Raw genomic sequence first — 57,671 nt, 5'->3', positions numbered from 1 at the left:
GGGGATGCTGTCTATGAAGAACAGTATCCTTTTCAGGACAGCATCTTGACAGATGTCCGCCATCCAGATTATGTGAGTATTTTATTATCTTACGATGAAAAAATATCAATAACCTGATGAGGATGGCGGCAATCAATAGAATAAATAATTAACTAGCATAAACTATTGCTTTAAAACCACTCTTAACAAGTAGTCCAAAAAATAGTCTAGAAACGGTAGTGAGAGAACGCTTTGTTAGCATCTGCCATACGGTGAACTTCGTCACGCTTCTTCATAGCGTTGCCTTTGCCGTCAGCGGCATCATTCAATTCGCCAGCCAAACGCAAAGCCATTGATTTTTCAGAACGCTTAGCAGCAGCTTCAGCTAACCAACGCATAGCCAAGGCAGTACGACGGGAGGGGCGTACTTCCATTGGTACTTGATAGGTAGCACCACCAACACGGCGAGCTTTTACTTCTACCATTGGGCGTACATTCTCTAAAACTTCTTCAAAGAAAGATACTGGATCTTCGATTTTACGTTTTTCACTAACTGTCTCAAGGGCACCGTAAACGATACGCTCAGCAGTAGATTTTTTACCATGACTCATTACATGGTTGATGAATTTTGCAACAGTTTGGCTACCAAACTTAGGATCCGGTAGGATCTCACGGGTAGCAACGACGCGACGTCTTGGCATAATAAATTTCCTTGTCTTCAGGAGTGTCCAACATTCACAACATCATACTCGTCATCATAGGACATAGTAATGAGTTGTCAGTTAGCCTTACTGCATGGTGGTATGTTTAGGTGTAGCTAGCCAATATAAAGTAATTTATATTAACCAATACTACTGTTGACACCAAACCCATGCACAGTTATTGGGTGATGCAAATAAGCTAAGCTAATATTAAGCTTTAGGCTTCTTGGCACCATACTTAGAACGACCTTGTCTACGGTCTTTAACGCCTGCGCAATCTAGTGCACCGCGAACAGTGTGATAACGTACACCTGGTAGATCTTTTACACGACCACCGCGGATAAGAACAACACTGTGCTCTTGTAGGTTATGACCTTCGCCGCCGATGTAGCTTGATACTTCATAACCTGAAGTCAAACGTACACGACATACTTTACGCATGGCTGAGTTAGGTTTTTTAGGCGTGGTAGTATATACACGAGTACATACACCGCGACGTTGTGGGCACGCTTGCAACGCAGGAACTTTTGACTTTTCCTTGATGGTTTTGCGACCCTTGCGAATCAATTGGTTAGTTGTTGCCATAAGGCATCCTTCTCCCGTTTGGTATAAAACAAAAAAATGGGGAAATGCACCATCGATCTGACGCAATTCGCAGATTTCGGCACACCCATTTTTAGGACAGTATATTATAAAGAGTTGTTGCTGCTAATTCAACCACTTATGAGTTGTTTTACTTTACAACATTCGATATATATGCATTAAGCCTACCACTATAACACTTTATCTGTTCTGCACTGAAAAATAGCTGAAAAACAAGACGTTAAATACGGTGGTGTTCGCAGACTTACATACTATGAACACAAGCATTATCAATAAAAGGTGTTTAGAGATAGATACCTGGCAGTTCGTGACGATTAAATGGCGATATTATCTTACTTTTCAAGACAGCTAAGACAATATCGCTACATTTAAATATGGATGGTTGTTTCAATTTACTTATTTTGCTTATCTGCTGCTTTGTCTGTGCTTTTTGATTTACTGTCTGACGATTTGTTTGAGTTGTCTTTTTTGCTCTCTTTGTCTTCTGAGTCTTTGCGCTCATCGTTGCTTTTATCATCAGCATTTTTGCTATCAGTACTTTTATCAGCACCTTTCTCATCATTACTGGCGGGTTTGCTCACCTCTTCCTCGCTACCGCTATCATCGGTAATCGCACGATTGGCAAGTTTGGCTTCTGGGGCAAAAGTCGCTTGCGCCACACCGATCACTTCGTCAATGAGTTGGCTGTTATAACGCATGCCTACCACTACCGCAGTGCCTGGTAAAAAACGACGTATCCATGATAAATTAATCTGATCAAGATCGATACCTACCTGACTGGCAATATTGTCTACTTGTTCAGCATAGAAATTCACATTTTTGTTTTTAAGGCCTAGGTTTTTAAGCTCACTATGCAGACCATTGCTTTGCGCGTTGTCCAGCAAGCCTTTACCGATACCAATACCAGCAAGCAGCGCTTGTTTTTCTTGCATCTTACTTAGGTCAGCATTGGCAAGCAGCTCATATGCCATCTTGACGCCTTGCTTGCCTGTCAACGGCTTATTATAAACCGCAGCCAATTGATAAACAGTACGCAAAGACACCAGCAATAACCATAAAGTATCAGCCAGCAAACCTGGTAATCCAGCCAAGCCCGTTAAGCCACCAATCGTAGCAAGCGCACGATTTTGATTGGCAATATCGGTCGCCAGTGCATAACGCTCTTCATCGTCTAGACTTGCAACGTTGGCAAAACGATGCTCATTGGGCAGGTCAATTTGACTCCAAGTAGCGGCGAGCTTAGCAATTTGCGCAAAAGCGCCATCAACTGTCGATTGAAATAGGCTATTCGGCACTACTTTTTTGGCATACTTACCATAGGTGGCAAAACGAGTGCCTAATAATTGCTGAGTCGCCTTTAGAGTTTGTTCACGAAATAAATCTTGCTGATAGTCTTCATCACCTAAATCTACCGCTTTATAGTGACTCGGTTTACCCGTTTTTGCATTCATGCTATCAATCGCTGCACCCATACGTTCTAGGTTGTTACGAGCAAAATAGCCAATAGTATTGATACCCTTAGAGAGAGTGCTACGCTTTGCCATCGTTATGTCCTTAATATGATGATTGGTCATTTTTTATAGTAGTAATGAATGGGTCATTTTAGCCAATGAGGCAAACAGCTGTCAGTGCGAACAATGTTATCGCGCTCACAAATTTTGTATCTAAAAGTACAGCTTATTCGTAGTTATCGACCTTTTCCTGCGTCTCTGCCCTACTTTTATCTGTATAAAAATAGCGGTATCTTAACGGCTAAAACCACGATTATCATATCGCAAAAAAGTCTGTCATGGCTACTTTTAACCGCAATCAATGTTTTGTGGTTATTTTGCACTTATCCAAAGATTTTGAACCCTTGATACGTTATCATATGACATAGGCTAAGGCATTAGCTGGCAATCATGTATTTGGTTCTATGATGATAAAAACAATCACTTTAAAGAAACCTTTAGAAGTTAAGTAGCCTTTAAAAGTTAAAAAACTTTTTAGAGTTAACATTTATTTAATTGTCTAGATTACCTTTAACCAGCTGCTGCTATTACAAAACAGCCATGCCAACCGCTACATAATAGAATGATGGACTCAAAAGCGATTATTAAAGGTAATTATCAAAAATCGTTATTAATAAGGAATAGAATATGCGCCGCGTTGTTATCACTGGAGCAGGGATTGTCTCTTGTATCGGACATGACTTAGCCACGGTTACTGCCGCTCTTAAGCAAGGGCAGTCTGGCATTACATTTAATGACTCTTATGCTGAACATGAATTTAAATCACACATTAGTGGCAGTATCGATAAAGCAGAACTCGACACCTCCGCTATAGATCGTAAGTTAAAGCGCTTCTTTAGTGATGCCAGCCTCTATGCGTATGTCAGCGCCCTAAATGCGATTGAGCACGCTGGCTTATCGCTTGAGACTATCAATAGCAATCCACGAGTGGGCGTCGTAGCCAGCTCAGGTGGCGCATCGACAGAAAATATCGTCAATGCGATAGATGCGATGCGTGAAAAAGGTCTACGCGGTGTCGGTGCGATGGCAGTACCAAAAACCATGGGCAGCTCGGTATCCGCCGCATTAGCCACTGGTCTAAAAATTCAAGGAGTGTCCTACTCTCTTGCCTCTGCTTGCGCAACCTCAACGCATTGTATCGGTCATGCCGCTGAGCTTATTCAGTTAGGCAAAGCCGATATCGTCCTCGCTGGTGGTAGTGAAGCTGAACACTGGACGCAGTCTTGTATGTTTGATGCGATGGGCGCAGTTAGTACTCAGTATAATGACACGCCAAAACTTGCCTCAAGAGCTTATGACAAAGACCGTGATGGTTTTGTGATTGCTGCTGGTGGCGCGATGGTTGTTGTAGAAAGCCTAGAACATGCTCAAGCACGCGATGCCAATATATTGGCTGAAATCGTCGGCTACGGTGCCAGCTCTGATGGTGCAGAAATGGTCGCACCAAGCGGTGAAGGTGCAGTACGCTGTATGCAGCAAGCACTAGCCGAAGCTGGTCTAGAAAGCGTCGATTATATCAACAGCCACGGTACGAGTACGCCACTAGGTGATATCACTGAGCTTAAAGCGATTGCTAAAGTATTCGGTAATGATGTCAGCAAAGTACCGCCTATCAGCTCAACCAAATCGATGACCGGTCATAGCTTGGGTGCCGTCGGTGCGCAAGAATTAATCTATTGCCTATTGATGCTACAAGAAGGCTTTATCGCGCCAAGTATTAATGTTGAAAATTTAGACCCTGCGGCTGAAGGCTTTGATATCGTCACCGAAAAACGTGATGCCAATCTCAAAACCTTGATGAGTAATAGCTTTGGCTTTGGTGGTACGAATGCTACCTTAATTATCAAAAAGTTTGACGCGTAAACTATGCCCGCAGAAAATCATAAGAATACTGAGCAGACAGTTTCTGCCCTATCGCCAGCTACTCAACCTAGCTGGCGTTTTGGTGAGCTAACGGCTGCCGAATTGATACCACAACTGCAAAGTCATCTAATAGCAAAAGATACTGAAGCCAACTGGCAATTGGTTTGGCTAAATAATGATGACCGACCAGTGATTGGTTTGCTCCCTAAAGTAAGCTGGTCCGTCCACTATGATGCTGCCAATAATAAGCCAACTGACGATCCGTCAGGCGCTTATAAAGTTAGTAAAAATTGCCGTGGTTCTTGTCTTGATGATAGCCCTACGTCAACAACGACATATATGAGCTATGCTAAATGGCAGGATGAATTAATTGCTTATAGCCAAGCTTGTGAGGATGCTAATAAAGACTCAAAGCCAGCAAGCGATGTAAATGAGAAGCCAAGTTATCATCATGGTCTGATAGGCTTTATCGGTTATGATATTGCTGCTCATGAGCTCAGCCCAGCTGCAAATATCGAGCTGGCAGCGCAGCCTTGTGCGGTACTAGGTCACTATGATATCTACCTAACCCCGTCTGATAAAGAAAATAGCTGGAGACTAAATACACTAGGTTTAAATACTGATAGCGAGGCAACAGACGCAATACTATCAGCGCTTATATCGTATTTAGACATGCTAGACCATGAATTATTCAATAGAAAAAAACCCTCTAATGACAGTGCATCATCGTTAGCGCCCTTAATATTGAACGAGCGATGGCATAAAAATGATTATCAAAGGGCTTTTTCAAAAACCCAAGATTATCTACAGCAGGGCGACTGCTATCAAATTAATCTGACCCAAGAGTGGAAAGGCTGTCTTGCCCATAACGATAAGTTATCGAAACTCGTTGATTATTTACCTGCCCTACATCGGAATACAAAAGCTCCCTTTGCAGGGTACTTAGCTGCTAATCACTTTAATCATGACATCAAAGACCACACGTCACCGCATCCGTTCGAATTATTGAGCTGCTCCCCTGAGTTATTTTTTACTTTTACAAAAGACACTAACACCAGCAAACATCATATTCGCACCAAACCCATCAAAGGAACGATGCCGCGCGGATTGAATACTGCACAAGATAATGCTTATAAACAGCAACTTATCGATAGTGAAAAAGATCGTGCCGAAAACGTTATGATCGTTGATTTACTGCGCAATGATTTGGGTAAATATGCCAAAACTGGTAGCGTCAAAGTGCCACAGTTATTTGCGATTGAGACCTTTAGCAATGTGCATCATATGGTTAGTACCATCACCGCTGAGTTAAAGCCAGATACGCATCCATTAGCCGTATTATTTGGCAGTTTGCCCGCTGGCTCTATTACCGGCACACCAAAAAAGCGGGCGGTTGAGATTATATCTGAACTGGAAACTGCACCGCGTGGTGCTTATTGCGGCACCATGGGCTATATGAACTTTGATGGTAGTGGTCAATGGAATGTGCTCATTCGTACCCTGCAAGCAAATGAATCGTTGAGCGGCGCTAGAGAAGTCAGTTTATGGGCAGGCGGTGGTATTACTGTCGCTTCTGATTGTGATGCAGAATATCAAGAATGTTTAGATAAAGTGGGTAATCTGTTAAGTGTCTTAAGTCAAGAACATCTCTATAAACACACTTAAGCATCATTCGAAAAGACGACTAAAAAATCCTGCTAACGTCATGTTGAGCAGGATTTTTTATTACTACAATTTCAAACCATCAAAACCGCGAACGAGATATTAATCAGCAACGATTTCAGCCTTTTTCTGCAATGCTTGCAAAGCCTCGATTAAACGGTTGTTTTGCTCAGCCGTACCGGTCGTAATACGCAAGTACTCACTGATGCGCGGTTTGTCAAAATGACGAACGATAATGCCTTGCTCTCGTAACGCATTCGCTACCGCACTCGCATTACCCTCTTTTGGACGCACAAATACAAAGTTGGCATGTGACGGCAGTACTTGATAATCCAATGCCACTAAGTCTGCTGTTAGTGACTCACGCAGATCAATAACCTGCTGACGCGTTTGCTCAAAATACGCAGTATCTAAGACACTGGCCGTCGCCCCAGCTTGCGCCAGTTTATCGAGTGGATAGCTATTAAAGCTATTCTTCATGCGTGTCAGTGCTTCGATTAATGAGATATTTCCAAAGGCCATACCGACGCGTAAACCCGCGAGTGAGCGTGATTTCGAAAAGGTTTGCGTCACAAGAATGTTGTCAAACTCATTGATTAAGCTCACTGCTGAAATTTCTGAATCTGAGCTGCCATCAGCTGCCCCAGCAAAATCAATATACGCCTCATCGATCACAATCACTGCATTAGTGTGCTCGCCCGCCAGCTTACGAATGTCATCAAGCGATAATAATAAACCGGTTGGCGCATTAGGATTGGCAATGATGATACCGCTGCAAGGCTGACGATATGCATCAGGGTCGATACTGAAATCCTCTTCTAGCGAAATTTGTATCAAATCGATACCAAAAGTCTGCGCATATACAGGGTAAAAACTATAACTGATATCAGGGGCTAAAACAGGACGCTCTTTTAGGAAAAAACTGGCAAAAACGAGTGCCAACACTTCGTCTGAGCCGTTACCGACAAAGACTTGGTTTGCTTCAATATTATAAAGCTGTGCCAATGCGGCACGCAAATCATCAGATTCGGGCGCAGGATACAAGCGTAAATCATCCGCTTGCTGCTCTAAGACTTTTGCGATTGCCTCCCCTACTTTCGGGGAAGGTGGGAATGGGTTTTCATTGGTATTTAATTTACATAAATTGTCGTGTTGCGGCTGCTCACCAGGGACATAAGGTGACAAGTTACGCGCTTTAGATGACCAAAGTCTGGTATCTACCTTTGACTCACTCATAAATTATCCTAAAATTAGCCACGAAGACTATTAAAAGTAAATGTCTAAAAAAATGTCTAAAACAACTCTTCAACCATTCAAGCTATCTTACTGATAACGATAACGAGCTGAACGTGCATGGGCTTCTAAGTCCTCACGCTGCGCTAAGATATCTGCCGTTTCAGCCAATGGCTTGCTGCCTGCTTCACTACAATAAATAATCGAAGACTTCTTTTGGAAATCATAAACGCCGAGTGGCGAAGAAAAACGTGCGGTGCCAGATGTTGGCAACACATGATTGGGCCCTGCGCAATAGTCACCAATCGCTTCAGGCGTGTGACGTCCCATAAAGATAGCCCCAGCATGACGAATGTCACTTAATAGCGCATCAGGATTATCAACAGACAACTCTAAATGCTCAGGGGCAATACGATTAATGAGCACCAACCCTTCAGCTCTATCTTTTACTAGTATCAACGCACCACGGTTTTTTAGCGAATCACGGGCGATATCAGCTTTTGGTAATTCTGCCAGTGCTTTTTCAATTTCAGCGGCTACTTCTGCGAGCTGCTGTTCACTGGTCGTGACAAAGATGGCTTGGGCGATACGGTCATGCTCAGCTTGTGACAATAAATCCATCGCTAGCCAATCAGCGCGATCTTGCGCCTCGCCCTCTGCGTACACCAATACTTCAGAAGGACCAGCAATCATATCGATACCGACTTGCCCAAATACCGCACGCTTCGCCGCTGCCACGTACTTGTTACCAGGTCCGGTGATTTTATCTACCGCTGGAATCGTTTCAGTACCGTATGCCAATGCCGCCACTGCTTGCGCACCGCCGATGGTAAAGACACGGTCAACTTGTGCCAAATGTGCCGCTGCCAATACCAATGGATTGAGTATACCTTTAGGCGCTGGCACCACCATGATCACTTCATTGACGCCAGCTACTTTGGCAGGAATAGCGTTCATCAATACAGAGGATGGGTAAGACGCCAGACCACCGGGTACATAGATACCGACGCGATCGAGCGCAGTCACCTTTTGACCCAAGCGATTGCCCAGCTCATCTTCGTATTGCCAAGTCTCTTGTACTTGGCGCTCATGGAAGGTCTGTACCCGTGTCGCTGCCGTCATCAATGCTGTTTTTACTTTTTCATCAAGATTGGCAAACGCCTCAGCAAGTGATTCTTTAGACAGCTCGAGCTCTTGCATTGTCGTCGCTGGATGCTGGTCAAACTGCTGGGTTAACGCCAACACGACGCTATCGCCATCGTGGCGCACTCGATCGATGATATCATCAACGGTTTTTAGTAAATCGGCATCATTGACCGTTTCAAAAGCAAGCAACTGTGTCAATTCACTATCAAAACTGGCATCTTGGGTACTTAACTGGCGCATGACCTCATCCTATGTCTGGGCATAAAACACTGCTAAAAAATGAACGATGGAAAAATAAAACCAATGGTATAAATGTGGCAAAAGCTTTCGTCAGCTTATTTATAATGATTTTATTCAGATTATACTGAACACTTACTATTTGACAAGCCAACACAATAAAACCAGTTTAGCATGCTATGTCTATCATAGAGCGCTAAACTGGTTTAAAAATCTGCATGACCATGCTTTATATTATCAATACATACTTCATATTATCGATGATAGGCATCTTTATACATTTCTGTTTTATGAGTTGCTAGCAACGCTGTCTTTAAAGCTATCCAAGATCGGCTCAAGTAGCGCAAATTTGCGCTTGTAGCTGACCTGATTGACAATCAAACGTGATGACACATCACAAATATGATCGAGAGCTTCCAGACCATTGGCGCGCAACGTATTCCCTGTATCAACCACATCGACAATCAAATCACCCAAACCGACTAATGGGGCAAGCTCCATCGAACCGTATAGCTTAATGACATCGACTTGCTGACCTTGACTGGCAAAGTAAGCACGAGCGACATTGACATACTTGGTGGCGATACGTAGGCGACGATTGGGGAGTGGCGCATCTTTTACACCAGCGGTCATCAGCTTACATTGGGCAATTTTCAAATCAAGCAACTCATAGACGTGATTGGCACCATGCTCAAGCAATACATCCTTGCCCGCTACCCCAAAGTCAGCAGCACCGTGTTCAACGTAGGTTGGTACATCGCTGGCACGCAGAATCAAAACACGCACATTAGGATTTGAGGTCGGGAAAATGAGTTTGCGTGAGGCTTCAGGATCTTCTAAAAGCTCAACACCAGCTGCGCGTAGCAATGGCATGGTTTCTTCTAGAATACGGCCTTTTGATAAGGCCAGTGTTAGACCTGAAAACTCATCATTTACTTCGTTTAATAAACCATTACTCGGTAGATTGTTGCTTGCTTCAGTCATAATGACATCGTGTCCATGTACAGTGAGTATCCTCACTAAAGAGGATTTTTTAAATTTATAACGCCAATCAAGCTTAATTGCTGGTTTAATCGTTGGTATTGATACGTTCGATATTAACCCCAAGCGCACGCAGTTTTTCTTCAACATGCTCATAGCCACGATCGATATGATAAATACGGTCGATTAAGCTTTCACCTTCCGCAGTCGCCGCCGCCATCACCAATGACATAGACGCACGTAGATCAGTCGCCATGACAGGGGCGGCTGTGAAGTTTTCGACGCCTTTAACCACAGCAGTATGACCATCTACTTGAATAGATGCGCCTAAACGATTGAGCTCAGGCACATGCATATAGCGATTTTCAAAGATATTTTCGATGAAAGTACTGGTGCCATTCGCCAAGCAGGCAATCGCCATGACTTGCGCTTGCATGTCAGTGGGAAAGCCAGGGTGTGGCTGGGTGCGGATATCGACAGGCAGTGGACGACCTTTCATTTGGGCGCGAATCCAATCATCGCCACTGGTAATCACGGCACCCATGTCTTCGAACTTCTCTAGCACAGGCGTTAATAATAGCGCAGACGTGTTTTTGGTCAACACATCACCGCGAGTCATCAACGCGCCAGCAAGGTAAGAGCCAGTTTCGATACGATCCGGCACCACTGAATATTCACAACCGTGTAAGCGCTCAACGCCTTCGATGGTCATGATCGAGGTACCGATACCGCTTATTTTGGCACCCATCGCGACCAACATATTGGCCAGATCAACCACTTCTGGCTCAAGCGCACAGTTGCCCAAAACAGTCGTTCCCTTGGCTAAGGCCGCTGCCATGATGACGTTTTCAGTACCGCCAACGGTCACCATGTCAAAAGAGTAGTTACAGCCAATCAGCTTGCCGCCTTTTGGCGCTTGTGCTTTTACATAGCCATTCTCGACACTAATCTCAGCACCCATCGCCTCGAAAGCTTTTAGGTGTTGGTCGACAGGACGTGACCCAATCGCACAGCCGCCTGGCAATGAGACTTCTGCCTCGCCAAAACGTGCCAGCAATGGCCCAAGGACTAAAATCGAGGCACGCATGGTCTTTACCAAATCATACGGTGCATAAAAATTGTCAATAGTCTTGGTATCACAGGTAACGGTATCGTCCTGCTTTTGGATTTTGATACCCATGCCACCGATCAATTCAATCAACGTCCGCACATCTTGTAATGAGGGCACATTGTGCAATGTCGTTGGGGTCTCGGCCAATATCATAGCTGCCAGTAATGGCAAAGCAGCATTTTTGGCGCCTGAGATAGTGACTTCCCCTGCGATACGACTACTACCAGTGATTAAAAATTGATCCATAGAAGTGACAACCTAGCGATGAGTATTAAAAATAGTGAAAATCAGACTTATCGAACCAATCATTGTAATAATCGTTAAAACAATCCGTTCTTTAAAAGCCAATCGTATATAAAAAATTTAACCTTTTGACTGAACATCCCATTCAGCAGGCGTCAGCGCTTGAATATTGAGCGCATGAATATCACCACTGGCGATCTTGTCATTGACTAGCGCATAGATCGCTTGCTGACGTTGCACGGCGCGTTTGCCTTCAAAACTGGCGTCAACCACGCGTACATCAAACTTGTTACCTTGATTGGCAGCTTGAATAAAAGCGTCTGGGAAGTGAGTCTGTAAAAATGCAATCAAATCGTCAGCGTTCATGCTCATAGAATATCCTGTTAATAGCGGTAAAAAAGGGTTTTATTTTTGAATGTAGGTATTATAACAAGAGTTTGACTATCTTACAGCACTGTCTGTGTATAAGCGCACATGACATATACACAGACGATATTCACATTACTATAGTGATAATAACGGCTTTAATTATTACTTAACAGCTAAGTGCTTTATCTTAGCCTTAACGCATTCTCATCTGAGCAGCACGCTTTATAGTTCGTCTTTCAATCACGGCGTCTGGCTTACTGGCCAAAGTAAACTTAACATCAGACTGACGCATACTCTCAGGAATGGTGAGCTGAATGATCATGTTGCTCTTGGCCTCACAAGGCACTGTTATACACCACTGCTGCTCGATGCCTTTTTCGATGATTGGATTCCATTTAATATCATAATTGTATTTTTTATTGACCCGTTCTAACTTCGGCACGATGACTTTATTCAGATAAGTAGGACGATCATTCTCTCTTAGCTCGTTATATTGGTTCATTTCTGAGTCAGTGAAAGGTATATTGGCGATAGGCTGCGAGCCAGGGTCTTTTTTGATAATAATATCAATCCCTGTAATAGGATCATCGCCACCTGCTGCCAGTGCTAGTGATGGTATGGCAAGGGTTACGCTCAATAGTGACAGTTTGAGTAAGTTCGGGTTCATGACGCTCATAATAGATGTCCTTTTGGTTGAGCTGGCTATCCTTAGCGTAAAGCTTGTTCTCAGAATATTTAAATGCTTCAGCTAGCAATGCCGATAATAAAACAGCACTCCTTATCTATAATAGGGGTATTTAACATACAATTGACAGGAGTTTTTGAATTAAATATTCTGATAGCTAAATACCTATCCATTTGAACGAAAAATCCCCAGCTGGCGGTATGCCAAACTGGGGATTACTTATATTAAATAATTAATTGAGTAAATTTACTCTTATCAAACTATTTTAGCTCTTTATCTAGATAAGTCAGTACTTGCGCACGCACATCATTGACCCACCGTAGCGGCGGTGCCATCGCACCGATACTGGTGGCATGGCTAGCCCCTTTGATTTCACCGTTTTGCACAGTAACACCGGCTTCTTGCAGCGCTTTGGTCATTTTAATCGTATTGGTTGCATACACCACTTTGTCTTTTTCGGCAGTCAGCAATAAATATGGCGGCTGTTCACCTTTGATTTGGCGATCTGGCATCACATCATCTGGCGTGGCATCAGCAGCAAAGGCTGTTGCGCTGTCAAATTTACGAAAGTCATAACTATAAGGACCAGCAATACCAACAACCGCTTTAATGTCTTTTGGCTTAACACCATAAGGCGCTAAAAAATCCTCATTGGCAACAGCAGCAACCGCATTGAATGCACCAGCAGAATGTCCGACCACCGCCAAGCGTTTTGGATCGGCATGCAGGCTGGTCGCATTGTCGATGCTCCAAGCAATCGCTTGTGCCGCATCTTCGACATAATCAGGATAAACATGTTCAGGTGCTTTACGATAATTAATCACGGCGGTGACATAGCCTGCCTGCGCCAAGCTTTGACCGACAAAGGCGTACTGTTCTTTATTACCACTCTCCCACGAACCACCATGAACAAAAACCACCATTGGATAACTGTCGTTGATAGCGCTTTGGGCTTTCATCGCTTGTGCCAATGGCTTGGGATAATAAATATCTAAGTCTTGCGATGGCTCATCACCATATAGAATGTTTTTACTGACCCCAACGCCGCCACTTGACGTAATACCATTGACTACAGCAAGTGGTGACAAAGCTTGCGCATTTTGGGCAGCGAGTGCAATGCCGCCTATTGCCAATGCAGCAGTAACGCCTGCCCCTGAGAGTTTGAGCGTGCGGGTTTTAATATTTGGTTGTTCGGTATTGCGTGAATCAATAGCTGGAGCGCGCGTGCTTGAATCCTTCATAGCCAGTATTCCTATTATATTTATTTTCAATCAACAGTGGATTGCCTTATAACAGCCGTATGGGTTCTGTACTTGATTCACCATAAAACATAACGACGTTTTATGATGAATGAGCCTCACGCTGTCACAGTTGTTTTTTACTTTTTATATCTTACTGGCTGACTGAAGCATTTTCGTGCTTTTACTGTTGCCACTGTTTAGGATTATTGTGATTACTTAACAGTGCGCTTATTGATTAAACACTTATTGACCCTGATAAAGATCAATATAAGGGCTGGATGACGGCTGATTAACCGACTCCCCTTCCTCTGTTATGACAATAGGTGTCGCAGTACTAGTAGCATTAGGCGTCACAGTGTTGTTTACATTAGAGTTAGAGTTAGACGCTACATTAGAGTCAATAGCAGGCACCATCGTAGGATTGGCCAAATTATTTTCATACATAATATCGTCTTCAGCCAACTTCACCCCTCTATCATCGACGACGGTGGTCAGCAATACCAGCTCTGTTATACCGATTGTGTCGTTAGCGATATCAATCAAATGGCTTTGTTGGGTAGGCGTCATGCGCCCCATAATATAGACCACACCATTATCAGTCACCGCTTTGATTTGTGAGGCTTTGACACCGTCATTCGCTGCGACTTTTGCCAATAGCTTTGAGGTGATATAACCATCGTGAACGGTTGAGCTATAACCCTTAGAGGCACTAACATTCAGCTCGTTGTAGACACGGCGCACATCTGGCATGGAGCTGACAACTTTTTCGACTTCTGCTTTGATTGCCTCAGTTGGTACTTCGCCTGTCAATAACACTTCACTGTTAAAACTATCAATACCCATACGGCTGCTTTGCTGTAGGTCTTCTTTGAGCCCATAGACATTGATTTTGACCGTATGCTCAATACTGCGATCGAGCAGACGCTGTGGAATCGTACGCTCAGTCATTGGCACGCCATAGGTGCCCTCGGTACTATTGGTCAGATAATTGGTGCTACAACCTGTACTGACGAGAACGAGACCAGTCATTAGCATAACGCCTATCGCTGTGCGACGTGATGAACCAAAAATAGCAGTGCGCAAATGCATCCGTGTCATTATTTACCTCTTAAAGCATGATGGTGACGATTGTATGAGATCAATTGGTTTAGCAGTTCTAACTGAGTAACTATCAAATATCAAATATCAAAATAAGAATTATCGACTGAGTAATCGCTAACGTCGTCGTTTCTACGACTAGCCATTTTCTTTCAATCACTTTACTTAATTTTTACGGTGGGCGGTTAGGTTTTTGGTAACGACAACATGGGGTCGTACTTTCTTTGCCTAATTGGTGACACAGTTAAAACGCACCATTACCATGCGCTTGCTATAAAAGCGCTTCTTAGCCATTCTGGCTGATTCTTCGATTTATTCGTAAAATCCCTGTTATTTTTATCCGTATTATTTGCAGCAATGCTGTGAGTATTAACCTTATTCGTATCATAAGCAATCACATCAAAGCGGCACTCATAATAACTATACTCAGGGTGCGCTTGTAAAAAATAACGAGCCGTCTTTATAATTTTACGTTGTTTGCTTGCCGTGACGCTAAGCGCAGCATCACCAAAACCTGAATGCTGGCGCTGACGTACTTCAATAAATACCAGCGTCGACCACGCCTGCCCCGTCTCTAGCATTATTAAATCTAACTCACCAACTTTAGGCTGCTGCCAGTTTTGTGCAATCAGCTGTAATCCTTGCGCTTGTAAAAACTCACACGCTCGTTGTTCAAAGCGGCTGCCTTGGCGCTGTTTTGGTGAAGTAAGGGTCAAAGGTTTATGATCTGCCATAGCGTCCATGGGTCTGGTCAACATTTCATAATTATCATAGCACAACATGCTAAACTAACCACTTTTGCGCCCTTTTGTCATTATTGATTGTTCATTATTTACCTGAACGATATATGATAAATGCCAGCGCCACCTTATTTTTTAATTCCAGTTTTTAATACTTCGAGGTTTTATGTCTACCCCTACTGCGATGCCAGCTTGCCTATATATCGTTGCCACGCCGATTGGCAATCTTACCGATATGACACCGCATGCGGTTGATATCTTAAAGCAAGTCGCTATCATTGCCTGCGAAGACACCCGCACATCAGGTAAGCTGTTGTCGCATTTTGGCATCGACACTAAAGATAAAAAAAGCAGTAAAACGGACGATACCAAAGCGCCAGCCACTCATAATAACTTGGATGATTCTGAGGCTGTAGGTAAGCAAAAAGGACACAATAAGCTTTGGGCATACCATGAGCACAATAGCGCCATTCAAACGCCTAAAATTATTGAGATGATTCAGCAAGGTCATTCGGTCGCCTTAATCAGTGATGCCGGTACGCCGCTGGTCAGTGACCCTGGTTATCAATTGGTGCAAGCTGCCCATGCTGCTGGGGTTACTGTGTCGCCTATCGTTGGCGCTTCTGCGGCGATTGCTGCATTGTCTGTAGCGGGATTACCGTCAGACCGTTTTAGCTTTATTGGTTTTTTACCAGCGAAAACCCATGGTCGCCAAAAACAACTGAGTGCCCTCACCTCGCGTACCGAAACATTGATATTTTATGAAGCACCGCATCGTATTATTACCAGCTTAGAAGATATGGCGACGATATTTGGCGCAGATCGCGACGTGGCTTTTTGCCGCGAATTGACCAAAACTTTTGAGACCGTCCGTAAGAGTACGCTAGGCGATTTGGTTGAGTTTGTCAAAGCAGATGATAATCAGCAGCGTGGCGAAATAGTCGTGGTGGTCGCTGGCGTTGATGCGGCACAAGATACTGACGATATCAGCATCCATGACAAATTATTGCAAAGATTGTTAGAGGATTTATCGGTCAAAAAAGCCGCTGCATTGGCGTCCGATATTACGGGTGTCAAAAAGAATGCCCTCTATCAGCGTTTACTTGAGCTACAAGCTGAATGACTTTCCACTATAAAAGATAAGCGTTTACAATTTAATTGAGGAGAAGTAAGCAATGTACGATGTAATGGCGATAGGGAATGCCTTGGTTGACCACGAATATGTGCTATCTGATGCAGCGTTGGAAGAGACAGAGTTGACCAAAGGCAATATGACCTTGGCAGGTATCGAAGAGCAGCAGCAACTGTTGGCCTACTTCCAACTTGCACAAATTGCGCCATCAAAACAAGCTGGTGGTGGCTCAGCAGCCAATACCATGTATGCCTTTGCCAGTTTAGGTGGCAAGCCGTTTTATGCTTGCCGTGTGGGCGATGATGATCAAGGCGCCTTTTACCTTAGGGACTTGCACGAAGCAGGCGTCGCCACCTCAGACAAATCTATCCATGAAGGCGGTGTAACTGGATCTTGTGTGGTTGCCGTTACAGAAGATGGTGAACGCACCATGCAGACTTATCTAGGCACCTCAAGCGATATTGTCGCTGATAACGTCGATTTTGATGCGCTAACGCAAGCAGATTGGTTATACCTAGAAGGCTATTTAGCCATGTCCGAGGGCATCCAGCCAGCCATGACTCAGTTACGTCAGCAAGCTGGCATTCATAATGCAAAGATTGCGGTGAGCTTCGCCGATCCAGCGGTGGTTAAATTTGCCAAAGACGGTTTGCTCAATATGCTGGGCAACAAAGTGGCAGTGATATTTTGTAATAGTGAAGAAGCCAAGCTCTTTACGGATAAAAAACAGGTAAAAGCAGCCGCACGTGCCTTACTTGAACATTGCCAAATTGCGGTAGTGACGGATGGCGAAAAAGGGGCGGTTATCGCCCATAAACCTGATGCCGAGTCAGAGATTGTGGTATATGATATTGCTACGCCAGTCGTTGCCAATGTCATCGATACCAATGGGGCTGGCGACAACTATGCGGGGGCGTTCTTATACGCGTTATCGCAGCAGTACACCTTACCAGAATGTGGTCATCTTGCCAGCGAAGTGTCCGCACAAGTGATTCAACAATTTGGCCCACGACTCATGCCGCAGGATTATAAAGAGATTGCCAAACGGGTGCTAACTGCTTAATCTCTTTATATATTTCAGACGGAAAAGCGCTAATAAAAAAGCCCATATCGATTTGATATGGGCTTTTTCTTTTGCAAATTATTTTATTGTTAAGAAAATTATTAAGAAATAAGAAACTTGCAGATTAAGCCGAGGCTAATGCCTGTTCTAAATCGGCTTTGATATCGTCGATATGTTCAATACCAATCGACAATCGCACCATATCAGTACTGACACCAGCATTCTCTAACTCTTTCTCGTTCAACTGACGATGTGTGGTGGTCGCTGGATGGCACGCCAATGATTTGGCATCACCAATATTGACCAAGCGCGTAATCAACTGCAACGCGTCAATAAAGCGCGCCCCAGCTTCAAGTCCACCTTTTACCCCAAAGGTCAAAATAGCAGAGGGCGTACCCTTCATGTATTTCTTTGCAAGCTCGTGCTCAGGATGATCTGGCAGACCCGCATATTTTACCCAAGCAACTTTATCATGGTCACGAAGGTATTCAGCCACTGCTTGGGCGTTCTGTACATGACGCTCCATACGCAAGCTCAGCGTCTCCATACCCTGCAAGATACCAAAAGCATTTAATGGACTAAGTGCCGCGCCAGTATTACGCAGCGGTGCCACGCGAGCACGAGCGATAAAGGCCGCTGCACCAACGTCCTTGACGAAGTTCACACCGTGATAACTGTGATCTGGCGTGTTCAGCAATGGGAAACGCTCAGGGTAATCACCCCAAGGGAACGTACCACTATCGACAATCGCACCACCAATCGAGGTGCCCGTACCACTCATATATTTGGTTAATGAATGAATGACAATATCCGCCCCAAACTCAAACGGACGGCAAATCGCTGGCGTGGCAACCGTACTATCAATCACCACTGGCACACCATATTCGTGCGCGATGTCACTGAGTGCTTGAATATCAATAATGTTACCCAGTGGATTACCGATACTTTCAGCAAAGACCATCTTGGTTTTATCATCAATTAAATCACGAATCGCCTCAGGATTTTTGTGGTCAAAGAAGCGGACTTCGATACCTTGACGCGGCAAAGCATGGGCAAATAAATTGTAAGTACCGCCATACAAGGTTGATACAGCAACGATGTTGTCACCCGCTTCACAGATGGTTTGAATCGCATAAGTGATGGCAGCCATACCAGATGCTACTGCAAGCGCACCGATACCGCCTTCAAGCGCCGCAACGCGCTCTTCTAATACCGCATTGGTTGGGTTCATAATGCGTGTATAGATATTACCCGCGACTTTTAAATCAAACAAATCTGCGCCATGTTGGGTATTATCAAACGCATACGAGCTGGTGTGATAAATAGGCACAGCGACCGCTTTGGTCGTTGGCTCAACACTATAACCGGCATGAATCGCTAAGGTCTCTAAGCGCTGCATTGGTTTTGCTCCATTATCTGAATTGGTCTCTGGTTGTCCATCACTCATCACAAACTCCTTGGTAGTCACTAAAAAAAGCATCAATCAAAATAGATCATTTAAAGGTATCGATTGACCAATAATCTCTAAAAAAGCCATCTTATAAATGATAGCCATAAAAAAAAGCTGAGTTAATCATAACCCAGCTTCTTTATGAAAAGAATAGCCAATGTTGGGTTTATTAATAACCACCCAGCATAAGTAACCCTATTTCAATCTACTTCTGATTGTATTGATACTTACCACTTATTTGTAATAAGCATTTTCAGTACGGGTATGATCCGTCTCATCGATGACTTGTGTCAGCTCTGGTATTTGCTGCTTTAGCTGTACTTCGACGCCTTGACGCAAGGTCATATCAACGGCTGAACAGCCTTGGCAACCACCACCGAACTTCAATACAGCAGTGAGACCAACGCCTTCTTCATCGATCAACTCAAGCAACTGTACGTCACCACCATGCGCCGCTAAGCCTGGGTTAATCTCAGACTGTAATACGTAGTTGATACGCTCTTCTACGCTGGCATCAGCACCCACTTTTGGCATTTTAGAGTTTGGCGCGCGGAAAGTTAGCTGACCACCGAAACGATCTTTATTGTAGTCAATGACCGCATCTTCTAAATAAGGGACTGACGACGCTTCAATAAAAGCAGAGAAATCATCGTAGGTAAAACGTAGATCAGCACTGTCTTCTTCGCCCGGTTGGTTATAAGCCATACAGCACTCGGCACGCGGCGTACCAGGATGCTCGACGAAGATACGCACACCGATGCCGTCGGTATCTTGCTTGGACAGTAAATCGGCCAAATAACCTTGGGCTGACTCGGTAATGGTAATATTACTTTTCGTTTCTGTTTGCTCAGTATCTAGCGCTGATTCATAGTCTGCAGATTGATCTGATTGGCTGGCTTGATTGTGCTCACTCATAATTTTTCCTATGCGTTATGACACAAACGCGACTGCTGTCATAGCTGCTGTGTCGTGAATTTGGGCAATTTGGTTTAACAGTTATCAAGCATAACGGCTGATATTATAGTGCTCTAACGGCAATCTTGATAAAGGTTTGATGATTTTATAACCACTATTATAGCGCATTCAGTCGATAATTCCGACTGCGCTACTGCGAATTAAAGCGTGACCGTTATAAATAGCCACTATTGGTTTTTTTAATGGTGCCATATAAAAGATAAATAGGTGACGTTAATATAGATAATAGCTACGGCTAATAATACTACGCAAAATTATTTAATTACCCACACCGCGTCTGTTATTGTTTATATTAAGGCTGCTTGATTGATTATCAAGGATGAAAGTGTATTAGGGATTGCCGAGTAGACATATCACGCTACTCAGTATTAACAATACAATAAATGATGTCATAACAAAACAATCTAGACGAGACCGCTTTATGATGACAGAAACCCTAAAGCTGGTAAGCACCAAAGATGGTGAGCAAATAGCCGTTTGGAAGATTGTGGATACTGCAAAAGACGAAAAGAAGACTGATATTCTTACCACCAATGCGCCTAGGGTAAAAGCGCAAAACATCCTATTGACCCACGGTACATTTTCGGACAAACAGACTTGTTTAAGAATTGCCCACTATCTGGCGCAGCTTGGTCATCATTGCTACATTATGGAATGGCGCGGTCATGGTGCGAGCTCGATACCAACAGACAAATTCAACTTCGAAACCGTCGCAACTTATGATTTTGAGGCCACCTTTCGTTACTTGTTTGCTGAGTTAAAACTGGATAATCTACACTGCATCACCCACAGTGGCGGCGGTGCCTGCCTAACCATGTTTTTAATCCAAAACCCCCAGTATATTGACCACATCAACAGCATCAGTATGTTTGCCTGTCAAGTTTATGGCGCCATCGTAAACTCTAAAAACCACGTCAAAATTCTCGCCGTTAAACTACTCAACCGTCTGCTTGGCTACATCCCTGCCAATCGACTCAAGCTTGGCCCTATCAATGAAAGCTATTATACGATGAACCAGTGGTACGACTGGAACCTGAATAAAGACTTTAAAAGCAGTTTTATCAAACAAAATAAATTTGAAACAACAACGATTGATGAAAATACGCTCTCTAACATCGCATCTGAAAATACTACATCTCATACTGTATCTAATAACAGCCACTTCGATTATCGTCAGCATATGCCAACTATTACCACGCCTATCTATTCGATCAGTGCCAAAGGTGACCATTTTATTTCGCCAACCCGTGGCTGTCAGTTGTTTTTTGATAAGTTTGCTAACCCAAAAAACGTCTTTCGAGAATATTCCCTTGACCATGGAGACTTGGATGATTATACCCATAGCCGCATTATGATAAGCCGTAATGCGGCTACAGAGATTTGGCCAACGGTGACAGCATGGATAGAGAAGCATGCAAGGTAACGATGACACACCCCTACACATCTTTATACTTGTCAGAAAGTCATAGGCTGTGTCAGTATTAGCGTCATCAATTTTTAACCAATAAAAAATAAGTCGTAGGAAAGTGGCGTCTATGAGTGGATTATCAGAGCAAAATCTAGATACACAAAACCCAGATAAGCAGGACAAAAAACACTATCGTTATTTGGTGTTTATTGGGCGCTTTCAGCCGTTTCATTGCGGGCACAAAGCGGTCGTGGATGAAGCATTGAAGCGTGCCGACAATGTCATCATGCTCATCGGCTCCGCAAACTTACCACGTAGCTTACGCAACCCCTTTAGCGTTGCTGAGCGCGCCGCGATGATTAAAGACGCGTATTCAACAGCAGATGCCGCGCGTATTCACTGCGTCGGACTCGATGATGCGCTCTACAATGACACACGCTGGCTGCAATACGTGCAAGCAGGTGTCAAATCTGTCACTGGCGACTTGCAGACCGATATTGGTCTCATTGGTCATTCAAAAGACAGCTCATCGTATTATTTATCGCTATTCCCCAACTGGGCATCGGTCTCTGTACCCAATTATCATAATCTATCGGCGACCCCTATTCGGGACAGCTATCTCATGGGTGCCACGCCAACGCCTGAGCGCACCCCTGAGTCGACCCGTAACGTCCTAAATGACTTCAAAAAAACCGAGGATTATCAGCAGCTGCACGAAGAAGCTGACTTCGTTGATAAGTATAAAAGACAGTGGGAGTCTGCGCCTTATCCGCCTACCTTTATGACCGCTGATGCCTTGGTCGTCCAGTCAGGTCATATTCTGTTAGTAGAACGTCGCAGCATGCCAGGGCGCGGACTATGGGCACTGCCCGGTGGTTTCTTGAATCCAAAAGAGACGCTCTTTGACGCCTGTATCCGTGAGCTACGCGAAGAGACGCGCCTTAAAGTCCCAGAGCCAGTATTACGTGGCTCTTGTCATAGTCAGCATACCTTTGACGACCCTTACCGCTCAGCGCGTGGTCGCACGATTACCCAAGCCTTTTACTTTCAGCTAAAAAACGATCCAAAAGGTCTGCCCAAAGTAAAAGGCGGTGATGACGCGGCCAAAGCATTTTGGCTACCACTTGCCGAGTTGGATGCCACCATGATGTTCGAAGATCACTATGCGATTATTACCAAAATGGTTGGCTTGTAAGACATTGTGTCATTGACTGTTTAGTGCATTAATGACTCATTTTCAATCAATGACACTCTATATAATTTATCTTATAAGTTTGGTTTTATCAGTGCCACTTATATTTTCACCGCCCAAGCCGATAGACGGCAAGGGTTACTAAGCAGCATTTAGTTATCCTTACTAGATGCTGTCAATGGATGAACCGTTAGACTGTTGAGCAATAAATTGATGCTAATGTACATAAAACACTTTCAGTCCATTTAAGGCTCAACAATGATGCGAGTCGTCCATTTCACTCAAAGCAGAGGAGTTCTGTGATGTATACCAGCAATTTAAATAATTTAATCTTAAATAGCGATAGCTATAAAACCTCACATTGGGTGCAATATCCAAAAGGTAGTGAGTATCTATCCAGCTATATTGAAGCGCGTAAAGGCGATTACGATGTGGTATTTTTTGGGCTGCAAGCCTTTATCAAAGAATACCTGAGTACCCCTATTACCCACCAAGATATTGATGAAGCCGAAATACTTATTCAAGCGCATGGCTTGACCTTTAATCGTGCAGGGTGGGAGCGCTTAGTTGATAAACATGGTGGTTATTTGCCACTACGTATCGAAGCCATACCTGAAGGCAGCATCGTGCCCGTCTCCAATGTGGTCTGTCAGATTATCAATACTGACCCAGAATTCTATTGGCTGCCAAGCTATATCGAAACGGCATTACTCCGCGCTATCTGGTATCCGTCAACCGTTGCTAGCGTCTCGCACTATTGCAAAGGTATCATTCGTCAAGCGCTAGAAAAATCAGCGGATAATACTGAGTCATTAACCTTTCGCTTGCATGACTTTGGTTCGCGCGGTGCGTCTAGTCAGGAGTCCGTGGCACTTGGTAGTCTTGCTCATTTGGTAAATTTTGCCGGTACAGATTCCATGACCGCTTTGGTGGCTGCCAGTCGCTGGTATCAAATGGATAAAGACATGCCTGCCTTTTCTATCCCTGCCGCTGAGCATAGCACCATGACTGCATGGGGTCGTGATGGCGAAACTGCTGCTTTTGCCAATATGATTGAGCAATTTGGTGGGGCGGGTAAGAGTTTTTCAGTGGTCTCTGACAGCTATGACTTATGGAACGCCATTGACAATATTTGGGGTGGCAGCTTAAAGGACGACGTGAAAAACATGGGCGGTACTTTAGTCATCAGACCTGATAGTGGTGAGCCTGCTAAAGTAGTCCGCGAGGCACTGGAGCGCTTGGCAGTGAAGTTTGGTACGACGATTAATAGCAAAGGCTACAAAGTTTTGCCAGATTATGTACGTGTCATCCAAGGGGATGGCATTAGTCCGCAAAGCTTGAGCAAAATTATCGACGTGGTCATGAAGGCAGGATTTAGCGCTGAAAACGTGACCTTTGGTATGGGTGGTGGATTACTACAACAAGTCAATCGCGATACCATGAGCTGGGCGATGAAAGCCAGTGCCATCTCTATCGATGGTGCATGGAAAGACATTTATAAAGACCCTATCACTAGCCGCTCAAAACGCTCAAAAAAAGGTCGCTTGGCGTTGGTCAAAGACAGCAACGGACAGCCAACAACCATCAAAGCGGATGATCTACCCGCTGATGCAGACAACCTATTACGTGACGTGTATGTCGATGGCAAATTACTGGTAGAAGACAGCCTCACTACAATTCGGGAGCGTGCAGGATGGTAGCAATATGATAAATAGTCATAAAATGGCGTCGGTTGCACGCGACGTCCTACTCGCTCCTGTTTATCTTTATCAAGGCCGCAAAATCAAGCGTGATACGATGCGCTTGCCTGAGCCAAACGGAGAGCGACACGGACATATTCAATTAGGCAAACCGACTGATACCATTGCTAATAATGCAAAAAATGAGACCAAGCAAACGCTAAACCTCATGATCGTTGGCGATTCAGCAGCAGCGGGTGTTGGTAGTCAGACACAGCATGAGGCACTCGTTGGTAATTTGATGCCTATCTTAGCGCAGCAATCTGTGATTAATACTCAGTTTGCTAACTTGGTCTGGTCGTTGCAAGCGACCACCGGACATACCAGCTTTGATATCTTGCGCAGGCTTTATGTGCTGCCCGCGCCTAGCCACCCTATCGATGTAATGGTGCTGAGTGTTGGCGTCAATGACACCACCTCGAACGTCTCTGTAGGTAAATGGCAGCAGCAAATTGAAGATATTGTTGCGATCGCTCAGCGTAAATTTGGCGTACGGCAATTGATTTTTTTGAGTCTGCCGCCCATGGCGAAAATGCCTGCGATACCTGCCCCTTTGAATAACTTCGTCGGTGCTAAAGCCTCAATTCTTGATGCAACATTACAACAAGTATGTGCAAGTAATGAAGGCGTGACTTATATGGCCACTGATTTTCCAAGGATGATAGAAGAGCACTCTAAGGGCATGCCAATTGATATCAAGGTGATGTTTGCCAGTGATGGCTTCCACCCTAGTAGTTTAATGTATGGCTACTGGGCACAGCAGTTGGCAGAGCTCATTGTCAAGTTGCTTAATTTATCAGCTGCCGAATTGAGCAGCCCTGCTTTCTAAAAGCTGATATCTCAAAGCTAATATCTCAAAACTGATATCTTGAAAAATGACAGCTCAAGATTTAATAACCTAAAACTTACCGTTGAATTTTAAACAAAAAAAACCGCTGAATAATCAGCGGTTTTTTATGGCTTAGCAAAATAAATTGACGCGATAAGCGTAACTTATTCAGCAGAATCAGCAGCTTGTTCAGTAGAATCAGCAGCTTTCTTGTTACGGCCACCAAACGCACCAAAGCGTTTGTTAAAGCTAGCAACACGACCTTCGGTAGAAGTTTTACGTTGCTCGCCAGTATAGAATGGATGCGACGCACTTGAGATATCAAGTGGGTAGTATGGGTATTCTTTACCTTCGTATTCACGAGTGGCTTTGGTTTTAGCCGTTGAACGAGTCAAAAAGAACACGTCAGCGTTAGTGTCGTGGAACAAAACTTCTTGGTAATCAGGATGGATATCTTTACGCATAATAAACTCTCTATGTCCGATGTATTTACAGTTTTATTGACAATGTGTCGAAACTTTTATAAAGAAATTCTTACAAAAAAGCACTTATAAAACTGAGCATACGTAACTGAGGCACTAAGGACATTTGCAAGGCTGGCAGCTGCGTCACTGGCTTATTCCAGCACCCAACACCATACCTCTGCTTACCTAGCCTTCCCCAGCGGGAAAATTAAACCGCGATTTTAACGGTTTTTGGTGTTTGATGCAAGCAGCAGTTGCGATCATCATAGAGGATAAAGTATCAGCAAACCGACAATGTTATTGAGATAAGTATTCTATGCTATTATAATATTTGATTAGATAAACCACTTAATAATGATTAAAGTTGTAGATTATTTAAATAATACCTATTTTTTAGGGCGTGTCCTCATTTTAAAAATGGTGATAAAAATGAGATAAATTGCCGTCAAACGAGGAAAATAGTGCAGATAATATCGGGATATTAACCAGCTATTTAACGATGTTTGGCAAAATTTAGCCATTTTTAGCCCGTTTAGATATGATCAATTGAATTGAGGACACGCCCTAGTATTGAGTTTTTAGTATTAAGATTCATAAAATATTAGCCGTGCTACCCATAGCCTGCTTTTATAAATACTTACTGCTATTATGACAAACGTCACCTCAGTGACCATTCAATACTCGTAAATTAATCATCGTTAAATTAACGGTTACTAAATGAAGTACTCCTCATTAACAGTCACTAAATAAGGATAATAAACAATGATAAATACTGCCCTAAAAACCACCACGAAAGCCCTACTCATCAGCTCAGCACTTGCGGTCACCACCATGGCAAGCGCGGCATTACCTAGCCAATGGCAATTAGATGACTCACATACCCGTGTCGGATTTTCTGTCAATCACTTAGGGTTTTCAACGACCATGGGTCGCTTTAATGATGTGCAAGGTGTAGTCAATTACGATATCAAGGCCCCTAGCAAAACCAATATGAGCTTTACAATTGCAACCGATAGCATCGATACCAATTGGGATGCCCGTGATAAGCATCTAAGAACGGATGAATTTTTTAATGTGGCTAAATACCCAGCGATGACTTTTAAATCTACCCAAGTCACTTTTAGCAACCCACAACAAGCCAAAGTAACGGGTGATTTCACCATGCTTGGTCAAACTAAGCCCCTCACACTAGACGTGACGTTAAATAAAATCGCCAACAGCCCTCTTACGAAAGAGCCTGTCATTGGTTTTCGTGCTACCGGTATCATTGATCGCGCAGCCTATGGTATGACGGCATTTGCTGCCGGCATCACTACCGATGTTCCCATTCAAATCGATGGTGAATTGGTACAGAAAACAACAAAATAGCGCTGAAATACTTTTTATAAATCCTTTACCTAAAAAAGCAGCCACTATGATGGCTGCTTTTTTTCGACTTGAAACCTACTTGTTTTATTTAGTTTTAATAATATGCCAAACGCCAAGCTTGTTATCGCCGTCGGTATCGCCAACTTTTGTATCATTGGCATAAAAGTATAAAGGCTTACCATTGACAGCCCATTGATATTTACCGTCTTCCCGTTGGAAAGCGGCAAACTGACTAGAAGCTTGGGCATTGCTAGGAGCCATAAAAGCAGGCCAAGCTAACAGACATGCCGAGCCACACTCTGATTTGTTCATGGAGTCTTTGTCAAAGGTATATAGCGTCATTTTGTTGGTAGCATCCACTAACATCCCATTCATACTGGCAACTGGCGCTTTATTGCTCATGGTAGCTTGTACGTCATGCATGCCTGAATCGTCATTGCCAAACACATTGTTTAGCGTCGAACAACCCGTTACGGTCAACACACTGGCTAGAGCAGATAACATCAGAATACGTTTCATAATCACTTCCTTGTATTTAAAAGTATTTAAAAAAAACATCTTATTAATCTAGATTTTTATTAAACTGAATTTTTATTGAACATGGTGTTTATTAATTATCAATATTGCAATCTGCTGATTTGTGCGATAGTTAAGTCATACGCTCAGACAGTTGCTTTACTTTCATACACTTTACTCTCACAGAGGATTTCAAGTCGTTTTACTATAGCATATGCTATAAAACGGTCGTTTTTGTCAGAATATAAACTTACAAAAACCTGCGAATATTACAAATTAGTAAACCATGACGTGAATCTTATGAGTGAAGGTATTTCATGTTGATGGACGTTCAAAATAGTGATGATACTTGAATGATGCTAGGCATCTCATTTCTATTTTTGTTTTTCATGGTCAGGACAGTCCATCGCAATTTGTTGACAAAACTAATGCATCTACTTACGTATTTGCCATCATATGCACAATAGGTTTTCGTAAAATAGCGCTATAAATGATAAGCAGTATATGAGAAGAGCCATATAATCAAAAGTATGACTATAGCGGTCTCATATGAATGTTGAACTTGACTGTATCCGCACGCATATCAATAGCTACAACAAGATTCAAGACACTGACATGATCAGACACTTATATGCCCAAACAATTATATGAATAAGCAGAGCATGTCCCGACGCTGATGCTATCAAGGATATAACAACGACAATGACCGATAATTTTAGCAAAAACGCCTCTCAAGCCATCCTGCATGATGCTGAATTGCAGAATACTGATGCTCAGGATATTGACCTCAAAGATATCGAATTTTTAGAGACTACACTTGATACAGCAGCGGCTACCACAAAGGACGAGCTATCTAAAAAACGCGTCGGCATTCTAGGCGGCGGTACTGCAGGCGCAACGATTGCTATTCGCCTCGCTGCATTAGGGCTTGAGACCTACGTCTTTGAAAAGAAAAAGTCGCTTATCGATGGTCCACCAATGTGCCATTTGCACGCGGGTGGTAATCTATACCGTGAAATCCCTGACGAAGACTGCGTTGCTTTGCTTAAGCAGTGTATTGATATTCTGCGCCTTTATCCTTATACCATCGATGTACGTCCAACCGTATTTGCTGTCCCAACGCGCGACGAAGGTTTACCCGAAGACTTGCTCCCGCGTCTCGATATCTTGACGGATGCTTATCGCGAGCTCATCGCACAAGACAGCAATAACAAAGTACTGGGCGAACCGGAAAACTACTATCAGCTCTATAGTCATGAGCAACTGATTGAGCTGTCTGAACGTGATCAAGTTGCGATACCGAGCACGGTTGACGAATGGGTGATACCGGTTGCCAAATATCTGGATTTAAATAAAGTGAAGTTTCCGCTTATCGTCGTGCAAGAGTATGGCTGGAATATTTTTCGTTTAGCCGCTTCTGCTCAACTCGCCTTAGAAGGCTATGAGCATGCGCACGTCTTTACCAATACGGAAATTAAGCAAGTCATGCCTGTGGATTGTGAGAACTGTACCAATGCTGATCACCATGTCACAAAATGGCGCGTCGATTACCAACAAGCGAGCCAGTCTCAACCTGAGTCTATCGAAGTCGATTACTTGGTCAATGCTTGTGGCTTTCGCACTGGTGTTATCGACGATATGGTCGGTGTCAAAGTCGAGCGTATGGTTGAGTTCAAATCTTCTTATATCACGCACTGGGGTGATGCTGGTGGACAAATACCCGAGATTATTGTGTATGGCAGTCGCGGTACGCCAGAAGGTATGGCGCAGCTAACCCCTTATCCAGGCGGTTACTTTCAAATCCACGGTATGAGTAAAGCCATTACCCTATTTACTGATGGCTTGGTCGCTTCTGATAAAGCCAGTGCACAACCTCAATTACCGCCTCAGTATGTACATTATATCGAAGATGGCTGGGACAAAGCACCGCTACAAGCCCGTAGCCAGCAAGCGATTGAGTACGTAGCAGAGTTTGTGCCTACCTTTAACAGTGCGCGCACCGTCGGTAATGCCTTATACGGCGGGCAGCAAATCCCGGGTCAGGACGATACCTTGCGGGTAGCCGATGTGAGTTTATACTCTAATATACGTTACGCCCGCGCAGAGAATGTAAAAGCATCTTCTACCTTGATCGCTGCTGATCAAATCGTTAATGAATTGACGACTCTTGGCTTAATCGACAATGACACAGCAGAAAATCGTAGTCGCCATGCGCATGAATGGTCATACTTGGCCCATAATGACCGCTTAACGATTGATAAAGTGGCACGCGTCTTGGCTGAAGATCGTGGTTTCCCAGCGGCAATGGCTGATGTCAATCATAGCATTCGCGAGATGGCGTTAGAGAATTTAACACCAGCTCAGCCTTAGGCGTTTGCCGTCTGTTAATACGTTCGATAAATCTGGTAGAAACCAACGCTAAAGAGTATAGAAAAAAGGAGGTCGTCGCTAGTGATTAGCGACGACCTCCTTTTTTCTTATATACAATGAGACCATTTAACAGCTTATATTCTGATCTACCTATATTTAATTGCCCGCCATTTTTTCAGTATCGATCGCATCATCTATCGTCACGATTGTCCGTAACAAATCAATCGCTTCAGCGATGGTATTACAAACCACCAAACGCTCAAGATCTTGCTGCTTCATAAAGCCTTGTTCCGTGGTATATTTTAAGTGCTCAATCATGCGATCATAAAAGCCATTAATATTCAGAATAATCATTGGCTTTTCATGTTGGTACAGCTGACGCCATGTGGCGATTTCCATAATCTCTTCGAGTGTACCAAGACCACCGGGTAAAGTAATAAAAGCATCCGCGTACTCTGCCATGACCGTCTTGCGCGTGTGCATGGTATCGGTCAGATGCAGACGAGTCAGACCCTCATGGGCGATTTCGTGTTTGAGCATAAAGGTAGGAATCACACCAACAGCTTGCGCGCCACCTTTGATAACGTCGTCAGCCACTGCACCCATTAGACCAATACTGGCACCGCCATAAACCAAACCCAACCCATTTTCTGCTAGAGCACGACCAAGCTCACGGGCTGCTTGCTCATAAACCTCACTATTACCCAGTCGTGACCCACAATAAACAGCCACTAATGGCATCGCTAATGTTGATTTATCCACGGCTTTTTCGATATGAGTGATATCTTGGCTGGTAATAACTTCATAATTTTCATTATTAATTTTCATTTGCATATAACGCTCCTAAGTTTGCTTAGATTATTGTATTGAGTGGTTCTGTAAAGGGGTTTATCGTTTGTTAGAATGACACAATATGACGTTTATCACTAGGCTCTAAAGTGTTGTCAGCAGTCTATTAATTACGCATAATAAGCATCCGTCAAACTCACACCTATTTGTGATTTTTATATTTGTTTTTATAAGTGGTCAGTAAAAATAGCATAAATCTGGTTGCTCACAGAGAAAATCAAATAACGCTCATTATCCTGCTATTTGCTAGCGTTTATCTTAACATAAGCCGTGCTATCACGCGGTAGCAACGATTTATCGCTACGCAATGACTACATTTTTTAGCACTGACCTGACATAAAACGTTGCAGGTCAATACTTATCATCCTTAACAAAAACGACAAAACTCATCAAGGTATTTTTATGCATAATAATCATGCGCCATCTTCTAGAACGCAACAAGGTGACACAATCGACGCTAATAACGATCATGAAAGCAACGACGATAACGGCAGCTACTCACTAAGTATCATGACTGAGCGTAATCAAGCGTTGGCAGCAACGGTTTATCGCCCTACAGAATCCGTCAAAGCCGCTGTCATGATAGCGCCCGCCACTGGTATCAAGCGTCAGTTTTATCATAATTTTGCGAGCTATCTAACAGCGCAGGGCTTCGGTGTCCTGACCTTTGACAACGAAGGTATTGGCGAGTCACTAGCAACCGATTTGGCCAAATGTGATGCCTCACTGATAAGTTGGGGTCGTCATGATATGCCAGCCGTCCTCGATGCGTTGCAAGATGAATTTCCTGATGCGTCTTACCATCTCATCGGTCATAGCGCAGGCGGTCAGCTGATTGGTCTGATGCGCAATTATAACGCTATCGCCTCGGTGTTCAATGTCGCTTGCTCGTCAGGTTGTATCAAAAACATGGACATGCCGTATAAAATTAAAGCGATGGGTTTTATGGATGCATTCATTCCTGTCACTAACTTTGCATTAGGTTACACCCCATCAGATAAAATCGGCATGGGTGAGCCGCTACCACGCGGCGTGGCTCGTCAGTGGCGCGAATGGTGCAATGGCTCAGGTTATATAAAGACTGCGTTTGGCAAAAGCATTCACACGCATTTTTATGATGACATTCGCATGCCAGCGCTGTGGTTAGGATTTAGCGATGACGAAATTGCGAATAGCAAAAACATCGACGACATGATTCGCGTCTATACAAAGATGCCGGTCGAAAAACGCTTTTTTGAGCCAAAAGATTTTGGATTAAGCAGTATCGGTCATATGCGCTATTTTAGTGGTCGAACCAATGCCAAGGCACCTGAGTTATGGCAAATGGCGGTAGATTGGTTAAATCAGCAACAATAACTTCAAGTATTATAGCTTCCAAAACTACAGCTTCGAGCATGAATAAAAATAGAACAGTTTATAGGGCGCTTTACTTTTTTACATTTTCTACGTCTGCTGCCTTAATACGCTTCGTCAACGCTGAATAAAGCGACGGCTGCATGTTATGGATGTTACCGAGCATCCATTTCACGTAGTTGATGGGCACGTCTTTAATCAGCTTACCTTTATACTTACCAAAGGGCATCTTGCTCACGGGATTGGCTTTGTTAGAGATAGCATGTGCCGCCGCAAAATCCGTCGGCGCAATCTCTAGACGCTCACAGCAAGCTTGATAAAGTAAGTAGCACATACGGGCATCACCTAGCGCGTCATGAGCGGCTATCGTCATTCTGCTCGCCTCAGACTTGCCCAATAATTGCTCGATACACTTAGATTGACTGTAGCCGCTCCACTCTGGGAAGGCCACGCGCGCCAGCCTCACGGTACAAATCAGCTTGGCAGAGGGGCTACCAATTACCCGCCAATCAAAACGTACGTTGTGACCAATTAAGTATTTGGGCAATTCAAACTGCTCCAAATCAAAACGCTCAAGCCCAGCCACATCTTCATCCGTAATACCATGCACTTTGATAACAACGGGTAATATCGAGCGACCACTGTTGAAATATTTCATCCACTCAAATCCGCTGGCCACATTAATCGTCGCCACCTGAATCGGTCGTGGGTCACGGCCTTGATCGGTTTCGGTATCGATAACCAACGCCGTATCAGCCGTGGTAGAAATGTCAGCCACGTTAGAAATGTCCGCAGAATTAAAAGCATCAGTCATAGAAAATTAACCATCAATAGCACCATCGTGGCTGAATAGGAACAATAAATAGATAAAACTCTATTTATTGTAATTGTATTTATGGGGGTAAAAACCATAGATAACAATGCTATACACACCTTGGAAGATAGGGGTTTTATAATACTAACTCAAACTACATCAGATATATAAGAGACATCAATGCTAGCAGATGGCAATAATCGACCACCAAAGCCAACACTATTCAGCCGTTTGCTAAGCCTAATAATAAGGGCTACGGTGTTACTAGCGCTGTTATTTGTATTTGATAAATTACTACCTAGCATTAGCCAACAGACACAGTCGTTTGTCGTGGCAAAATGGCAGCAACTGAGTTTATTGCAACAAGCGTTGCCAGTAGAAAACAGCCTACCCAGTCCACTACCAGAGCAGCATCTAACCGATACTTGGGGCGCAGCACGTAGCCAAGGGCGCTCCCATGAGGGCATCGATATTTTTGCAGCGCGGGGCACACCGATACAAGCTACGACGCAAGGCATTGTCAGCAAAGTTGGCGAAAATACATTAGGGGGACGCGTGGTAGTGGTGGTCGGACCGGGCGGCGCAGGACATTATTACGCCCATCTAGAGGATTATGCCGACATCGTACCCAATGACTGGGTCAATGCTGGTGATATCATTGGCTATGTTGGCGACAGCGGTAATGCTAAAGGAACACCAACCCATGTGCATTATGGTATTTATATCAATGGCAGCGCGGTGAACCCCTACCCACTTTTACAAAAAGATTAAGGTGCATCGGCAGAACGTACATAAGCGCTTGGAAATACGGCACTAAAGGTCGAGCCTTTGCCTTCTACCGACTCTATGGTTAGTTGCGCCTCATGTTGATATAAGACATGTTTTACAATTGCCAACCCTAAGCCCGTACCACCCGTAGCACGGCTGCGTCCGCTATCGATGCGATAGAAGCGTTCCGTCAAGCGCTCGATATGTTGGGGCGCAATACCGAGACCATCATCTTCGACGGCAAAGCGGCAGCCTTCCGATGTTTTTGTCCAGCTGATAGCGATGTTGCCACCCTTTGGCGTGTATTTGATAGCATTAATCACCAAATTGGATAAGGCGCTCGTTAAGTACATCTCTGAGCCATATAGTCCATCGTAAGTGTCTATCTGCAAATGAATAGTATGACCATATTCTTGGTTATACGCCTGCGCATCATCATAGATATGCGTCAGTAACTTGGTCATATCAATGTCATTTAGCTCATGCGTCTCTTCTATTTCGATGCGAGACAATAGCAGTAAGTCATTCACAATCCTATTCATACGGGCAGTCTGCTGGGTCATTAGCTCAAAACCACGCCGCCACTGCGGGGGCATATCCTCTTGATCGGAGAAGTTTTCTAGATAGCCCATCAGCACGGTCAATGGCGTACGCAGCTCATGCGAGACATTGGCCACAAAATCACGGCGCATTTGCTCCAAATGCTGCAAGCGGGTCACATCATAAATTATCAGTAGTTTTTCATCACCGAAAGGCGTCAGTTCACACTTTAGATAACGTTTAGGATCTCGCCATGACACCATGTGCACACCATCGCTCGGTGGCGTGATAGCCTGATAATACTGGCGAAATTCAGGCACGGTGATAAAGTCAAAAATGCTTTGACCTTTATTGCTTGACTGCAATAACAATAAATCTTCCGCTGCCTGATTCCACCATTCCAAACCATCATCATCATTGAGCAAAATAACCGCATCCCGTAGTGCTAGTAAGGCACTGCGGATTTTTTTGAGTTGATTTGTTGTATTGTGCTGGGCAACTTGCGCTTGCTCACCCTGTTGCTCATTTTTTATCGGCATTATCGTCATCGTTATCCTTGCTACTGTCTTCTGCGTTGTTTTACGCTTGCCACGACTTGTTCTGTCTTGGTCTAATTGGATTCGATCAAGCTGGAAAACCGATACCCAGTACCGCGCACCGTTTGTATCAGCGTAGCACAGTCATAAGGCTGTAGTAATTTACGTAAACGCCGAATATGCACATCAATCGTTCGATCTTCAATATAGACATTGCCGCCCCAAACCTGATCTAGCAGCTGTGTCCGTGTATACGCACGCTCTGGATGACTCATAAAAAATGCCAACAACCGATACTCTGTCGGGCCGATATCAATGAGCTGACCTGCCGCCGTTACGCGCTGGCTTTTGGGATCTAAGCTAAGCTTGCCGATTTCGATAGGCTTATCGGCGCTCAATGTACTACTACGACGTAGCACTGCCTTGATTCTGGAAATCAATTCCCGTGTCGAAAAAGGCTTGGTCATATAGTCATCAGCACCTGCATCAAGACCATGAACCTTACTGTCTTCCTCACTTTTGGCGGTTAGCATAATAACCGGTATCTCAGCGAGCAAATCGTCGTTTTTGAGCATACGACAAAAATCAATACCGCTTTTTTCGCCGGTCAGCATCCAATCCAATAATATGAGCGACGGACGGTGATCGACCACTTGCTGATGTGCCTCTGATGCGTCCGCAGCCTGCAAGCTATCAAATCCAGCCATCTCTAACGTCATCACAATCATTTCACGAATCGCAGGCTCATCCTCGACGATCAAAATTTGCTCATTGTACATACGGCAACCTTATTATTATAGTCAAAATATCAGCGTTCAAAAAGTTAGCATTCAAAAAATCAAGATACAGAAAGAGGCGATAAACACTCGCCCGTTTCTACTTATTAAACGGACTAATTATGACAGCATGATGACAGATAATTTTTATACTTCTAATAAAAAGTTTAATGGCCCATCATTGACGCTGGCAACTTGCATATCAGCACCAAACTGACCAGTGGCAACATTGTGATGCTGAGTGTTGGCATAATCAACCAGTTGTGCAAATAGCACTTGAGCAGCATCAGGTGCCATCGCGCCACCAAAGTCAGGGCGACGACCCTTGTCTGTTTTTGCCATCAAAGTAAATTGCGACACCAACAACAGTCCGCCACAGACCTGTTGCACATTTTTATCCAGTTTACCGACCTTGGCAGGATCTTCATCGTTTTCAAAAATACGATAGGCCAAGATTTTGTCGATCATGCGTTGGGCAGTTTGCAGGCTATCTTCATGCCCCAAGCCAATATATGCCAATATCCCATGATCGATTTTGCCAATACAATGCTGATCGACGACGACGCTGGCGTGGCTCACCCGTTGTATAAGTGCTTTCATTTACTGATTCCTTAACAGATTATGCTCAGACAATAATGTGCTGTCCATGATAAAATACAGCCATTAACTTGACTAATTTTTATTCTTATTTCCAATCCTATTTTGGTAGCCTTATTATGAATGTATTTACCACCTTACAACAGCTTGTCCCGCAGCAGCAACTGAGTAAAGTCGCTGGGCGTCTAGCCGCCAGCCGTCATCCGTACGTCAAACGTGCCTTTATTCGTGGTTTTGCCAAAGCTTACGGCGTCAGCTTAGGTGAGTATGAGCGTCAGAGCTTTAATGCTTATGAAAGCTTTAATGACTTTTTTACCCGTGAGCTCAAAGAAAATGCACGTACTATCGACAGCAGCGCCAACGGTATTGTCAGTCCTGCTGATGGTATCATCTCGCAGCTAGGTCAAATTGAAGACCATAAACTACTCCAAGCAAAAGGTCGTCATTATGATGTTGGCCAATTACTTGCTGACAGCGAAGATGGTAGCTACTTCGCTGATGGTAGCTTTGCGACTGTTTATCTCGCGCCCAGTAATTACCACCGTGTGCATATGCCATTTGCGGGTACATTAACTAAGACCCGATATGTGCCAGGTACACTATTCTCTGTCAATAATACCACGGCCGAAAACGTGCCTGATTTATTTGCTCGTAATGAGCGTTTGGTCTGTTTATTTGATACAGAATACGGCAAAGCTGCCGTGGTAATGGTCGGCGCTATGATTGTCGCTGGTATCGAAACCGTCGCCACTGGCAAAATCAGCCGCACTGAGGACATCCAAGAATCAGAACACAATATGAGCTTTGAAAAAGGCGCTGAGCTTGGACGCTTTTATTTGGGTTCAACAGCGATTGTCGTTTTGCCAAAAGCCGCAAAAGCGGATTGGCAGGACAGCATGAAAGCCAATAGCGTGGTAAAAATGGGACAGTTATTGGGTCAAGCAAAAACTCAGCAAGCTTAATTTGTAAGAAGCTCATAATACTGAAAAGCCCAGTTAAACGTAGATAATGACGTTTGACTGGGCTTTTTAATGGCTGTTAGTTTGTACTACTTCCATTTTGTATTGCTTGTTTTTACTACTTTAGGCTACCTTGTCCAAAAGCCTTTATCAATATCGAAAGTGCTTATGGATAGGATAAGCAAATAGGATGTTTTCCTCCTGCGTACCACTTCCGATATTATGAATAATCAGCGGCGTACCATCAGCAGCTACTTTATCTGAGACGATACCGATATGCGGCAAGTTACCCTTTGGCAGCCGCCATGACACAACGTCTCCCGCTTGAAAACTGCCTTTATCAGTCGTAGATAATGTCTGTCCATGACGCGCAAAAAACGTTTCAAGGTTGGGCACGCGTCGATGATCGATATTTTTGTCCGTTGACTTTAAGCCCCAAATCTTTGGGTAGCCCGACCAATTTGATTTCATATCATGGTTGACCAACTGCTGCAAATCCACATTTTGCAAACGATAAGCACGGACAATCACATCGGTACAGACACCAGTCTCTATTGGTACATCACCACGCGGAAAGTCCAGCTTACGGTAAGTAGGATCATAACTCACCGTGACACCAATCTGTTTTTTAGCATCGTGCGCCAATTTATCGCCATCACTGATAGGAGCAAGCGCTTGTGCCATTTGCGCTACTCCCAACATGCTGACAAAGGCTAGCGATTTGTACCATGTTTTATAGTTTCTAGATAAGCGCATGGAACCTCTCTGTTATTATTGACACTATTCAATATAAAGGTTTTAAACAGCGTCAAACATTGCGAGTCAGTAACAAGGTGACGCTATCAATTTATTTATCAACCAACCACCCTTGCTGGGTCGCGTATTCAATGTTTTGTGATAACCAATCATGGATGGGAGGAAAGCTGTCTTTGATAAATTCATGCGCGCCAGCCACTTGCGAGCGTGTAACACCAAGCTCAATCCACGTTTTGCCCTCAGTATTTAAATTAAGCAAAAATGGCAACAAACGATCGATCACTCTAAGTAGATCAGCCTCTTTACTATTACCCGTTTCCTGCTCTTCCCAGATCTCACTTAAATCAGTAATACCGTTACCGCGTTCGCGTTGTAATCGAGCAATACCCTCGCGTTCTTCGAAGTGCGCATCACGACGGGCATCAGCATATAAAAAAGTATCGCCCGCATCAATCTCACCCAAATCATGCACCAGCGCCATCTTAAGCAATTTTTCATGATTGACGTCCAACTCAAACAATTCAGCGATTGACCAGCATGCCATTGCTAAATGCCATGAGTGCTCAGCAGAGTTTTCCAAGCGAGTCGTCCCCGTCACATAGCTGCGCCGATTGACACGTTTTAGGGCATCAAGCTCTAATAAAAAATGCGTGACGTCATCTATCTTAATATTTGCATCGCGCGTTGGATCGGTCAATGTTATAGGTGTGTTTGAGGACATATTTCTCTCTGGTTAAATGCAATACAGCGCCTGTCTTATCAAGCGCTGTTTTCACGAAAATAATTTACAATAATTGAAACAACAACGCTAAGAGTTCGCCCTTCATTCTCAACCCTTTATTGCATCCGCTACTTAATCAAATTACTAATAGTCTTAAAGGCAGGGTCTTGGCTACTGCGGCATAATTCAAACAGAATGGATTCTACTGTCGTAATCACGCCGCCAGCGCGTCGAATACGGCGAATGGCTTGCTTTTTGTCATAAGGAAAGCGCGACCCAACGGCATCTCCAATAATAACTGGCTGCATCCCATTATCCAATAAATCCAGCGCCGTTTGCATGACGCAAACATGGGCTTCGACACCAAATAATAGGACAATGCTGCGATTTTGCTGTGCTAGATAATGCCATGAGTCATTATTATCACAAGCGCTAAACGTGACCTTTTCAAAGCTTTTGGCATTGTCGCCTTCTAATACTTCACGTATCTCAGGTAGCGTATCGCCCAAACCTTTTTTGTACTGCTCGTTGAGCATAATTGGGATATTGAGGGCTTGTAGACCTTTGATCAAAGTGACTGTCTTTTTGACGATATTTTCATGGTCATAAATATGCGGCGTTAAGCGTTCTTGAACATCGATTATCATCGCTTGGGTATTTTCGCGAGCGATTCGATAGGTACGATCGGTAATCATAGTAGACATGGCACACTCCTTGTACGGCTGACTTTATTGTTAAAGGCTACGTTAGTTTTATCATGGATATTGTCTTTATTAGCCTTATGCTCATTTAGTCATAGTTTGCTGAGTGCGTCAATGGAGATAATTTTTAATCACAACTTGTCACTCTTGACTCAAACTGTTACCTACCCAAAAGTGAGTAACTATATATTGTGGCGCCTAGCATTACGTAACAAAGCCTGTTTTTGAGTCATGACCATGACCACACCGAAAATCATACCAACACATAAGGTCAGAAGATAATACACCATATAGCTGAGCGTGTTTATGAAAGCAACAAACATACTGGATAAGAGGATGGTCAATATGACAGCCACAGTAGCACCATATATTTCTCTATATTTTTTGTTATAAATCTTATAAATAACTAATGTTATCGCAATACCAAACATGCCTAATATAGCGCCCCAAGCACCCGCCATGTCCATATCATAATAGAGAACCCCTAAAATATTAGCGAAAATACCACATATAAAAAAGGCAATCGTAAAACGTATAGGACCCAATACTTTTTCCAAAATATAACCTGTAGCAAACAGCATTCCCAGACTCATTACTAAATGCATAATTCCTGCATGTACAAAAATTGCTGTGACCACCCGCCAATGCTTACCAACTTGCAGCGCGTCCACCGTTAACCCACCTACACTATTTACCTGTCTAGATAAAGGGTCAATGATATCCATACCCATGAATACGGTCAGTATAAATGCACCTATACAGGTCAGCATCAATACTAACGTTGCAGGTCGTTTTTTATTACTTTTAAACAGAGCTACTAGGCTTTTTGATAGATCACTCACTGGTGCTCGTTTTTTTACGGGCTTTTGTTTTTGTATATGTTTTCGCTTTTGTATATGTTTTTGCGTACCTTTCTTTTCTTGACTATCAAACTCTGCTGCGAGAACGAGCAACAAGCACAGCACCATACCAATAAAAAACGAACCAAACCCCCAAACGAAATCACGATCTAAACTGTCAACGAATATCTCTGATTCAGGTACTAACACCAAGGGTGGTAAATTAGACTGCTTATTAGTTTTAGAGATAGTATACAAATAGGCGCTTCTGTCATTTGATGACTTCAGCTTTCTAAAATATCTGATATTAGAGAGGTCAGCAGCGGCGTATCTATAGCTCGAGTCATTAATAAACGCTGAGTATTGACTGTCTTTAATACTTTGGTCTGCGCGATTATCGTATTTCGTGTGGTAGCTAGAACCTAGCCAGATATTATCAGCAGCGGCAAACGGTGTAACAATGTAATAATCAATATGCAATGTCGATTCGAAGTATCGTCCATTGACTACTACTTGTGTCTCTATATAAGAAACTCTCTCTGATTTTACTGGCTCAACATTACCAACTTTGAAGTATTTTTGTTTTGGATAATGACGAATATCATTCAAGCTGTCTACTTCAATGACGTCATAAGCCGCTTTGGACAAATAGTTTTGGCTGATCAAAAGCGGTATCACTAATGCTAAAACCATCGTGATACAAAAATAGCCTGAACTACTACGCTTAACCCACTTTAAGGTTAAAAGCTCGTACCTCGGCCACATCCAAATACTAACGACTGAAATAGATAAAAGGAGAGGAATACCAAAATCCCAGTAGCCCTCCTTTAAAGGCAGAATATTTAGATAAATATCAAGTACCCAACGCAAAACACCAAAAAGCAGAATGGTCAGGATACTTAAACCCAAATAAGGCAAAAACACCTGCTTTAATTTTAGTTTAATCGATCCTTTAGGGCGTTGGGTTTTCTGCTCTTTACGCTTAGCAAGTTTACGTCTCTCCTGTCTACCTACTCTGCTTCTATTTCTATTTTTATTCTTATATCTATATTGGCTTCGCTTATTGTTATCTCGCATACATCGTCACCACCACTCTAACGCACCTTAAACTGTTGAAACTCTTTTTTATCAATTTTTGCTTTTAAGATTAATAGTAAGCAAATAAACATACCAATGATAAAAAACCTAATCGTTTTTAGTAACTGTTTAGTAGCAGCTTCTGCGAGCGTACCCACCTTAGCAATGAATATGTAAGGTTCACTCTCGTATCCTTGAGGTGATGATTCAATAGCCTGTAAATAGCCACTTTTAACATCTGAACTTTTTAAGTATTCAAAATAATCAGCCAAGGGTACTCCTGAGTTTTTATATTCACATTTTGACGTTTTAATAAATACTTCAAATTGCTGTCGCTTTTTCTGTTCAGGCAGATTGTTGTCAATAACAATACGGAAGTTTTGTCCTAACCAAACATTATTGGCGTCAGAAAATGGGGTAGCTAGATACAGATAAACTAGCAGCTCACTCTGATATTTCCCAGTTACTTCGGTAGTAATATGAGATACAACTTCTTGTTTTTTAACATTGAAATCAGCTACTCTAAAATACTTTTGTTTTAGGTACTGTCGAGCCTCGTCAACGTTATTTATATCGATAACACTGTACGACACTTTTGATAGATAAACTTGACTCATAGATAGAGGTGGAAACAAAGCTAGCACCATCACCAAGTAAAATATATTAGCGCTATCTTCTTTAAAAAAATTAAAACGTAACAGCCGAATCCGCGTACGCATACAAACAATCACAACTATAACACTAAGCAGTAGCGGAATAATCAGATCCCAAATACTGTCCTTGAGTGGCCATATATCTAAGTAAATATCTAAAATCCAGCGTACGACATTATAGAGTAACGCTGTTAAAAGACTTAACCATAAAAAAGGTAGAAATATAAGTTTGAGTTTTATCTTAGTAGACTTCTTATCCAACATACATTGTCACCATCAACTAAAACATTCTCAACTGAACTGCAGTCAATTAGTCTTCCTTTAATTAACATTATTTCACACACAAAACTATATTTGTTCTAAACGCGAAAAAGCGCCTCCAACATTAAGTGAGAGACGCTCATTTTACAAGACATTAATATAAAATTGATCAACAAATATCAGTTTTATTAATATTTACTACTATTTGGAAGTCAGACTAAAATTACACACGCTCAATGATAGTAGCAATACCTTGGCCAAGACCGATACACATCGTCGCTAGACCGATTTCAGTATCTGATTGCTCCATCGCGTTTAGCAAGGTAACCGTGATACGAGCACCAGAACACCCTAGTGGATGACCTAGCGCAATCGCGCCACCGTTGATGTTGACGATGTCTTGCTTGTCCGTCAAGTTCAAGGCTTTAAGTACTGATAAGCCTTGCGCTGCGAATGCTTCGTTTAGCTCGATGGTTTGCATATCATCGATGCTCATGCCAGCACGCTTAAGTGCTTTTTGAGTCGCAGGTACAGGACCGTAACCCATGATAGCGGCATCACAACCAGCCACAGCCATGCTGCGAATACGAGCACGTGGCTTAAGACCTAGCTCTTTGGCTTTCTGTGCGCTCATCACTAACATTGCAGATGCACCGTCAGATAATGCAGATGACGTTGCAGCAGTCACCGTACCACCTTTAGGATCAAAGGCTGGACGTAGATTTTGCATTTGCTCCATCGTAGCATCAGGGCGAATCACTTCATCGACGGTACATAGTTGCAAGCGACCAGCAGCATCATGACCTTCGATACCGATGATTTCATTGTCAAAACGACCTTCAGTGGTCGCAGCCCATGCACGGCGATGAGACTCAAGACCAAAGGCATCTTGCTCTTCGCGAGTGATGCCATTCATACGGCCCAGCATTTCAGCAGTCAAGCCCATCATGTTTGAAGCTTTTGCATAATGCTTTGATGCTTCAGGGTTAAGATCAACACCATGCATCATGCCGACGTGACCCATGTGCTCTACACCACCGATGATGAACACATCACCTTGATTGGTCATGATTTGGGCAGCGGCAGTGTGTAGCGCCTGCATAGAAGAACCACATAGACGGTTAACTGTTTGACCACCTGCAGTCTTTGGAATACCAGCCAGCAGACCGATGTTACGACCGATGTTTAGACCTTGCTCTAGGGTCTGGTTGACACAACCCCAGATGATGTCTTCAACGTCGCGTGGATCGAAATCGTTACGTTCAACCAATGCACGTACCAATTCAGCAGACATGCTATCAGCGCGAACGTGACGGAACATACCGTTTTTGGTTTTACCCATCGCTGAGCGTACGCCATCTACGATGACCACGTCTTTTGGACTTAAAATTGTCATACTATCTTCCTTTTCAATTTTTATTGTCAGTGTAGTCAGTCCACTTTAGTGCTATTACCTCGTCAATCTCGCCTAAAGTACAATAGGTACATTAGCGATTGAGTTCCTTGTGCTAGCTCTAAATTGAATTAACTATAATCGTACGTTCACTATTGGAGACGATTCATGTCTCAATTGCTCTTAGCCTAAATAGCAAACGTACGGCACTTCATCCTAGTAGTGACTGCCTATTACGCTGTGGCGTAAAAGGTCTCGCCTGCTGCTGCCATGTCGCGAATCTTTTGCGGCGCTTCATAGGCTTTGCCAAGATGGGCGTATTTTTCACACAATGCCAAGTAGTTATCTAGACCCATTTGGTCGACATAACGGCAAGGACCACCGCGGAATGGCGGGAAACCAACGCCCATAATCATCGCCATATCAGCTTCAGATGGCGTGCTAACGATATTGTCTTCTAGGCAGCGTACGGTCTCATTACAGAAAGCCAGCATAGTACGGTCGATAATCGCTTGATCATCAAAGGTTTGCTTTTCACTATCTGTCGTGGTTTTGAGTAGCTCATAAGTGGCTTCGTCAGCAACTTTCTTTGGCTTGCCGCGCTTGTCCATTTCGTACTTATAGAAACCAACACCGTTTTTCTGACCTAAGCGTTTGTTTTCATATAAAAGCTCAATCGCACCTTTATAATCAGGCTTCATACGGTCAGGGAAACCTTCTGCCATGACTTCTGCACCATGTACACCCGTATCTAGACCAACGACGTCGATTAGGTACGCAGGACCCATCGGCCAGCCGAATTTTTCCATGACTTTATCAACATGGACGAAATCAGCGCCTTGCTTAAGCAGCAAATCAAAGGCACCAAAGTATGGGAACAATACGCGGTTCACAAGGAAGCCTGGGCAGTCATTCACGACGACAGGCACTTTGCCCATTTTTGTGGCCAAAGCAACGGTCGTTGAAATAGCTTCTTCAGAAGATTTTTCACCGCGAATAACTTCTACTAGCGGCATACGGTTTACTGGGTTGAAAAAATGCATACCAACGAAGTTTTCTGGACGCTCAAGTGCTTCAGCTAAGAAAGTAATAGAAATCGTTGAAGTGTTTGACGCTAGGATACAATCGTCTTTTACTAGACCTTCTACTTCTTTAAGAACCGCACGTTTGACGTTCGGATTTTCTACGACCGCTTCGATGACGATGTCAGTTTCAGCAAAATCGCCATAGTTTAGCGTTGGACGGATACGGCTTAAGGTTTCACCCATTTTTGCTGGGGTCATTTTGCCGCGATCGACCATTTTGCCAAGTAGCTTGCTGGCTTCGCCCATACCAAGGTCTAATTGCTCAGACTTGATGTCTTTCATAATGATTGGCAAGCCTTTGCTGGCTGCCTGATAAGCGATACCGCCACCCATGATACCAGCGCCTAGTACAGCCGCTTCATTGATTTCGTGTGCTTGCTTGCTGTGCTGTTTCGCTAATTTCTTAACCAATTGATCGTTTAAGAATAGACCAACCAAGCTTTCTGCTTGTGGGGTTTTCGCCGCTTTTGCAAAATAGGTCGCTTCAACGTCGATCGCTTTATCACGTGATAAATTCACATGCTTTTCGATTGCTTCGATCGCTAGCGCTGGTGCTGGGTACTGCTTAGGATTGGCTTTGGCAAAGATCATACCTTTGGCACTGTTGAATGCCATGGCTTGCTCAAGCTGATTTAGCTTAACAGGCACTAATTTCTCTTCACGTTTTGCTTTCCAGTCAAGCTCACCTGAGATACATTTTTTGACCAAGTCAATCGCTGCATCTTGCAAGTCGTCAGCAGGAACCGTCGCATCAACCAAGCCTAGCTTTAGTGCTGCTAGTGCTTTTTTAGGAGCGCCAGTCGCGATAAGCTCAAGCGCATTGTCGATACCAATGATACGCGTACTACGAACCGTACCACCAAAACCTGGGAAGATGCCCAATTGGGTTTCTGGTAAACCGATAATCGCTTTGTCACTCATGACACGGTATTCACAAACCAATGTCATCTCACAACCGCCGCCCATTGCAGCACCATTAATGGCAGCAACTTTTGGAAACGGCAAGTCTTCAAAACGATTGAAAGCGTCATTAACATGAACGACCCAATCTTTGATCTCGCTTTCTGACTTTTTGAAAGAACCGACGAATTCTGTGATGTCAGCACCAGCGATAAATACGCCTTTCGCCGAAGTTACGATAAGACCTTTTACGTCATCAGCTTTTTCTAAAGCGGTGACGGCTTCACCAAACTGCTTGTTGGTTTCGGCATCAAACTTGTTCACGCTCTCATTTTCGGCGTTGTACTGCATATTGGCGATGCCATCCTCTAGCATTGTCACCGTAATGCGATTTCCTTGGTATACCATCTGAAACTCCTTTCTATATAACGAAAGCTACGTTTTGAATTAAAATAAATAGCCAGTTACTGTTAGTAAAATGGGTAATAGCACTGTGCGCCTGTTGTGTCATAAAAACCAACACAGAGTCTACGCACGAGTGAAGATGTCTTTATTATCTAGCGCTCATGATGATGCACTTATTTTGCGTTTCTTACATGACATCATATGACACTTCATTTATATAATTTCTTTCAAGGTGCTGCTGTTGCAAGTGTTGATGTTATAAATATTGACTGAGATATGGTGCGATATGAGGTATCGACGACCAAATAACCTGAGTAAAAACCTATTGCCATCGTCACCAGATCATTTTCACGTCAATTAGTGTAGGGGATTATGCCCCTCACTGTCACAAGCTAATGCCATACTCGCAAGTCACTCTTAAATCGCTTGTAGGCATTTACCTTACGCTAAAAGTTATTTAGTGAACAACTGTAAACTTAGTTATCGAATTGAATCACTAACTTAGATAAACAGTGAACCTAATCTTGAATGAGTACCATCTCAAAGATGGTAGACCGTTGGTGCTATCCGATTAATTGTACCTCGCTTAGCTTGCTCTTTTATCAGAACATATTCAACCAATGAGTGAAATCATCCATGCGTAACGAAATCTTGTTGTTATCTTTCGACTGAAGTGAGCCTTGTTCCAAACAGACCGCAACAGAAAAATGCCAAAAACAATCGATTGATACTCTGTCTCACATAAGCAATATAATCGTTCATGCTACACTAACGATAATTTTATTACTCCTCTGATAAATGGTTGGATTATGACTGTTTCTTCTACGCCAAGCGTTATGCCTACTAGCTTTAAGTCTTTTAATCGCTCTGACAGCAGCACCGATAGCAATGCCAATAATAGCACCAAGCAATTCCATAGTGCTGTGCGTGCACAATTAGCCAAAGATATCGATGTGTTGTTTGCTTATGCCCAGTTACCAAGCCCACTGTTGGATGCTTGCCGTTATGTGATGACGGGTCAAGGTAAATTGGTACGTCCACTGCTGGTCGCCAGCGCCTTTGCCAACGTGAATGATAATAATAATAAGAATGTTGATAAAGACAATGCAGTCAGCGATGAATTAGCATCGTTATTAGAAAACGACTCAGATTATGATATGGCGCGCCGTGCCGCGTTGGCAGTAGAGCTGCTACATACCTATTCGTTGGTGCATGATGATTTGCCCTGTATGGACGATGATGACCTGCGCCGCGGTCAGCCAACGGCTCATATCGTATTTGAAGAATCGACCGCCCTACTCGCCGGTGACGTATTACAAACGCTAGCTTTTGAAGTATTGACCGCAGAGCTGCCTACCTTTGCGCATTATGATACGGATATCGCCAGCCAGCTGCTCGCTATATTTGCGCCGCGTGCCAGACGTATGGTCTCCGGTCAAATGCTAGATCTCAATGCAGAAGCCAGTGATAGCATTTCACAAACCGATTTGGAAGCCATTCACCGTGATAAAACGGGCGCATTGATTGAAGCAGCCATGCTTATGGGTGGTATATGTGCTGGGGCGACGGCTCCTCAACGTATGGCACTACAAGAGTGTGCTCAGCATATTGGCCTAGCCTTTCAAGTTCAGGACGATATCTTAGATGTCACCACCAGCACCGATACGCTGGGCAAGCCTGCTGGCAGCGATGAAAAACTGGACAAATCTACCTATGTAAAATTCATGGGCGTTGATAAGGCGACTGACTATGCGCAATCGCTGTTTAATGATGGACGCGCAGCCATTATGCGTGAATTGAGCAGTAGTACCGACAACTTTGACACAGACAACGACGCGCTATTGGCACTGATTGAGTGGCTCTGGTCGCGTAAAAAGTAGCTTGGCAAATAACCGAAGACAAAAGATATCGTAGCAAATTTTATTACCCAAAACGGCAGTGAGTGGTCAACATGGACAGTAACCCTACCCCACGTATTTATCTTGGCACTGGTGGCTATAGCGATACTGACATGCTCGGTACGCTGTATCCTACTGGCACCAAAAAAACCGAATTTTTACGTGAGTATGCCAAGCAATACGGTGCGGTGGAGATTAACAGCAGCTTTTACGCACCTATTGGGCAAAAAGCGTTCGCGGGTATGGTTAATAAGGCTTATGAACAAGCCGACAGCGAGTTGAAGTTTGCCGTCAAACTGCATCAAGACTTTACTCATGCACGCAAAGGCACTGCCGAACACGCGCAAGCATTTCTAAACGCATTATCTCCACTTATCGAAGCAAATGCTCTAGCGCCTTTACTGTTACAGTTTCCGCATGGCTTTGATCGTACTCGTGAGCATCGCCTCTATCTGGCAAATCTTGTCAGTTGGTTTCAAGACTACCCACTCACCATTGAGTTTCGTCATAACGCTTGGCACACGCCGCAAGTGGTCGATAGCTTTCGGCAGCAAGGCTTGATTTGGTGCAGCGTGGATTACCCGAAGGTAAATGGCCTACCACCGTCACGGTTGATATTTACCGAACGTACTGGCTATCTGCGCATGCATGGCAATAACCTAAACTGGTGGGATGCGATGAGCGCAGCTGACCGTCATGATTATCGTTATAGCGAGGCGGAGATGCAGGACTGGGCGCAAGCAATTGCCAATCAGCGCCAGCACTTTGATACGCTCTATATCTTCTTTCAAAACACTACTAAAGCACATGCTTACTATAATATTGCGATGTTACGTGAAGCGTTGAGTAAGTTTGGGTTTGAGGTGTTGTAGCTTCGATGTCCCACAATATTAAATGTGTAGCTACTAGTTGCACTAGATCGTTATAATATAATTAAAACCGAGAATAAATATGGATTTAGAATCGATACTAGCGCTTCCCAAACAACATAGATATACATTCATAGGCCTGCTGATATCTTTATTCGTTATTGCACTTTTGATTGATTCGAAATTTAGTGAGCTTTCACTATTAGAAGCTTTTATCGGTTACATTAGGTCAATAGCTGCTGCAATTCTAACATCTCTATTTTTACTATGGGTAATCACATCGTTCCTTCCTCATCAAAAGAAAGGCGAAGGATTAACAGAAATAGAAGCTCAAAAAATCACAAAAGAGTTCGATGAACTTTTGAAATCAGCAAAAAGATGGCGATATAAAGGAAACTTCGGTAGATATATGCGAGGAAAAGTATTACCTACTTTAGCTAATCAGCAAAACTGTCATATTAGTGCTTGTATTATTGATCCTACGAATAACGAATTGTGTGATGAACATGCACGCTATCGTAGTCAAATAAACTCGATAGATAAAGGTAGCAAGTATGACGCCGATACAGTTGCACTCCAAGTGCTCGTCACAGTTGTAATCTGTGCTTGGTATTCTATAAATACAAGAGCAACGATTGAACTTTATTTATCTCAGTCATTTGATCCTGTTCGTATAGATTCGAATGATGACGCGATGATCATAACTGTAGAAGATAGACGCAGTCATGCATTGAAAGTAACTAAACATCATTTCACTTACGAGCATTTCGAAATGTCTATGGAATTCGCTCGAAAACAAGGTAGAAAAGTGAATCTAGGAGGTGTAAGGTCTGATATTAAACTTTCAGAACTCCAGCAGCAAGATGTCTCAACTGCATTAAACCTAGCAGATATGTCAGAACTTTGTCAGAGACTTACACCAGAAAAAATTCTTCAAGCCTGTTTAGAATCGAAAAACCCTTATGAAAACTAATTTTCTAGAGTTATCAGAATTCATCTTAAAAAATTTAGATATGTTGTCATCTAATCTTGTTCCACTTTGGCATCCTCTTGGCTTCGTTTCTTGCATAATCGAAGATATTCCTTCAAGCCATACTATGCGTTTACACTACTGGCCTAAAGGTGAAAGGAGAGTCAAGAATCCAGACTGGCCGATTCACACACATTCCTATGCATTAACAAGCTTAGTTCTCAGTGGTAAATTAAGAGATTTACAGTATCGTGTAGTCCCTGGGGCTGAACTGTGGATTTACTCTGTAAATTACTTTGAAGGCGGCTCAGAGATTGTCAGAACCTCCGATACAGTTCAAGTGCATGATGAAATTGATGAAATAAGATCTTCAGGCGAGCAATATCAAGTCCCTCGCGGTATATTCCATCAAACGCAGGTGCCCATTAATCAGTCAGTAGTTACTCTAGTAATGTTAACAGACCAAAACTCGGAAGCCCCAAAGGTGTTAGGCGATAAACAATCAGATAAATACCCTTATGATCGAATCCCATTTGATTCTATTATTTTTTGGAGTGAAGTAAAAAAAGCCTTAACTTCTTATGTGGAACTAAACATTGATAGTAATAATTGATTCCAATATTTCTTACTTTATAATGGCTTATTTAGCTTCTAACCATACATTTCATATCACTGTATTGTAACTATTATATTGAATAAACCAAAAAAGGACGCCTCTCAGCGTCCTTTTTTCTTATCCAAACCCTTAGTATCTAAGGACTACTCTCCAACGAACGTCTTTATTTTCGTTCCTTATATCTGCATAAATACAATAGATGAATTTATCCAAAACAAGCATACAGAATCGCTCTATTTACTGGTTTGGCACACTGGTAACTTATAACCTACTAATCAAGAGACATCAGTCAAAACGCAATATAAGCGTACTGATATTCACTTATACTATTGGAGAAAGTATCGATGACAACACTAAAAAATAAAGTCGCGATTGTAACCGGTTCATCAAAAGGCATCGGCGCACAGATAGCCATATTGCTCGCAGAATCAGGGGCTAAAACCGTCATTAACTATGCAAATGATGACGCAGCAGCCAACGATATCGTAAGCCAAATCAAATCGGCGGGCGGTGAAGCTATCGCTGTGCAAGCCGATGTCAGTAATGCCAAACAAGTCGAAGCGATGTTTGATGCAACTATCGATGCGTTTGGTAAGCCAGATATTTTGGTGAACAGCGCAGGCGTGATTATTTGCAAGCCTATCGCAGAGACGACCGATGAAGACTTTGACCGTATCTTCTCTATCAATGTAAAAGGCACGTTTAATACATTGCGTGAAGCAGCGACTAAACTTAATGATGGCGGTCGTATCGTCAACCTCTCAAGCACAACCACTCGTATGCTACTACCTACTTATGGCACCTATTGCGCGACCAAAGGCGCGGTAGATCAGCTGACCCGAATTTTTTCTAAAGAAGTTGGCGCGCGGGGAATTACGGTCAATGCAGTGTCACCCGGCCCTACCGATACCGAGCTGTTCCATGAAGGCAAAGCAGATGATACGGTAGAAAGACTCGCTAGCATGTCACCGTTTAATCGTATCGGTGAACCAGTCGATATCGCCCGTGTGGTGGCATTTTTGGTGAGTGAAGAAGCTGCTTGGGTCACTGGGCAGAATATCGGTGCTAACGGTGGTATAGCGTAATAGCGTTGTTCTATTAAGAACTATTAAACAAAAAAAAGGACACCTCGCGGCGTCCTTTTTTATCAATCAAATACTTAGCAGTTAAAGATTATGCTTCAACGCCAGCGTCTTGACCTTTATATTTTGCATTTGCGTAGTCCCAGTTCACTAGCTTGTCTAGGAACGTATCAACATAGTCAGGACGACGGTTACGGTAATCAACATAGTACGCGTGTTCCCATACATCACAAGTCAGTACAGCTACTTGGTCATGTGCAAGCGGGGTGTCAGCGTTAGCTGTTTTGGCGATTGATAATTTGCCGCCAACTTTATCAGCAACTAGCCATGCCCAACCTGAACCGAACTGAGTCAATGCTGCATTTTTGAACTCTTCACGGAACTTGTCGTAGCTACCGAAATCTTCTTCGATTTTCGCTTTTAGATCACCAGTAGGTTCGCCGCCGCCGTTTGTAGGCGTCATGCAGTTCCAGTAGAACGTGTGGTTCCATACTTGGGCTGCTTGGTTGAACATACCTTGCTTGCTGTCATCTTTAGCAGTTGCTACGATGATTTCTGGCAATGTTTTGTCTTCTAGACCAGAACCTGGCAACAAGTCTTTTAGCTTGTTTACATAAGCGGCATGATGCTTGTCATGATGGTACTCTAGCGTCTCGGCACTGATATGTGGCTCTAGCGCGTCTTTTGCATATGGTAGGTCTGGCAATGTAATATTTGACATAATTATTTTATCCTTGCTGTTTAGCCGTTAATTTATAAAAACGTATTATAGAGACTGAATTTTACGCTATTTTTACACCGTAAAAAACACTATAAAATAGCGGACTAAATTGGCTGAGTTTATTGTTAGAAATGAATGTTATCGCTTGATACATGTTACTGCTCAATACAATATCACGTATCATTATGAATCCAAAATGAACCTAGCGGTTACTGCTTGCTATTATTCTTTGCTTAAAAGCCAAGTGTTTGACTTCATAAGCATTTATTAATTAAATATTCAAAAGTTACAGGATATAACTCGCTGTAGCTTGGCGAGTATTATAGCAACAATGACCAAAAATATCAGTTACCAAATGTTATAGACCGTACAATCAGTATAGCCATTAGCTATGGTCAGCGGATAGCCCAGCCGATAGCCCAAGCTACCTCACAGACATCAATGACTACTGCAAATATGACGGTTAGCTAGATTTATAGCCATAGTAAAAGACACTAAAAATAAAAGCTAGATTAAACAGACTCTACGTAATCATTTAATGGAAAGACACTATGACCAACACAAATACCATCGACACTCCCCTACACGCAACACAACCAACGCCGAATACCCAATGGGTGCTCGCCAGTAATAACAAAGGCAAGCTGGCTGAGTTCAAACGGTTATTCGCTGAGGCAAATCTAGAAGTGACCATCATCCCGCAAGGTCAGCTCGATATCGAAGATGCCATCGAGGACGGCTTGAGCTTCGTCGAAAACGCCATTATTAAAGCGCGTCATGCTAGCCGTATCAGCGGACTACCTGCTATTGCTGACGACTCAGGACTGTGTGTGCCCGCACTCGGTAACGCACCGGGCATCTACTCTGCTCGCTATGCTGGTGAGCATGGTAACGATAGTAAAAATAACGCTAAGCTCATTGCTGACTTGCAGCCTATTCGTACTGAGCACGCTAACGAGCCTATCAAAGGGTTATTTGTTTGCGTACTGGCGATGGTGCGCCATTCTGACGATCCATTGCCGATTATCGCCCAAGGATTATGGCATGGCGAGATTTCAGAGACAGCGCATGGTGACGGTGGCTTTGGCTATGATCCATTGTTTTGGTTACCTGACTTGCAAACCAGTGCAGCCAGTCTGAGCGCTGCTGATAAAAACAGTATCAGTCATCGTGGTCAGGCCATTCAGCAGCTATTGGCACAACTGCCTTTATAAGTGCTCCTATTACTACCTTTATAAGTGCTCCTATTAAGGTAAGCAACATAAGGAAACATGACACCAAACAGATAATTTTTACTTTAATAATCAGATAGATTATACTGTTCTACTTTTAAAAATTTTGTCGAAAACCGTTATATGTCTGTATAATTCACCAAAAAGCGTTATTATGCGGTGCATTAACGGTTTATTATTGATATTTGATAGCATTTACAACCTCAGCAGTTTTATATTTTGTGCTGGCAGCGATTGCTACTGACACTGATATGGACGTTGCGGGCTATCATTGTCCCCTATTTATTCCAACGGCAATCCGTTGTACATGCCCGTATTTTGAGGCTCGGTTTGTCTATTACCATTTAATCCTAAGTACTGCTTAATTTTAAGTACTATCTAATCCTAAAGGTGTAATTAACATGGCTACAGATTTACAAGTCACAACCAACAAGCTATCTAACAAAGAAACCCAATTGACAGTTAAAGTACCTGTCGAAAAAATTCAAAACAAAGTCGAAGGCCGTATTCGCCAAGTTGCGAAAACTGCCAAGATTGACGGTTTCCGTAAAGGTAACGTCCCTATGTCACACATCCGCTCTCAGTACGGTGCTGGCATTCAACAAGAAGTTATCAACGATGTGATCCGTGATACCGTTTTTGAAGCGATCAAATCTGAAGACATCCGCGCTGTTGGCATGCCTAACATCGACGACGTAAAACTTGAAGATGATTTCTTGGTATATCAAGCCACTGTTGAAATCTTCCCAGAAGTAGACGTACAAGGTATCGATGAAATCGAAGTTGAGCGTCATACTGCCAAGGTTGATGAAGCTGACGTTGACACCATGATCGAAAACCTACAAAAGCAACGTGAAGAATTCGTTGAGAAAAAAGGCATGGCTGCGAAAGACAACCAAGTGACTTTTGACTTTGAAGGGTCAATCGACGGCGAAAAATTCGAAGGCGGCTCTGCTGAAGACTTCAAATTGGTTATCGGTAGCAACCAAATGATTCCTGGCTTTGAAGCGGGTATCAAAGGCATGAAAGCTGGCGAAGAAAAAATCATCGAAGTGACGTTCCCAGAAGATTACCAAGCTGAAAACTTAGCGGGTAAAGAAGCTCAGTTCAAAATCAACGTAAAATTGGTTGAAAAATCTAAGCTACCTGAAATCGACGATGCGTTCCTTGAGCTATTCGGCGTAAAAGAAGGCGGCGTTGAAAAACTAAAAGACGACGTACGCAAAAACATGGAACGCGAAATCAAAAACGCTGCGCGTAGCCAAGTTAAGCAAGCGACTTTTGATGCATTGCTAGAAAAGAACGAGTTTGACGTACCAAACGCGATGCTAGAGCAAGAAATCGAGCGTCAACGCAACATGATGATGCAACGTTTTTCTCAGCAGTTCGGCTCTAACGCTGAAAGCTTCGATAAAGACATGCTACCAAATGAGCTATTTGAAGAGCAAGCGCTACGTGCTGCCCGTCTTGGCATCATCGTTGCTCGTGTTATCGATACCAAAGGCTTAGAAGTAGATCAAGCACGCGTTGAAACGTTCATCAAAGAAGCCGCTGAAAACTACGAAGATCCAAGCGAGGTAATCGAGTACTACACCACTGATAAGCAGCAGCGCGCTAACATTGAGTCTGTGGTACTAGAAGACCAAGTGGTTGATTATCTAATCGAGCAAGGTAAAGTAACTGACAAAGAAGTTAGCTACCAAGACTTGCTAGCTGCTCAGCAACAGCAGCAGCAAGCAATGTAAGATGATGCTCTGATTATTCATCAGTGTCGTCACATCAGCGCTAATCGGTAACCATGCTTGAGCGATGCCCTAACATTTTGTTGGGGCATTTTTATTGGTGGCTTATGTGCTATCTTTATCCATACTTTATAGCAGCTCCCCTTGATAAATCCATATAGACGCCTTATTAATAGGGAGTCATTTATCGTTTGTCACATTAAAACGTTACTATTGCCCCCATAAAAAAGTTACCATTGGTTCAATTATTTTTAGCAACATCTAGCGCTTATTATTTTAGCCAGTTAGTATTATTAAAAGATGGCAACATTTACAATGATAAGCATTAATAAAAGCTTGGCTGTTCGCTAATCTCTATCTCTTTATTTTATGTACTTATAAACAGGACATCTCTATGACAGATTATGATCGTATTACTGCTAACCCGCATTTTGATATGCTGATGAGTGCGCACAATACTGCTCAAAGCGCGCAACACACTCAAAGCGCCCCTCAGGCTGCATTAGTGCCTATGGTTGTAGAACAATCAGCGCGCGGTGAACGCTCGTTCGATATTTTCTCACGCCTATTACGTGAGCGCGTTATCTTTTTGACTGGTCAAGTCGAAGACCATATGGCCAACTTGATCGTCGCACAGCTATTGTTTTTAGAAGCTGAAAATCCTGATAAAGATATTCACTTGTATATCAACTCACCAGGCGGCTCAGTAAGTGCTGGTTTGGCTATTTTTGATACCATGAACTTTATCAAGCCTGAAGTATCGACCATTTGCATGGGCGGCGCATACAGCATGGGTTCATTCCTATTGGCAGCTGGAGAGAAAGGCAAGCGTTATGCCCTAGCCAATGCTCGAGTGATGATTCACCAGCCATCAGGTGGCGCACAAGGTCAAGCAACTGATATCGAAATTAATGCGCGCGAAATTCTAAAAACTCGTGCACGTTTGAATAAGATATTAGCTGAGCGTACGGGTCAGCCAGTAGAAAAAATTGAAAAAGACGTCGAGCGTGATTATTGGTTGGATGCCGAAGAAGCCAAAGAATACGGTTTGGTCGATGCAGTATTAGAGCGTCGCCCTGCTTCTTTATAATTACTGCATAAGAGCACAAGCTTTGATGAGCATTAAAAGCCTGAACGTTATGCGTTTTGGCTTTGATGTCAAAAATCAAAATATTTGTAAGTTTTAAATTTTAGGAGCGCCTTTATATGGCAAAAGATAAAACACCGCATTGCTCTTTTTGTGGCAAAGAAAAAAGCGAAGTAAAACAGCTAATCGCCGCTGATGATGCCAATATCTGTAATGAGTGCATCGAATTGTGTACCGACCTCATTGCAGATACCGACAATGATAATGACGATGCTAATAGCGAGATTGATACCTCTTGGGTCAATAAAAAGCTACCAACGCCAAAAGAGTTGCGTGCCAAGCTCGATGAATATGTCATCGGACAAGACGCTGCTAAGAAAGCACTGGCGGTCGCTGTTTATAACCATTATAAGCGTCTAAAAGTCAGCCAAACTTTGGCCAATGACAGCAAAAAATCTAAGATTGGCGCTGACGATGCCATGGTTGAATTGGCTAAGAGTAACATCTTGCTAATTGGCCCGACAGGCTCTGGTAAAACGCTACTGGCACAAACCTTGGCTCGTCTACTTGATGTACCTTTTGCAATGGCAGATGCCACTACCTTGACTGAAGCAGGTTATGTGGGTGAAGACGTTGAAAACATCGTACAAAAGCTGCTACAAGCGTCAGATTATGATGTAGCTAAAGCTGAGCAAGGCATCATCTATATTGATGAGATTGACAAAATCAGTAAGAAAGGCGACAACCCTTCTATCACGCGTGATGTATCAGGTGAAGGCGTACAGCAAGCCTTGCTAAAGCTTATCGAAGGTACGGTTGCTGCTATCCCGCCGCACGGTGGTCGTAAGCATCCACAGCAAGAGCTGATTCAAGTCGATACCAGTAACATCCTTATCATCGTCGGTGGGGCGTTTGCCGGTCTTGATGCGGTGATTCAGCAGCGTACAGAAAAAACCGGTATTGGCTTCAATGCTGATGTCAGCTCAAAAGACGATAGTAAACGTAGCTCAGATTTGCTACAGCAAGTCGAGCCAGAAGATTTAATCAAGTTCGGTCTGATTCCTGAGCTGATTGGTCGTTTGCCAGTGCTCGCTGCCCTAAAAGAGCTTGATGAAGAGGCATTGGTGCAGATATTGACGGAGCCAAAGAACGCCTTGGTTAAGCAATATAAGTACTTGTTCGATATGGAAGGCGCTGATATTAGCTTTACCAAAGAAGCGCTTGATGCGATTGCCAAAAAAGCAATGGCACGCAAAACGGGTGCTCGCGGTTTACGCTCTATCGTAGAAAATGCTTTGCTTGATACTATGTATGAGCTGCCATCTATGAAAGATGCGAAGACCGTGCTCGTCGATGAGGAAGTGATTAATGACGGCAAAACCCCTGAAATTGCTTAATATATAGTTCAATGATGACAGCTAATTCCTTAATTGGCTGTCATCAAAAAAAGCGTCTGGCATTATGCTAAGACGCTTTTTTTATGTCTGTCCCATCCTAGAATGAGTTGATATATTTTAGGCGATATTATGTCAAACCTAGAGAGTAACAGAGCTAAGCGCAGT

51 protein-coding genes are annotated in these 57,671 nt (G+C 43.3%); 22 read left to right on the top strand and 29 right to left on the bottom strand.

Annotated features, from left to right (window positions below; all coding sequences use genetic code 11):
• Window positions 1–206: 206 nt before the first annotated feature.
• The 3 genes from rpsG to JMY08_RS10460 all read right to left on the bottom strand — a co-directional run bounded on the left by rpsG (window position 207) and on the right by JMY08_RS10460 (window position 2,827).
• The gene (gene rpsG / locus JMY08_RS10470) at window positions 207–680 is read right to left on the bottom strand and encodes a 30S ribosomal protein S7 (RefSeq protein ID WP_010200608.1); all 474 of its coding nucleotides are present in this window, start codon (window positions 678–680) and stop codon (window positions 207–209) included.
• A gap of 210 nt (window positions 681–890) precedes the next feature.
• A complete protein-coding gene (gene rpsL / locus JMY08_RS10465) occupies window positions 891–1,265 on the bottom strand; it encodes a 30S ribosomal protein S12 (RefSeq protein ID WP_010200611.1) in 375 nt (124 codons plus the stop codon).
• A 410-nt stretch (window positions 1,266–1,675) separates the two neighbouring features.
• The gene (locus tag JMY08_RS10460; protein ID WP_201593224.1) at window positions 1,676–2,827 is read right to left on the bottom strand and encodes an EcsC family protein; all 1,152 of its coding nucleotides are present in this window, start codon (window positions 2,825–2,827) and stop codon (window positions 1,676–1,678) included.
• A 594-nt stretch (window positions 2,828–3,421) separates the two neighbouring features.
• On the opposite strand from JMY08_RS10460, the gene JMY08_RS10455 reads away from it, so the two are divergent.
• On the top strand, window positions 3,422–4,657 hold the full coding sequence (locus tag JMY08_RS10455; RefSeq protein ID WP_201593222.1) for a beta-ketoacyl-ACP synthase II: 1,236 nt from the start codon (window positions 3,422–3,424) through the stop codon (window positions 4,655–4,657).
• Between the two features lie 3 nt (window positions 4,658–4,660).
• A complete protein-coding gene (locus tag JMY08_RS10450) occupies window positions 4,661–6,322 on the top strand; it encodes an anthranilate synthase component I family protein (RefSeq protein WP_201593219.1) in 1,662 nt (553 codons plus the stop codon).
• A gap of 99 nt (window positions 6,323–6,421) precedes the next feature.
• Here the strand turns inward: JMY08_RS10450 and hisC are convergent, their stop codons facing one another.
• From hisC to JMY08_RS10405, 9 genes are all read right to left on the bottom strand, one after another.
• Window positions 6,422–7,555 (bottom strand): histidinol-phosphate transaminase, encoded by a 1,134-nt coding sequence (gene hisC / locus JMY08_RS10445; RefSeq protein ID WP_201593218.1) that lies wholly within the window; start codon window positions 7,553–7,555, stop codon window positions 6,422–6,424.
• 87 nt (window positions 7,556–7,642) lie between these two features.
• Window positions 7,643–8,938 carry a histidinol dehydrogenase gene (gene hisD / locus JMY08_RS10440; protein WP_201593216.1) on the bottom strand — a complete coding sequence of 432 codons (1,296 nt, stop codon included), beginning with the start codon at window positions 8,936–8,938 and terminating at the stop codon, window positions 7,643–7,645.
• 285 nt (window positions 8,939–9,223) lie between these two features.
• Window positions 9,224–9,919, bottom strand: coding sequence for an ATP phosphoribosyltransferase (hisG, locus tag JMY08_RS10435; protein ID WP_189586767.1), 696 nt, complete (start codon window positions 9,917–9,919; stop codon window positions 9,224–9,226).
• 85 nt (window positions 9,920–10,004) lie between these two features.
• A complete protein-coding gene (murA, locus tag JMY08_RS10430; protein WP_201593214.1) occupies window positions 10,005–11,273 on the bottom strand; it encodes a UDP-N-acetylglucosamine 1-carboxyvinyltransferase in 1,269 nt (422 codons plus the stop codon).
• 117 nt (window positions 11,274–11,390) lie between these two features.
• The gene (locus JMY08_RS10425) at window positions 11,391–11,642 is read right to left on the bottom strand and encodes a BolA family protein (RefSeq protein WP_010200621.1); all 252 of its coding nucleotides are present in this window, start codon (window positions 11,640–11,642) and stop codon (window positions 11,391–11,393) included.
• 190 nt (window positions 11,643–11,832) lie between these two features.
• A complete protein-coding gene (locus JMY08_RS10420) occupies window positions 11,833–12,315 on the bottom strand; it encodes a hypothetical protein (protein WP_201593212.1) in 483 nt (160 codons plus the stop codon).
• A gap of 269 nt (window positions 12,316–12,584) precedes the next feature.
• Window positions 12,585–13,565 (bottom strand): alpha/beta hydrolase, encoded by a 981-nt coding sequence (locus JMY08_RS10415; protein WP_201593211.1) that lies wholly within the window; start codon window positions 13,563–13,565, stop codon window positions 12,585–12,587.
• Between the two features lie 243 nt (window positions 13,566–13,808).
• On the bottom strand, window positions 13,809–14,663 hold the full coding sequence (locus JMY08_RS10410) for a BON domain-containing protein (RefSeq protein WP_189586758.1): 855 nt from the start codon (window positions 14,661–14,663) through the stop codon (window positions 13,809–13,811).
• Window positions 14,664–14,920: 257 nt separating this feature from the next.
• The gene (locus JMY08_RS10405; RefSeq protein ID WP_201593210.1) at window positions 14,921–15,445 is read right to left on the bottom strand and encodes a YraN family protein; all 525 of its coding nucleotides are present in this window, start codon (window positions 15,443–15,445) and stop codon (window positions 14,921–14,923) included.
• 124 nt (window positions 15,446–15,569) lie between these two features.
• Between JMY08_RS10405 and rsmI the strand changes: the two genes are divergently transcribed.
• Both rsmI and JMY08_RS10395 read left to right on the top strand, forming a co-directional pair.
• Window positions 15,570–16,526: a 16S rRNA (cytidine(1402)-2'-O)-methyltransferase gene (rsmI, locus tag JMY08_RS10400; protein ID WP_201593209.1), complete on the top strand. Its 957-nt coding sequence runs from the start codon at window positions 15,570–15,572 to the stop codon at window positions 16,524–16,526.
• 52 nt (window positions 16,527–16,578) lie between these two features.
• Window positions 16,579–17,598, top strand: a complete 1,020-nt coding sequence (locus JMY08_RS10395; protein WP_201593208.1) for an adenosine kinase — start codon at window positions 16,579–16,581, stop codon at window positions 17,596–17,598.
• Window positions 17,599–17,722: 124 nt separating this feature from the next.
• Here the strand turns inward: JMY08_RS10395 and JMY08_RS10390 are convergent, their stop codons facing one another.
• Together JMY08_RS10390 and nfuA are read right to left on the bottom strand one after the other, a co-directional pair.
• The gene (locus JMY08_RS10390) at window positions 17,723–18,997 is read right to left on the bottom strand and encodes an O-acetylhomoserine aminocarboxypropyltransferase/cysteine synthase family protein (protein ID WP_201593233.1); all 1,275 of its coding nucleotides are present in this window, start codon (window positions 18,995–18,997) and stop codon (window positions 17,723–17,725) included.
• A gap of 285 nt (window positions 18,998–19,282) precedes the next feature.
• Window positions 19,283–19,963 carry a Fe-S biogenesis protein NfuA gene (gene nfuA, locus JMY08_RS10385; RefSeq protein WP_194621068.1) on the bottom strand — a complete coding sequence of 227 codons (681 nt, stop codon included), beginning with the start codon at window positions 19,961–19,963 and terminating at the stop codon, window positions 19,283–19,285.
• A gap of 481 nt (window positions 19,964–20,444) precedes the next feature.
• Here nfuA and JMY08_RS10380 point away from each other — a divergent pair, with 481 nt between their 5' ends.
• From JMY08_RS10380 to JMY08_RS10365, 4 genes are all read left to right on the top strand, one after another.
• A complete protein-coding gene (locus tag JMY08_RS10380; RefSeq protein WP_201593207.1) occupies window positions 20,445–21,446 on the top strand; it encodes an alpha/beta fold hydrolase in 1,002 nt (333 codons plus the stop codon).
• A 112-nt stretch (window positions 21,447–21,558) separates the two neighbouring features.
• The gene (locus JMY08_RS10375; RefSeq protein WP_010200636.1) at window positions 21,559–22,626 is read left to right on the top strand and encodes a bifunctional nicotinamide-nucleotide adenylyltransferase/Nudix hydroxylase; all 1,068 of its coding nucleotides are present in this window, start codon (window positions 21,559–21,561) and stop codon (window positions 22,624–22,626) included.
• 299 nt (window positions 22,627–22,925) lie between these two features.
• On the top strand, window positions 22,926–24,323 hold the full coding sequence (locus tag JMY08_RS10370; protein WP_201593206.1) for a nicotinate phosphoribosyltransferase: 1,398 nt from the start codon (window positions 22,926–22,928) through the stop codon (window positions 24,321–24,323).
• Between the two features lie 4 nt (window positions 24,324–24,327).
• Window positions 24,328–25,191 (top strand): SGNH/GDSL hydrolase family protein, encoded by an 864-nt coding sequence (locus JMY08_RS10365; RefSeq protein WP_201593205.1) that lies wholly within the window; start codon window positions 24,328–24,330, stop codon window positions 25,189–25,191.
• 164 nt (window positions 25,192–25,355) lie between these two features.
• Here JMY08_RS10365 and JMY08_RS10360 read toward each other — a convergent pair whose 3' ends face one another.
• Entirely contained in the window at window positions 25,356–25,655 is a 300-nt protein-coding gene (locus JMY08_RS10360) for a type B 50S ribosomal protein L31 (RefSeq protein ID WP_010200640.1), read from the bottom strand.
• Between the two features lie 762 nt (window positions 25,656–26,417).
• Between JMY08_RS10360 and JMY08_RS10355 the strand changes: the two genes are divergently transcribed.
• Window positions 26,418–27,023, top strand: coding sequence for a YceI family protein (locus JMY08_RS10355; RefSeq protein WP_010200642.1), 606 nt, complete (start codon window positions 26,418–26,420; stop codon window positions 27,021–27,023).
• 84 nt (window positions 27,024–27,107) lie between these two features.
• On the opposite strand, the gene JMY08_RS10350 is transcribed toward JMY08_RS10355, so the two are convergent.
• Window positions 27,108–27,542 (bottom strand): hypothetical protein, encoded by a 435-nt coding sequence (locus tag JMY08_RS10350; RefSeq protein ID WP_201593203.1) that lies wholly within the window; start codon window positions 27,540–27,542, stop codon window positions 27,108–27,110.
• A 699-nt stretch (window positions 27,543–28,241) separates the two neighbouring features.
• Here JMY08_RS10350 and JMY08_RS10345 point away from each other — a divergent pair.
• Window positions 28,242–29,909: an FAD-dependent oxidoreductase gene (locus tag JMY08_RS10345; RefSeq protein WP_227679660.1), complete on the top strand. Its 1,668-nt coding sequence runs from the start codon at window positions 28,242–28,244 to the stop codon at window positions 29,907–29,909.
• A 156-nt stretch (window positions 29,910–30,065) separates the two neighbouring features.
• Here JMY08_RS10345 and JMY08_RS10340 read toward each other — a convergent pair whose 3' ends face one another.
• Entirely contained in the window at window positions 30,066–30,743 is a 678-nt protein-coding gene (locus JMY08_RS10340) for a TIGR00730 family Rossman fold protein (RefSeq protein ID WP_201593202.1), read from the bottom strand.
• 417 nt (window positions 30,744–31,160) lie between these two features.
• Here JMY08_RS10340 and JMY08_RS10335 point away from each other — a divergent pair, with 417 nt between their 5' ends.
• On the top strand, window positions 31,161–32,114 hold the full coding sequence (locus JMY08_RS10335) for an alpha/beta fold hydrolase (protein ID WP_265089750.1): 954 nt from the start codon (window positions 31,161–31,163) through the stop codon (window positions 32,112–32,114).
• Between the two features lie 70 nt (window positions 32,115–32,184).
• On the opposite strand, the gene JMY08_RS10330 is transcribed toward JMY08_RS10335, so the two are convergent.
• Window positions 32,185–32,925: a putative quorum-sensing-regulated virulence factor gene (locus JMY08_RS10330; protein ID WP_201593201.1), complete on the bottom strand. Its 741-nt coding sequence runs from the start codon at window positions 32,923–32,925 to the stop codon at window positions 32,185–32,187.
• Window positions 32,926–33,105: 180 nt separating this feature from the next.
• On the opposite strand from JMY08_RS10330, the gene JMY08_RS10325 reads away from it, so the two are divergent.
• Entirely contained in the window at window positions 33,106–33,696 is a 591-nt protein-coding gene (locus JMY08_RS10325) for a M23 family metallopeptidase (RefSeq protein WP_201593200.1), read from the top strand.
• Here JMY08_RS10325 and phoR read toward each other — a convergent pair.
• The 3 genes from phoR to dtd form a co-directional block, all read right to left on the bottom strand.
• Complete coding sequence (phoR, locus tag JMY08_RS10320; protein ID WP_227679659.1) at window positions 33,693–34,781, bottom strand: phosphate regulon sensor histidine kinase PhoR; 1,089 nt, start codon at window positions 34,779–34,781, stop codon at window positions 33,693–33,695. The two genes, JMY08_RS10325 and phoR, sit on opposite strands and share 4 nt — an antisense overlap.
• A gap of 62 nt (window positions 34,782–34,843) precedes the next feature.
• Window positions 34,844–35,548, bottom strand: a complete 705-nt coding sequence (gene phoB, locus JMY08_RS10315) for a phosphate regulon transcriptional regulator PhoB (protein WP_201593199.1) — start codon at window positions 35,546–35,548, stop codon at window positions 34,844–34,846.
• A 144-nt stretch (window positions 35,549–35,692) separates the two neighbouring features.
• Window positions 35,693–36,145, bottom strand: coding sequence for a D-aminoacyl-tRNA deacylase (dtd, locus tag JMY08_RS10310; RefSeq protein WP_201593198.1), 453 nt, complete (start codon window positions 36,143–36,145; stop codon window positions 35,693–35,695).
• A gap of 116 nt (window positions 36,146–36,261) precedes the next feature.
• Here dtd and asd point away from each other — a divergent pair, with 116 nt between their 5' ends.
• Entirely contained in the window at window positions 36,262–37,104 is an 843-nt protein-coding gene (asd, locus tag JMY08_RS10305) for an archaetidylserine decarboxylase (RefSeq protein ID WP_201593197.1), read from the top strand.
• A 147-nt stretch (window positions 37,105–37,251) separates the two neighbouring features.
• On the opposite strand, the gene JMY08_RS10300 is transcribed toward asd, so the two are convergent.
• From JMY08_RS10300 to fadB, 7 genes are all read right to left on the bottom strand, one after another.
• A complete protein-coding gene (locus JMY08_RS10300) occupies window positions 37,252–37,857 on the bottom strand; it encodes a DUF1287 domain-containing protein (RefSeq protein WP_265089749.1) in 606 nt (201 codons plus the stop codon).
• Window positions 37,858–37,948: 91 nt separating this feature from the next.
• Window positions 37,949–38,578 carry an HD domain-containing protein gene (locus JMY08_RS10295; RefSeq protein WP_201593195.1) on the bottom strand — a complete coding sequence of 210 codons (630 nt, stop codon included), beginning with the start codon at window positions 38,576–38,578 and terminating at the stop codon, window positions 37,949–37,951.
• Window positions 38,579–38,706: 128 nt separating this feature from the next.
• The gene (locus JMY08_RS10290) at window positions 38,707–39,282 is read right to left on the bottom strand and encodes an isochorismatase family protein (protein ID WP_189586717.1); all 576 of its coding nucleotides are present in this window, start codon (window positions 39,280–39,282) and stop codon (window positions 38,707–38,709) included.
• Between the two features lie 179 nt (window positions 39,283–39,461).
• Entirely contained in the window at window positions 39,462–41,195 is a 1,734-nt protein-coding gene (locus tag JMY08_RS10285; protein ID WP_201593193.1) for a rhomboid family intramembrane serine protease, read from the bottom strand.
• Window positions 41,196–41,212: 17 nt separating this feature from the next.
• Window positions 41,213–42,112, bottom strand: a complete 900-nt coding sequence (locus tag JMY08_RS10280; RefSeq protein WP_201593191.1) for a hypothetical protein — start codon at window positions 42,110–42,112, stop codon at window positions 41,213–41,215.
• A gap of 220 nt (window positions 42,113–42,332) precedes the next feature.
• Window positions 42,333–43,505, bottom strand: a complete 1,173-nt coding sequence (gene fadA, locus JMY08_RS10275) for an acetyl-CoA C-acyltransferase FadA (protein WP_189586714.1) — start codon at window positions 43,503–43,505, stop codon at window positions 42,333–42,335.
• A 230-nt stretch (window positions 43,506–43,735) separates the two neighbouring features.
• Window positions 43,736–45,895, bottom strand: coding sequence for a fatty acid oxidation complex subunit alpha FadB (fadB, locus tag JMY08_RS10270; protein WP_201593189.1), 2,160 nt, complete (start codon window positions 45,893–45,895; stop codon window positions 43,736–43,738).
• 806 nt (window positions 45,896–46,701) lie between these two features.
• Between fadB and JMY08_RS10265 the strand changes: the two genes are divergently transcribed.
• From JMY08_RS10265 to JMY08_RS10245, 5 genes are all read left to right on the top strand, one after another.
• Window positions 46,702–47,772 carry a polyprenyl synthetase family protein gene (locus tag JMY08_RS10265; protein ID WP_201593187.1) on the top strand — a complete coding sequence of 357 codons (1,071 nt, stop codon included), beginning with the start codon at window positions 46,702–46,704 and terminating at the stop codon, window positions 47,770–47,772.
• 71 nt (window positions 47,773–47,843) lie between these two features.
• Window positions 47,844–48,662, top strand: a complete 819-nt coding sequence (locus JMY08_RS10260; RefSeq protein ID WP_201593185.1) for a DUF72 domain-containing protein — start codon at window positions 47,844–47,846, stop codon at window positions 48,660–48,662.
• A gap of 79 nt (window positions 48,663–48,741) precedes the next feature.
• A complete protein-coding gene (locus JMY08_RS10255; RefSeq protein ID WP_201593184.1) occupies window positions 48,742–49,632 on the top strand; it encodes a hypothetical protein in 891 nt (296 codons plus the stop codon).
• Window positions 49,622–50,242: a hypothetical protein gene (locus JMY08_RS10250; RefSeq protein WP_201593183.1), complete on the top strand. Its 621-nt coding sequence runs from the start codon at window positions 49,622–49,624 to the stop codon at window positions 50,240–50,242. The genes JMY08_RS10255 and JMY08_RS10250 overlap by 11 nt, the downstream gene beginning before the upstream one ends.
• A gap of 347 nt (window positions 50,243–50,589) precedes the next feature.
• On the top strand, window positions 50,590–51,330 hold the full coding sequence (locus tag JMY08_RS10245; RefSeq protein WP_201593182.1) for an SDR family oxidoreductase: 741 nt from the start codon (window positions 50,590–50,592) through the stop codon (window positions 51,328–51,330).
• A gap of 88 nt (window positions 51,331–51,418) precedes the next feature.
• On the opposite strand, the gene JMY08_RS10240 is transcribed toward JMY08_RS10245, so the two are convergent.
• A complete protein-coding gene (locus tag JMY08_RS10240) occupies window positions 51,419–52,048 on the bottom strand; it encodes a superoxide dismutase (RefSeq protein ID WP_010200680.1) in 630 nt (209 codons plus the stop codon).
• Window positions 52,049–52,599: 551 nt separating this feature from the next.
• Between JMY08_RS10240 and rdgB the strand changes: the two genes are divergently transcribed.
• From rdgB to clpX, 4 genes are all read left to right on the top strand, one after another.
• Window positions 52,600–53,262 (top strand): RdgB/HAM1 family non-canonical purine NTP pyrophosphatase, encoded by a 663-nt coding sequence (gene rdgB, locus JMY08_RS10235; RefSeq protein WP_227679658.1) that lies wholly within the window; start codon window positions 52,600–52,602, stop codon window positions 53,260–53,262.
• A gap of 419 nt (window positions 53,263–53,681) precedes the next feature.
• On the top strand, window positions 53,682–55,025 hold the full coding sequence (gene tig, locus JMY08_RS10230; protein WP_194621088.1) for a trigger factor: 1,344 nt from the start codon (window positions 53,682–53,684) through the stop codon (window positions 55,023–55,025).
• 391 nt (window positions 55,026–55,416) lie between these two features.
• A complete protein-coding gene (gene clpP / locus JMY08_RS10225; RefSeq protein WP_026037287.1) occupies window positions 55,417–56,112 on the top strand; it encodes an ATP-dependent Clp endopeptidase proteolytic subunit ClpP in 696 nt (231 codons plus the stop codon).
• Window positions 56,113–56,228: 116 nt separating this feature from the next.
• Window positions 56,229–57,506, top strand: a complete 1,278-nt coding sequence (gene clpX, locus JMY08_RS10220) for an ATP-dependent protease ATP-binding subunit ClpX (protein ID WP_201593181.1) — start codon at window positions 56,229–56,231, stop codon at window positions 57,504–57,506.
• Window positions 57,507–57,671: the final 165 nt, after the last annotated feature.

The organism is Psychrobacter sp. Pi2-51 (assembly GCF_904846665.1).
Taxonomy (GTDB): Bacteria; Pseudomonadota; Gammaproteobacteria; order Pseudomonadales; family Moraxellaceae; genus Psychrobacter; species Psychrobacter glaciei.
Note: the sequence above shows the minus strand (reverse complement) of the source record. Positions and strands in the feature narration are given on the sequence as shown.

Coding starts and splice junctions, on each gene's coding strand:
- rpsG (WP_010200608.1), bottom strand. CDS start 680: ATGCCAAGACGTCGCGTCGTTGCTACCCGTGAGATCCTACCGGATCCT.
- rpsL (WP_010200611.1), bottom strand. CDS start 1,265: ATGGCAACAACTAACCAATTGATTCGCAAGGGTCGCAAAACCATCAAG.
- JMY08_RS10460 (WP_201593224.1), bottom strand. CDS start 2,827: ATGGCAAAGCGTAGCACTCTCTCTAAGGGTATCAATACTATTGGCTAT.
- JMY08_RS10455 (WP_201593222.1), top strand. CDS start 3,422: ATGCGCCGCGTTGTTATCACTGGAGCAGGGATTGTCTCTTGTATCGGA.
- JMY08_RS10450 (WP_201593219.1), top strand. CDS start 4,661: ATGCCCGCAGAAAATCATAAGAATACTGAGCAGACAGTTTCTGCCCTA.
- hisC (WP_201593218.1), bottom strand. CDS start 7,555: ATGAGTGAGTCAAAGGTAGATACCAGACTTTGGTCATCTAAAGCGCGT.
- hisD (WP_201593216.1), bottom strand. CDS start 8,938: ATGCGCCAGTTAAGTACCCAAGATGCCAGTTTTGATAGTGAATTGACA.
- hisG (WP_189586767.1), bottom strand. CDS start 9,919: ATGACTGAAGCAAGCAACAATCTACCGAGTAATGGTTTATTAAACGAA.
- murA (WP_201593214.1), bottom strand. CDS start 11,273: ATGGATCAATTTTTAATCACTGGTAGTAGTCGTATCGCAGGGGAAGTC.
- JMY08_RS10425 (WP_010200621.1), bottom strand. CDS start 11,642: ATGAGCATGAACGCTGACGATTTGATTGCATTTTTACAGACTCACTTC.
- JMY08_RS10420 (WP_201593212.1), bottom strand. CDS start 12,315: ATGAGCGTCATGAACCCGAACTTACTCAAACTGTCACTATTGAGCGTA.
- JMY08_RS10415 (WP_201593211.1), bottom strand. CDS start 13,565: ATGAAGGATTCAAGCACGCGCGCTCCAGCTATTGATTCACGCAATACC.
- JMY08_RS10410 (WP_189586758.1), bottom strand. CDS start 14,663: ATGACACGGATGCATTTGCGCACTGCTATTTTTGGTTCATCACGTCGC.
- JMY08_RS10405 (WP_201593210.1), bottom strand. CDS start 15,445: ATGTTGTGCTATGATAATTATGAAATGTTGACCAGACCCATGGACGCT.
- rsmI (WP_201593209.1), top strand. CDS start 15,570: ATGTCTACCCCTACTGCGATGCCAGCTTGCCTATATATCGTTGCCACG.
- JMY08_RS10395 (WP_201593208.1), top strand. CDS start 16,579: ATGTACGATGTAATGGCGATAGGGAATGCCTTGGTTGACCACGAATAT.
- JMY08_RS10390 (WP_201593233.1), bottom strand. CDS start 18,997: ATGCAGCGCTTAGAGACCTTAGCGATTCATGCCGGTTATAGTGTTGAG.
- nfuA (WP_194621068.1), bottom strand. CDS start 19,963: ATGAGTGAGCACAATCAAGCCAGCCAATCAGATCAATCTGCAGACTAT.
- JMY08_RS10380 (WP_201593207.1), top strand. CDS start 20,445: ATGATGACAGAAACCCTAAAGCTGGTAAGCACCAAAGATGGTGAGCAA.
- JMY08_RS10375 (WP_010200636.1), top strand. CDS start 21,559: ATGAGTGGATTATCAGAGCAAAATCTAGATACACAAAACCCAGATAAG.
- JMY08_RS10370 (WP_201593206.1), top strand. CDS start 22,926: ATGTATACCAGCAATTTAAATAATTTAATCTTAAATAGCGATAGCTAT.
- JMY08_RS10365 (WP_201593205.1), top strand. CDS start 24,328: ATGATAAATAGTCATAAAATGGCGTCGGTTGCACGCGACGTCCTACTC.
- JMY08_RS10360 (WP_010200640.1), bottom strand. CDS start 25,655: ATGCGTAAAGATATCCATCCTGATTACCAAGAAGTTTTGTTCCACGAC.
- JMY08_RS10355 (WP_010200642.1), top strand. CDS start 26,418: ATGATAAATACTGCCCTAAAAACCACCACGAAAGCCCTACTCATCAGC.
- JMY08_RS10350 (WP_201593203.1), bottom strand. CDS start 27,542: ATGAAACGTATTCTGATGTTATCTGCTCTAGCCAGTGTGTTGACCGTA.
- JMY08_RS10345 (WP_227679660.1), top strand. CDS start 28,242: ATGACCGATAATTTTAGCAAAAACGCCTCTCAAGCCATCCTGCATGAT.
- JMY08_RS10340 (WP_201593202.1), bottom strand. CDS start 30,743: ATGCAAATGAAAATTAATAATGAAAATTATGAAGTTATTACCAGCCAA.
- JMY08_RS10335 (WP_265089750.1), top strand. CDS start 31,161: ATGCATAATAATCATGCGCCATCTTCTAGAACGCAACAAGGTGACACA.
- JMY08_RS10330 (WP_201593201.1), bottom strand. CDS start 32,925: ATGACTGATGCTTTTAATTCTGCGGACATTTCTAACGTGGCTGACATT.
- JMY08_RS10325 (WP_201593200.1), top strand. CDS start 33,106: ATGCTAGCAGATGGCAATAATCGACCACCAAAGCCAACACTATTCAGC.
- phoR (WP_227679659.1), bottom strand. CDS start 34,781: ATGACGATAATGCCGATAAAAAATGAGCAACAGGGTGAGCAAGCGCAA.
- phoB (WP_201593199.1), bottom strand. CDS start 35,548: ATGTACAATGAGCAAATTTTGATCGTCGAGGATGAGCCTGCGATTCGT.
- dtd (WP_201593198.1), bottom strand. CDS start 36,145: ATGAAAGCACTTATACAACGGGTGAGCCACGCCAGCGTCGTCGTCGAT.
- asd (WP_201593197.1), top strand. CDS start 36,262: ATGAATGTATTTACCACCTTACAACAGCTTGTCCCGCAGCAGCAACTG.
- JMY08_RS10300 (WP_265089749.1), bottom strand. CDS start 37,857: ATGCGCTTATCTAGAAACTATAAAACATGGTACAAATCGCTAGCCTTT.
- JMY08_RS10295 (WP_201593195.1), bottom strand. CDS start 38,578: ATGTCCTCAAACACACCTATAACATTGACCGATCCAACGCGCGATGCA.
- JMY08_RS10290 (WP_189586717.1), bottom strand. CDS start 39,282: ATGTCTACTATGATTACCGATCGTACCTATCGAATCGCTCGCGAAAAT.
- JMY08_RS10285 (WP_201593193.1), bottom strand. CDS start 41,195: ATGCGAGATAACAATAAGCGAAGCCAATATAGATATAAGAATAAAAAT.
- JMY08_RS10280 (WP_201593191.1), bottom strand. CDS start 42,112: ATGTTGGATAAGAAGTCTACTAAGATAAAACTCAAACTTATATTTCTA.
- fadA (WP_189586714.1), bottom strand. CDS start 43,505: ATGACAATTTTAAGTCCAAAAGACGTGGTCATCGTAGATGGCGTACGC.
- fadB (WP_201593189.1), bottom strand. CDS start 45,895: ATGGTATACCAAGGAAATCGCATTACGGTGACAATGCTAGAGGATGGC.
- JMY08_RS10265 (WP_201593187.1), top strand. CDS start 46,702: ATGACTGTTTCTTCTACGCCAAGCGTTATGCCTACTAGCTTTAAGTCT.
- JMY08_RS10260 (WP_201593185.1), top strand. CDS start 47,844: ATGGACAGTAACCCTACCCCACGTATTTATCTTGGCACTGGTGGCTAT.
- JMY08_RS10255 (WP_201593184.1), top strand. CDS start 48,742: ATGGATTTAGAATCGATACTAGCGCTTCCCAAACAACATAGATATACA.
- JMY08_RS10250 (WP_201593183.1), top strand. CDS start 49,622: ATGAAAACTAATTTTCTAGAGTTATCAGAATTCATCTTAAAAAATTTA.
- JMY08_RS10245 (WP_201593182.1), top strand. CDS start 50,590: ATGACAACACTAAAAAATAAAGTCGCGATTGTAACCGGTTCATCAAAA.
- JMY08_RS10240 (WP_010200680.1), bottom strand. CDS start 52,048: ATGTCAAATATTACATTGCCAGACCTACCATATGCAAAAGACGCGCTA.
- rdgB (WP_227679658.1), top strand. CDS start 52,600: ATGACCAACACAAATACCATCGACACTCCCCTACACGCAACACAACCA.
- tig (WP_194621088.1), top strand. CDS start 53,682: ATGGCTACAGATTTACAAGTCACAACCAACAAGCTATCTAACAAAGAA.
- clpP (WP_026037287.1), top strand. CDS start 55,417: ATGACAGATTATGATCGTATTACTGCTAACCCGCATTTTGATATGCTG.
- clpX (WP_201593181.1), top strand. CDS start 56,229: ATGGCAAAAGATAAAACACCGCATTGCTCTTTTTGTGGCAAAGAAAAA.